Here is a 57,671-nt window from a genome sequence, read left to right on the forward strand (position 1 = left end):
GCGATCTCAAGCTCTCCGCTGGGAGTGCTCGGACCGCCCGGCGTTTGCCAATTGGAGTCGGCCGCCTGGCGGAAATAACGGTCTACCGCCAGCCTGGCCGCCGCCATCATTATCTCCGCAACGATCAATCGCGGTGTTCGGGCATGGCCTTCAGCTGGTCCTTCGTCCATGACGTAACGGCATGGACATCTCCATCCTCGTCGCGCATGAAGTCGAGTTCATTCAATGCGACCGCAACGGGCTTTGCCCCGATGCCAAGAAATCCACCGACATCGATGACAATCTGCGTGCCATGGACATGGTCAACAGAGCCAATCTTTTCGTCGGCCGGGCCATAAATGGTAGCACCCTCAAGAATGTCGGGGGTCAGTTCCGAGTCAGCAAGGCGGGTATGATTCGAGTGGTCCATGATCTGCTTCTCCGCTTGGGTTGAAATGATCTAACCAGCGAAAAGGGGAACGGTTCCAGCGGTCCCAGGCGGACTATCGCTTGTGTCTGCGCCGAAAAGCCTTGGCACCCTTGCTGAGCGCCTTGGCGGCCTCGCCAGCGTCCTGCCAACCCTTCAGCTTGATGGTCTTGCCCGTGCCCAGCACCGAGGACAAGAAGAACTGTTCGATCTCCTTGCGCAAGTCTTGCGGCACATGGTCAGCGGCCACGGGCCGGTCGGGAGCGTCCTCCTTGCGTGGGCAGAAGATATAGCGGTCGTTTCGGATTACGTTCCCGGCGGGGTCCTTCTGCTTTACCCGCAGCGCACCGAGCAAGTCGCATTGAATGACTATACCAGGTGCCGTTGCCGCCTGATGGATCACCATGCCGTCAAGCGGATCGCCGTCATCGCCGAGGGTGGATGGCACGAACCCCCAATCATAGGGGTATGTGTTGCCCACCGGCAGCGGTCGTGAATATTGGAAGACACCTGTTTTCGGCTCGTAAGCGAGCTTTGCCGCTGCTCCCCTGGGTGTTTCAATAACGACACGAAACAAGTCCCGGGATCTCGTCGGAAGTTTCAGGAAGTTTGTCATAGCTCATGCATCCAAGACCACTATCGCATTAGCACGCGCGAAGAGGCAAAAGGTTCCCCGTTTTGCGGGTCCGCCAGTGGAACCTGCCTTGGACGCAGTTGTTCAACAGTGTAGCGGAAAGGGAGAGTTTGATGGCTAAGGTTTCGCCGCATGCGCTGAACGGTGTCGGCTACGTGATTTCGACGATGAGTGTCATATTGCTGGCAGTGGTCAGCTGGAAAAGTGCCTCGCAAGATCCTATGCTGGCCATATGCCTGTTCGCCGGCGCCGCGGCATCGGTAATAGGCATGTGCTGCCGCTGGACTTCCTATGCGATTGAAAAGCGCCAGCAAGGTATGCAGCGGATGCCTTGAATCTTCGGGTGACCGTCACTCGATCTCAATGGCTCCGCGCACTCCCTTTCGGGCCTTCGCCACGACGACAGCCTTCGGTTCTAAAGTCGCCAGGGACATGCGTTGCTCACGCAAACGCGCCGTCTTTGCTTCCCGGGCTTGCCGCTCGGCATCAATCACCAGCTTGCTGGCGCGGTCCGCTCTCTCAATCCTCTCGCGATCAATCCTTCGTTTCAAGAAAGCCTCCTCTGGTCTGACGGCCAAAAAAGCGCGGACTTGAGAAATTGTTCCCGAAAAATAAAATCGCCTTTCGGTGTCATTTGTTATTGCGGCGCTGCAGTTCGAGATGCGGCCTGCACGCCTTGGATACGAGGACCGAAAATGGCTGTTTTGCACGCGCGCGGTGTCGAGCTGGTCTGTGAGCTGTTGAGCGCTGCCGATCACCTGGAGAAGATAAAACCGGAGGACGTCAGGGAGTTGTTGCGCGAAAGCGCCACGGTCCTCGGCGACCTGCTGAAACGCGACAAGCCAGCGCCTCCGCCGAAATAAAAGCCGCGGACCGGAGCCGGCGGGCTTTTTCATGACAGGCGCTTCCAGAGTGTGCCTGTCCGGCACGATCGGTGCGGGATTGGCCAAGCTTAAGCCTGACCGATGCGCATCTGCTTCTTGAGCAGAAACCGGGCAAGGTTGTTGATATTTCGCGGCGCCACCTTCTTGGGAAGATGGGCAAGCAGACCCTTGGACTTGGCGTCGCTCTGGAACCGCTCGGCCCACTCTTCGGTGCGGCTGTCCCGCTGCAACCGCAAATTCGTCCTGAACTCGCAGTTCGGCACTTCAATCGACAACTGCCGGGCCACCGACGCGACATAGGGACGAGGGTCGTCCAACAGATCTTCATAAAACAAATGGTCGTAAGGCAGGTCGGCCATGCGCAGATAAGCCTCCCAGAAAGCATAGCTCTGCCCGATCATGAAATAGGCCTGGCAGATTCCGGCGAAGTCGTATTGCGGAACCCGATCCGCGCCGCCCATCGTGCTTCTCCAACGACCGGACGCCTTCGCCCGGCAATAGGAGATCGCTTGGCGAAGGCGGTCCCGCCGCTCCAGAAAGACCACACCCATGGCATGGCGCCGTACGCATTCGGCAAGGAAGTCGGCTTCATATTTCGCTTGCGACCAGTGAAGGTGGCGTGGAAACAGCTTGACGGCGAACCTGCCATTTTCGGTCCCGCCACGGTCGATGACGGCGGACAGGAGTTCGTCGAAGGATTTCGGCCTGAGGCCCAACGTGTCCGTATCGAGCCATTCGGCCGACCGTCCCAGTGTTCCCGTACTGTTTGCCAGACTGCCGAGCCATTCGGAGCCACTGCGGGCTTCTGTCAGTATCGCCACGCCCCTCATGCGTGCGGATTACCTCTGGCCTGTGGACCTGTGATCACAATTGCAGAATAAGATTCTTTTCGATGGCCGTCTGGCATGGTCACAATCCCCAATAAACAGCGCCCCAACGGGTAACGGCTGATATGGTTCCGCCGATTCTCAGATTAAGCTAAAATACGTGTTGGATTAAGCTAAAATACGTGCCTGGGTCCGTAACAGTTGGTTGATCGGTGCCTAGGGCACCGATTTGCAAAACGCATACATTGGCCCTGTACATTTTGTACATCGTGACGACACCGGCCACGCTGTCGGTGGCCGGCTTACGTCAGCGAGAGTCCGATTGCTACCAGAGCCATACCCGCTCGCGCCAGCAGCGGACGTGGCGACGACCATGACGCCAGTAACTGCGGCACACCCGTCTCCAGCCGCGACGCCTTCCGCCATGCCGGCGACGATAGCGGTAATGCCCGCGACGATGGGAGACCTGTTCCAGTCCGACCCCGTCATCGCCTTCGAAGACAGCCGGATCCGGCTTGTCCAGTTCATCGAGAATTCCGTTGCCTTGGGGAATACCGGCGACCGCCCGGCCGGTCCCGGCCACGCTCGCAAGCGCCACGGCCCCCGCGACGCCCAGCATTCCAGTGAGAAACAACCGACGTTCCATCAAAAACCTCCAGAGTTGTTGACTATCGGCACCTCGTTCCCTCGCCCAAAACGGGGCTCCAGCGACATGTCGATCGGATTGAACGCGCGACTGCACTTCTTGTTCCATCAGCCCACTTCGCGCAGGATGAAATCGTGCAGCATCTTGGCGGCCGGCGACAGCGCGCGACGCCGGCGCCCTCAGAATGTCACGCCGAGATCGACCTTGGCACCCTGGTCAACGCCGCCGCCGAACTGGCCAGTATAGGACAGGCCGAGCTTGGCGTTGGGGGCGAGCAGCAGGTCGAGACCGGCCTCGATGAGCGCGCTGTCCCTGCCGATCGGCACGCCAGCGATGGTGAAGCGATCGCCGCCAGCGAAAGTGACGGTCGACAGCGGCTTGATATCGCCGAAGGCATGACGCCAGCCGAGCATGCCGCGCGCGGTGGCGTTGACGCCGCCAAGCGCGAATTCGGTGGAACCGCGCAAGCCGAGCGTGGTGAAGGTGGCATCAGTGGTCGAACCGGCGCTGGCCAGCGCTGCTGGGCCGCCTTGTTCGGCAAACCCGTTTGTGTGCACGCTGACATAAGCAAGATTGGCGAAAGGCTCGAACTTGAATTGTCCGGCATCGGCCTTGTAGGCGAACTCCCCGAAGATTTGCGCGGTGCCAGCATCATAGTCGGCGGAGAGCGCGTCAGCAAAACCGTCGAAGGCTACCGAGCGCCTGGTCGATATGCTGCTCCAACTGTAGGCGGCGCCGGTGCGGAAAGCGATGGCGCGCCAATTGGTACCGCCATAGAGACCGAGATGATAGTTGTCGCTCTTACCGGTCGAATTGCGATCGTCGGCACCGAAGCTCGAATGGCTGTAGCCGCCGAGCAGACCGACACGCCAGCCGCCGACCGACGTATCGGCGCCGGCCAGCAGGCCGCCAGTCGAGCGATCAAGGGCGGCGGCGTTGCCATCGGAATCCGTGCGGCCCCAAGACCCAAAAGCCTGACCCCAGACGGCGAAACGATCGGTGTCGGCGGCGACCATTTCGGGACCTCCCTCGCCATAGGCCATGATCGGCAGGGCGGCCATGCTGCCGTCGCCGAAGGCAGCAGAGATGCGGCTAGTAGCGGCATCACGGACGAAATGGCCATCTCCCAGCAGCATACCCTTGGCCGAGGCATGAATCTCGCCCGACAATTGGTCGAGGGCATCTCCAGCGGCAGCCGTGGCGGGTAGCCGCAGGATGGCATCGTAGAGCGGATTGCCGCTGCCCAGGCTCTCGGCGCCGCCGCCGGCGGCCATCTGGTTGGGGGCCTGGCCAACCGAAGCAAAGCTGATGTTATTGCGGTGCAGCCTTAGATAGACGTTATCCGCGTCGTAGCTGAGCGAAGGATCGAGGAAGGCGAAATTGCTGGTCACATTGGCGAAGGTACCGCTGACGCCGCCGGTCGCCGACAGGATCGTGTAGTCGGTCTGAGGTTCGTAGCTGCCTGCGCCAGCCAGCACGCTGACCGTCCCGCCGTTGATCGTGGCCGGCCCGGTCACGTCGAGATGGGAGGCTTGTCCGGCCGCATTCGCGGCGACCTGATAGGTCGAGCCGGTGTTGAAGGTGACGGCGCCCACCACCGTCATCGTGCCGATGCCCCCGCCAGAGCCAGATGCGCCCGTGCCGGCGAAGAGGCGGCCGGAGACCGTGACAGTGCCGGTGATCGCGCCGGTGCCGCCCAGGGCAGCACCCGATGCGACCGAGACCTGGGCACTACCCAATGTCCCGTTGATGAGAAGCGTTCCACCGGTGACGTTGGTGTTTCCGGTATAGGTATTGCTGCCGCTCAGGGTGAGCGTGCCCGTGCCTGATTTTGTCAGCCCGACGACCGTGGGTACAAGAATCGCCGGGAGGGTGCTGCTGCCTGGACTGACAAGCTGGATGCCATTCCTAATGGCGCCGCTAAAGGTGGTGTCAGTGGCCTGATCCACAGTGAGCAGGCTGGGAGCCCCCATCGTGACCGTGCTGGTGATATCGCCTGCACCCGACAGCGAACCGACCGTCTGCGACGTGATGCCGAGATCGAGGGTGGCGCCGCTTGCGACGAAAAGCGATCCGGTTGGGGCGCCGAGCGTGCCGCCATCTCCAAGGAACAGCCTCCCCGCCTCGATGTTGGTGCCGCCTTCGTATGTGTTGGCCCCGATCACGTAGAGTTCGCCCGCGCCCTGTTTGGTCAGCGCCCCGACGCCCCCCAACGGGGAGGTGATCTCCACCTGATAGCCGTTGGTATCGATAAATGCGCCGCCGGCCTTGATCGTTACATCGCCGGCAGCGAAGTGGCCGAGCAGATCGGCGTCGGCAGCCGTGGCTCGTAAAATGCCTCCATCGAAATTGACTGTCGCGCCATCGAGGCCTTTCCCGATGCCCCTGGTTTCCAATACCCCGCGTGCCCCGGCCGTGCCGTTCAGATTCAGCGTGCCACGGGCGGAGCTTGTGCGCACCATATCGAGCGTGCCGACGCTGACCCTGCCACCATCCGCAATGGTGAGTGTGCCTGCGCCCCGATAGCCGAGGTACAGATAATCCGTCGTCCACACGGACCCACTGCCGGAGACGAGAACCGTTCCATCACTGCCCGCCGCGTCACCCACATAACTGGTTTCGTTCGCAACCTCACCGCCATTTGCGATCGCCAACGTGCCGCCATTGACGGTGTTGAAGGCAAACGTGCTGTTCCCTGTCAGGGTGAGCGTGCCCACGCCATTCTTGAGTAGCCAAACGGTGCCAGTGCCGGTGGCCGTCATGTATCCGTCGGTGATCGCACCGCCATAGCTTGTGTTGCCGGCCTGATCGACTGTGAGCGAGCTTTGCATGCCGCCTGAAACGGAACTGGTAATGCTGCCGGCACCGGACAGCGCGCCGACGATCTGGTTGGTGCCGGCAATATCGAGCGCGCCGCCGGTGGCGATGGCAAGCGCGCCCGTCGTCGCGCCGAGCGTGCCGGCACCGTCGAGCTTCAGCGTACCGGCCGAGATGGTCGTGCCGCCGGTGTAGGTATTTGCTCCCGAGAGAATGAGCGTGCCGAGGTCGGTCTTGTCGATGCCGCCGCTGCCGGTGAGCGCGGACAAAATGGTCGCGGACATGCCCGCGCCGCCTGCGGTGCCGTCGCCGACGCGGATCGGAACGCTGGATCCGGTGAGATTGAGCGCATCGCCTGATATTTGATAGCCATCGACGAAGAACTGCATCCCGCCGCCCAAATCCAGCGCGCCACCGCCGGCACTGACCGTGACCACGCCCGGTGTGCCCTGGAAGATCATCATGGCCGACGGATCGTAGACGCCGCTCGCGCTGCCGCCCGCGTTCGTCCAGTTGGTTCCGGCGGCGCTCCAGGTGCCTGTGCCGCCGTTGACCATATTGTTGGCCGTGGTCTGCGCGCCGTTCCAGAAACTGTAGGAGCCGGGCGCTACCGCCCCGACCAGCAGGTTGACCTGGTTAGCCACTGAAGTCTGCAGGGCCAGATCGCCGCCAGCATAACCGTTTGGCGTCGCGCCAACGGCCATCCCGTTGTCGGTCAGCGCCCCGCCATAGTCGAACAGGCGATACAGACCGTCGCCGAAACCGCCGGCGTCACTCACATCGAGCGTGCCGGCGAGCGTCAGGTTGCCGGCGACGTTGAACAGGCGCGTGTTGCCCGGTGCACCGAGCGAGACATCCAAGACCGAGCCGGCGTCCAGCGCCAGCGACCCCATCGACAGGGTCTGACCGGCGCGGCCCAGCAGGATGCCGCCGGATGCCACGGAAACATCGCCGGCGATCGATCCCGCGCCGCCGAGGCTGCCTCCCGATGCAATCGCAACCGTGGAAGTTCCCAACACAATGGGTCCCCACATGACATTGCCCAAGGATCCATCGACGAGCAGCGTGCCGCCCGTCACATTGGTGGTGCCGGTGTAGGTGTTGTTGCCGCTCAGGGTGAGCGTGCCGGTGCCGGACTTGGTCAGTCCGGTCATGGTGGTTACGCCATTGATTTCGTCGAAGTAGTCCGCGATGGCCCCACTGAAAGTGGTGTCGGTGGCTTGATTGACGGTGAGCAGGCCGGGGTTGAAGTCCGAACGGGTGACGGTACCTGCACCAGACAGCGAGCCGACCGTCAAAGCCGTGGTATCAAAAAGCAGCGTGGCACCGCTGGCGATGTCGAGCTTTCCCGTAGGCGCACCGAGCGTGCCGTTGCCCCTGAGTTCCAGGGTACCCGCTTCGATCCGCGTCCCGCCGCTATAGGTGTTGGAACCCGAAAGTGTCAGCGTGCTCAACCCCCGCTTGACCAGCGCGAGCGTGCCGCCACCAGCCCCGTCGTCGATCACGCCACCGAAAGAAGAATCTCCAAGGGCCGAACCATCGATCGTCAGCGCGGCATCCGCCGCGCCGCCGTTTACGATCTGCCCGCTGGGGATGTAATTCGTGATCCGACCGACGGTCGTGCTGAAGCCGTTGAGGTTGAGGAGACCTCCCGCGGTCACTGCCTGACTGCCGAATTCCAGGTCGGTATTCACGGTCGTCGCGTTGGCGGCCCATATGTTGACGATGCCGTCTCCCCCGAGCCTCAACCGACCGCCATTGATGGCGCCGGTGGCCAGTGCGTTCACGGTGCCATTGAGGACCAGCGTGCCACCGGTAATGGCGTTGGCGACGTTCGCATTCACGACGGCGTCGAAGGTCGGCAATTGCACGAGGCCGCCGCTGACGGCGCCGGCCGCGTTCGCATTGAGGACGGCGCCATTGCGGAAGGTCGCGGCTACAGTGCCGCTGAATGTGTTGGCTGCGTCTGCATCCACTTGGCAACCATTGGTAAGGCCGCCGTTGAAATCCGGGGACCCGCTGGTGTACGGCCCGCCTCCCGGGTCACAAGGCTGTTGAGCTTGGACCGTCGAAGGCGCGCAGGCGATGGCGAGGAGCGCGAGGGTCGAGGTCGTGACCGACAGCCTGCGGAGCGAAATGGTCCTCGAACGATTGCCGCGCCCTGCCGCCATTGCCGTGCTCCCTCACGGCAGCCGCCCGCGCGCCGGCGCTAGGGGAGCGCGGGCATGCACCCTCCCCCGCGCCGCCACTGGCGGCACCGCGATTTCATTGATTTGGTCCCGATCCCGAACGGGAGTCGTTGATGATCTTTTCCGCCGGGGCGGCGGACACATCAATCCCGCGTTCGAGGGGGTACCGGCAAAATATCATGGCAAATTAGGCATTTCGCGCTGAACACCTTGACGCAGCGATCAGGCCTTTCGTGCCGCGGCATGGGTCGGAATGGCCAAGGTCAGTTGCGTGCCGCGTCCAGGCGCGCTTTCGATTGCTATTCGTCCGCCCATCTGGTCAGCCCGACGACGTATGTTCGCAAGGCCCCGTCCTTCGCCGGCAGCGCCTGAGGCTCTCTCAGGCTCGAAACCTGTGCCATCGTCCGACAGTATGACGAGAATGGCGCCATCGTCGCCGGGGTTCATCGCGAGTTCGATCCTTGTGGCGGAAGCATGGCGCAAGCTGTTGGCGATACCCTCCTGCAACAACCGATAGAGGCTGAGCAGCCGCCGCGCGTCGAGGCTCGGCGCCGGAATCGGGAGCGTGCAGCGATAGTCCAGCGTGATGCCGGATCGGGCAAGACGGCCTGCCATGCGCTCCTGGAACATCGCCAGTGCCTCGTCGATCGGTTCGTTGCCCGCGTCGATCGCACTGGCCATGTTGCGCAGGTCATCGACCGAAGACTGCAATCCCTGCTCGATTTCCCGTGAGGTCAGTCGATTCTCGCGGACATCGAGGAGAAGGTGCGTCAGCACACCACCAACCCCATCGTGCATGTCGCGCAGCAGACGCTGACGCTCGGCGTCGATCGCGATCAACCGTTCCTGATGGCGCAACAATCGCGAGGAGCGCAGCAGGCTCGCATCCTGCTCCAGCACCTGACGTTCCAGGTCGCTACGCGCCTCCTCGGCCTCCTGATTGAGCCTGTGCCCCTGCAGCGCGATCTCGAACAGGATGCCGAACATCGTCAATGGCGGTGCGAGGACCGACGCCTGCAACGCGAAACCGGTGGGCGGCGGCAGGAGAAACAGGTCGAAACCAATCGAGGCAAGAGCGACAAGCAATATCGCCAGAACCCGGATCGCCGGCCCCGGCGCTGTCCGTCCCATCCGCAGCAAGGCCAAAACGCCATATCCCGACAGCAGGGTCAGCGCCACCGCATCGAGCCAGGGCACGATCGCCGCAAAGCCGACGCCTGCGATCATGGTCCCAAGCAATATGACGAAGGCGACGCCAAAGCAGCCGCAGGCTGCCCACGCCTCGCGCGAGCGCCAGTCGGCAAAGGCGTTCACGGCAAGCGCTGCTAACGTCAACATCAGATATTCCACGCCGTAGCGCAGTAACGGAAACCAGACATAGGGCAGGCTCTCCGACCCGAAGGTGGTGAGCCAGGCGTCGATGCCCACCGATATGAGCAGCAGGCCAGTGATGCACTGGAGCCGCGAAAACCCGTTGACCGGCAACAGGACGAGCAGCGCTGCGCCCATCATCAGTTCCGTCAAAACGACCAGCCATACCATGTCGAAACGCTGGAACTTCTCCCGACCGGCCGCCTCATCCATACGGTCGAAAGGTCCTGCATAGGCTGTCGCGGCCTCCGGACAAGGATTTCCCCGGCAGGTGAGCGACCACTCATTGCCCGCCGACGTCTCCGCGCGCGACAACAGGCTCGCCTGCGCCGGCTGCAGGACCACGGGCTGCCAGCCCGGGATACGCAGCATGGCCGGCCCTGAAAGCCCGGCAGCATAGGCGCCCACCTCGGCCGGCTCGGACGCCAGCAGCGCCCGCGCCGCTGGCAACCGATATTCCTCTAGTGTGCCCACGGGCTGCAAACCGGCGATGATGAGCGCATAAGCACACCAGAACAGCAGTTGCGCGCCGAGAATGATAGCCAGCGCGCGGCGCCATCCCGTCAGCCGGGGCATGATGGTCACAGGCGTAGCAACCCGCTGCGAAAGGCGCGTACCATGGCCTCGCCCCGATTGCTCACCCTGAGCTTCCTGTAGATCGATTTCACATGATCGCCGATCGTGTACGGCGATATTTCCAGTTCGGCCGCCGCCTGCCGGTTGCTGTACCCGCGCGCCAGAAGCTGGAGCAGTTCGATTTCGCGCGGTGACAACGGCGGATCGGCATCATCCGATTTCGAATCTTCCCGTTGCCGGCGCAGATGACGCAGCACATAAGCGGCGATGCTGGGCGACAATGGCGCACCACCGGTCAACGCATCGGCGGCCTGCTGGCCGATGTCGAGACTGTCGATATCTTTCAGCAGATAGCCGTCCGCTCCCGCCAGCACGGCCGCCAGCACCGTATCCTGATCGCCCAGCACCGAGAGGACGAGTATTTTCGGCTCAAGACCGCCTCGTGCACGGATTTCCTCGATCAATTCGATCCCGCTTCCATCGGGAAGGCCAAGATCGAGAATAAACAGGTCCACCTTCTCCTCGAGCAGAGCACGCGCACCGGCCAGCGTGCCCGCGATGCCCGCCAACGACAAGCCGTCATGCGCCGCCACGCCGCGTCCGACATGAGCGGCGACGAGCGGATCATCCTCGACAACGACGACGTTCGCTTTCACGTCCCCCTACCCGCCTGTCCTGCAATGGATCTGCCGGGCCATTGTAAACCGATCAATACACCAGATGGCAACCTCTTCACCCGCCGACAATCATGTGGCCACGCATCAACCGACCTCCCGCAGGATGAAATCGTGCAGCATCTTGGCGGCCGGCGACAGCACGCGATTCCTGACCGTGATCAGGCTGTAGGGCCTGACCTCGATGTCGAATTCGGTCTGGACGACGTCGATGGCGCCGGCGAGCCCGTCGGGATTCTGGATGAATTTCGCCACCTGCACCGAAACCGGTGCGATGGCGTCGGATTGCGCGACCATGACCAGCGTGAGCAGCAGCGAACTGGTGTTGAGGATCCGGTCCGGCAGGGCGATGTTGCGGTTCAGGAAATTGCTCTCCATCGCCTGGCGCAAGGGCGAACCACCCGACTGGAAAACCCAGTCATAGGCGGCGGTGTCCTCCAACCGCACCACGCCGCCGCTGGTGAGCGGGTGGCCACGGCGCACGATCAGGCAGGCTTTCTCGACGCCTATGACACGCGATTCGAACAGCCGCGGATTGAGGTCGTCGGGAATGCGCGCAATGATGAAATCATGGCGCGTAGCGATCAGTTCGCGCGCCAGCACATTGGAGGTTTCGACCTGCATGGTGATCTCGATGCGTGGGTAGATGCGGCGGATTTCACGGATCGCCGGCACCGCCAGCTCAATTGCCGGCGCCGTCACGGCACCGAGAAACACCGATCCGCCCTTGCCCGCCTTGAGCTCGGAGATCTCGCGATCGACCTCGCGCATTTCCAGCAGGATCGAGCGCGCGCGCCTGGCCAGCGCCTTGCCGTAGGGTGTCAGCGTGATGCCGCGCGGCAGCCTTTCGCACAGCTTGACCTCGAGCACCGCCTCCATCTCGGCGATCATGCGCGAGGCCGCCGGCTGCGAGATGTTCATGACCTGCGCCGCCGCGCTCACCCGGCCGTGATCGTCGAGGGCGACGATCATGCGCATATGACGCAGGCTGAGACCGCTGCGCAGCAGGGTTTCGCCGTCGCCCGGTACGTCGCTGTAAACGCTTGAAACCGCAACCGGATTCGGTAACGTCGCCATGGTTTTCCCTTACCTCCGCTCGCGGTCCGTCGGCATTTGCCAGCAACCCTTCCCGCGTCATAACATATACCACTTGCGGTATAGCAATCATCAAAGATCGCATTTGACAGTTATGGCAAAAGGGCGGCAACGTCAGCGCGTTCCGAGACACGACGGTCGCCGACGATAAAAATCGTATCGATTGAAATCAGTGCCTCGGGGCCATGGGAGGATACCGGAGATCGATATGACGGCAGCAGTGCCTTGGCGCTTCTGCACGATTGCGCGGCCCGCGACCCCCGGGGTGCCGCGTCCATCAACCAGGGAGAGTTAAGTGAAAATCATCAAGACACTGGCCGCAGTCGCGGCGCTTGGCATCGCTGCCATGACCTACTCGGCGCACGCAGCCGACAAGGGTCTTGTCGGCGTGCTGATGCCGACCAAGACCTCGCAGCGCTGGATCAATGACGGCGATGCCGTGAAGTCCCAGCTCGAGGCTCTCGGCTACACCGTTGACCTGCAATATGCGCAGGACGACATCCCCAACCAGCTCAGCCAGCTGGAAAACGAAATCACCAAGGGCCCGAAGGCGCTGATCATCGCCTCGATCGACGGCACCACCCTGTCGGATGCGCTGCAGAAGGCCGCTGACGCCGGCGTCGTCGTCGTCGCCTATGACCGCCTGATCAAGAAGACCGCCAATGTCGACTATTACACCACCTTCGACAATTTCGGCGTCGGCGTGATCCAGGCGAATTCGCTGGTCAAGGGCCTCAAGGAGCGCTTCCCCAACACCAAGCCCTGGAATGTCGAACTGTTCGGCGGCTCGCCCGACGACAACAACGCCTTCTTCTTCTACAACGGCGCGATTTCCGTCCTGCAGCCGTTGATCGACGACGGCTCGATCAAGATCAAGTCCGGCCAGACCGGCATGGACAAGGTCGGCACGCTGCGCTGGCTGGCGGCAACCGCCCAGGCACGCATGGATAACCTCCTGTCGGCCAACTATTCGGACGGCAGCCGCGTCGATGGCGTCCTGTCGCCCTATGACGGCCTGTCGCGCGGCATCACCGCCTCGCTGCGCGCCGTTGGTTACGGCACGGAAGCACAGCCCTGGCCGATCGTGACCGGTCAGGACGCCGAGACCGCCTCGGTCAAGCTGATCATCACGGGCGAACAGTACTCGACCGTGTTCAAGGACACCCGCGACCTCGCCAAGGCCACCGTCGAACTCGTCGACAAGGTGCTCTCGGGCGGCAAGCCTGACGGCCTCGACACCAAGACCTACAACAACGACGTCAAGGTCGTCCCCTCGATCCTGCTGACGCCGCATGAGGTCGACAAGTCGAACTACCAGAAGCTGGTCGTCGACTCGGGCTACATCAAGGCCGAAGACCTGAAGTAATTTCGGTTGTAAAGTCAGGGGTCCTGCGCAACGCAGGGCCCCTTTTCGTTCACAAGCGACCCCGGTATTGTTTCTGCCGGCCTCGGAGGAGCTTGCGCCAATGACCTCGACGATTTTGGAGATGCGCGACATCACCAAGACGTTCCCCGGCGTGAAGGCGCTGTCGAACGTCAACCTGCGTGTCGAGGAAGGCGAGATTCACGCCGTGGTCGGCGAGAACGGCGCCGGCAAGTCGACGCTGATGAAGGTGCTGTCGGGCGTCTATCCCGCGGGGACCTACGACGGCCAGATCATCTTTCAAGGTCAGGAATGCCAGTTCAAAGGCATCCATGACAGCGAACACAAGGGCATCGTCATCATCCACCAGGAGCTCGCGCTGGTGCCGATGCTGTCGATTGCCGAAAACATCTTCCTCGGCAACGAACACGCCAGATACGGTGTGATCGACTGGGATGCCAACGAGAAGCGCACCAGCGCCCTGTTGAAGAAGGTGGGCCTCAAGGAGGACCCCAAGACGCTGATTACCAATATCGGCGTCGGCAAGCAGCAGCTGGTCGAGATCGCCAAGGCGCTGAGCAAGGATGTCAAGCTGCTGATCCTCGACGAGCCGACGGCGTCGCTCAGCGAAAAGGACAGCCAGGCACTGCTCGACCTTTTGCTCGAATTCAAGCGGCAAGGCATGACCTCCATCCTGATCTCGCACAAACTCAACGAGATCAACCGGGTCGCCGACAAGGTCACCGTCATCCGTGACGGGCGCACCATCGAGACGCTGGCCAAGAAAGACATTTCGGAAGACCGCATCATCACCTCGATGGTCGGCCGTTCGCTCGACGACCGCTATCCGCCGCGCGAACCCAAGATCGGCGAGGTCGTGTTCGAAGTGAAGAACTGGTCGGTCTATCACCCGCTCCATGCCGAACGGCAGGTGATCAAGGGCATCGACATCAACGTGCGCAAGGGCGAGGTGGTCGGCATTGCCGGGCTGATGGGCGCTGGCCGCACCGAATTCGCCATGAGCCTGTTTGGCCGCTCCTATGGCCGCCGCATCACCGGCGAGGTGCTGCTCAAGGGCAAGCAGGTCGATGTCTCGTCGGTGAGCAGGGCGGTCGAACACGGCATCGCCTACGTCACCGAGGACCGCAAGACTTACGGTCTCAACCTCATCGACCATATCAAGCACAACATAACACTCGCCAATCTCGGCGGCGTGTCGCGCCACAACGTCATCGATGATCTGCGCGAGCTCGCCATCGCCAACGACTATCGCAAGAAAACGAACATCCGTGCATCGAGCGTCTATCAGATGACCGGCAATCTTTCGGGCGGCAACCAGCAGAAGGTGGTGCTGTCGAAGTGGCTGTTCGCCGACCCGGACGTGCTGATCCTCGACGAGCCGACACGCGGCATCGATGTCGGCGCCAAGTACGAAATCTACACGATCATCGCGCGCCTTGCCTCGGAAGGTAAGGCGATCGTGGTCATCTCGTCGGAGATGCCGGAATTGCTTGGCATCACCGACCGCATCTACGTCATGAACGAAGGGCGCATCGTGGGCGAAATGCCCGCGGCGGACGCAAGCCAGGAAAAAATAATGCGCGCCATCGTTCGGGGAGAAGGAAAAGCAGCATGAGCACCGAAAGCGCCCCCGCCCCGCAAGGCAACGTCACTGACGAACAGCGTCCACGCATCGCCGTCTCGGCGCTGACGGCGAACCTGCGCGAATACGGTCTGATCATCGCGCTGATCGTCATCATGCTGTTCTTCCAGTTCACCACGTCGGGAACGCTGTTCAAGCCGGTGAACCTCAGCAATCTGGTGCAGCAGAACTCCTTCATCATCGTGATGGCGCTGGGCATGCTGCTGGTGATCGTTTCCGGCTATATCGACCTCAGCGTCGGATCGGTCGCGGGCTTCATCGGCGCGCTGGCGGCAAACATGATGGTCATCTGGCAGCTCGGACCGCTCAGCAATCCGCTGGTGGTTTCGATCGTCTGCCTGATCGTGGGCGGCCTTATCGGCGCGGCGCAAGGCTACTGGATCGCCTATCACCGGATACCGAGCTTCATCGTGACGCTGGCTGGCATGCTGATCTTCCGCGGCATCTGCCAGGCGCTGCTGGGCGGCGGATCCTCGGTGGGGCCCCTCCCGGACGGCTTCAAGGCGCTGAGCTCCGGCTTCATCCCGGACGTGATCGGCCCGCTCACGCTGATCCCGCCGACGGTGAACGCCGCCGGCAAGACCATCATGGGCAGCGGCCTGACGCTGCATATGACGACGGTCGTGCTGGGCGTGATCGCCGTGCTGGCCTATGCCTATTTCGGGCTGCGCACCCGGCGCAAGCGCGAGCGCCATGGCTATGAAGCCGAACCCTTCCCCCTGTTCGTCGTCAAGACGCTGGTCGCCAGCGCGCTGGCGCTGTTCCTGGTCTATGAGTTCGCCAGCTACAGGGGGCTGCCGGTGGTGCTCCTCGTCATGGGCGTGCTGATCTCGCTGTTCGTCTTCGTCACCAAGCGTATGACCATCGGCCGCCGCATCTACGCAATGGGCGGCAACGCCAAGGCGGCGCAGCTGTCGGGCATCAACACCGAGCGGCTGACGCTCTACGTGTTCATCAACATGGGCGTGCTTTCGGCGCTCGGCGGCCTGATCATCGCCGCCCGCCTCGGTCAGGCCGTGCCGGCGGCGGGTCTGGGCTCAGAGCTCGACGTCATCGCCGCAGTCTTCATCGGCGGCGCCTCGGCAATGGGCGGCGTCGGCCAGGTCATCGGCGCCGTGGTCGGCGGCTTCATCATGGGCGTGATGAACAACGGCATGTCGATCATGGGCGTCAACGTCGACTGGCAGCAGGTGGTCAAGGGCCTGGTGCTGCTCGGCGCCGTGATCTTTGACGTCTACAACAAGAACAAGGCCTGACAGGAGCAATTCCAGGAAAAGCGCATCACGGTTTTCCCACAGGAATTGCTCAGAAACAAAATACCGGGAGCAGCTCGGTTCCTCAAAGCTGAACCGCTCCCGCGAGGCAACAAGGAAGGCATACGGGTCTAGATCGCGATGACGCCGGCAATAGTCGGCATCAAGAAGTCCCCCAGGGGATCAAGCCCGCGAGCGCAATCCGGACGAAAAATTTCACCCGTGGCGCGGCGAGGTCCGAGCCGCGCAGGTCAAGGTTTGTCAAAAGGCAACCGGACCAAGGCAAATAAGAGAGGATTGATCATGCTGATCTCGCAGATTCTCGACGACGCCGAGACCATTCGTGTCGTGGCCCGCAGCGGCGGCAAGACCCGGATCATCAACGGCGCCCGCAGCGTCTATTCGCTGGCGATGGAAGCTGCCCGCACCGGCGTCGGCCTTGCCACACTGATCGAGCGCAAGGGGCTTGGCGAGACGATCGATCTCGACGCCGCCTACAAGAAGGGGCGGCTGTTGTCGCCGATCAACCATCCCGATCCGGCTCACCTGCATCTCACCGGCACGGGCTTGACGCATCTCGGCTCGGCGGCGACGCGCGATTCCATGCACAAGAAGCTCAGCACCGATGGCGAGGAGCAGCTCACCGATTCCATGAAGATGTTCCGCATGGGCCTGGAGGGCGGCAAGCCCGCCAAAGGCCAGGTCGGCGTGCAGCCGGAATGGTTCTACAAGGGCAACGGCACCATGGCCGTGGCCCCAGGTGCGGCACTCCTGTCACCGGCCTTCGCCAAGGACGCCGGCGAGGAACCCGAGGTCGCCGGCATCTACGTCATCGGCGACGACGGCGCGCCCTTCCGTGTCGGCTTCACGCTGTCGAACGAATTTTCCGACCACGTGACCGAGCGCGTCAACTATCTCTTCCTCGCCCATTCCAAGCTGCGCAATGCCTCGTTCGGGCCGGAGATCCTGATCGGCGACCTGCCTTCCGACATCCGCGGCACATCGCGCATCGTACGCGACGGCAAGATGCTGTGGGAAAAACCGTTCCTGTCGGGCGAAGCGAACATGTCGCACACCATCGCCAATCTCGAACATCACCATTTCAAATATTCGGCGTTCCGCCAGCCGGGCGACGTGCATGTGCATATGTTCGGTACCGCGACACTGTCCTTCGCCGACGGGGTCAAGACCGAGGCCGGCGATGTGTTCGAGATCGAGGCGGGGGATTTCGGCCTGCCGCTGCGCAATCCGCTGGAGATCGAAAAGCCGGTGAAGGTGGTCGTGAAGGCGCTGTGAGTGGTGATCTCCCCCCTCGTGGGGGAGATTGGCAGTGTCAGCGTGCAGTGCGAAAGTGCTTGGACAGCTTCAGGCCTTGCGCCTGGTAGTTGGAGCCCAGATCGGTGCCGTAGAGCGCCTGCGGGCGCTTCAGCATGTGCTCGTAGACCAGCCGGCCGACGATCTGGCCATGGTCGAGGATGAACGGCACTTCATGGCTGCGCACCTCCAGCACGGCCCGGCTGCCGGTGCCGCCGGCCGCCGAATGGCCGAAGCCCGGGTCGAAGAAGCCGGCATAGTGGACGCGGAATTCGCCGACCAGAGGGTCGAACGGCGTCATCTCGGCGGCATAGAGCGGCGGCACGTGCACCGCTTCCTGGCTGACGAGGATGTAGAATTCGTCGGGGTCGAGCACCAGTTCGCCCGCGCCGCTCTTGTGGATCGGCTCCCAGAAATCGACGACATCCTGCGCCGCGCGCTTGTCGACGTCGACGAGACCGGTGTGATGCTTGCCGCGGTAGCCGACCAGCCCGTCACTGTCGCCATTGAGATCGATCGACAGCGCGATGCCGCCGCCGGAAATGTTAGGCGGCTCGGTGGCGACCAGCATTTGCGCGCGATGGAGTTCGTGCAGCTCGGCTTCCGAGAGCAGCGCATTGCCGGTGCGGAAGCGGATCTGCGACAGGCGTGAGCCGGTGCGCACCACGATCGGGAAGGTGCGTGGGCTGACCTCCAGATAGAGCGGACCATTGTAGCCGGCGGCGATCTTGTCGAACTCGTGGCCTCGGTCGGTCATGACACGGGTGAAGATGTCAAGCCGCCCGGTCGAGCTCTTCGGATTGGCCGAGGCGGAAATCTCCGCCGGCAATGCCAGGCTTTCGAGCAAGGGCACGATGTAGACGCAGCCGGTCTCCAGCACCGCGCCGTCGGCAAGATTGATCTCGTGCAGCTTCAGCCGGTCGAGCTTCTCCGAAACCTTGTGATTGGGGCCGGGCAGGAAGGAGGCCCGCACCCGCCAGGCCCTGTCGCCGAGTCTCAGATCGAGACTGGCCGGCTGGATCTGGTCGGCATCGAGCGCGCGCGGCGACTTCAGCGCGCCGGACTGGAACAGCGCCGAAATGTCCTGATCGGGAAGAATACCCGTCTCTCGCAAGGCTTCGCTCCTAGAGGGCAGGCTTTGTCGGAACCCGCTTGGTACAAACCTCTTAATGAAGCCGGCAATTGACGCAAGCGTGGGACGGGTCTAAAGGGTCGTTATCCCGTGGTGATTTGGCCGGTCGGCTTGCAGCCACGTTAAACAAGTCGCTAAAGGACCGTTGGGCCGCAAGGCCGTATGGACCGGTTGCGACTTTCGCGGCCGGTTTTTTTGTGTCTGGAACAAAAGCGATGAGCACCAAGAAGCGCAACTGGAAGCCTCAGACAGCCCTCGTGCATGGCGGAACCCTACGTTCCGGCTTCGGCGAAACCTCCGAGGCGATGTATCTGACGCAGGGCTATGTCTACAAAACGGCGCAGGCGGCCGAAGCCCGTTTCAAGGGCGAGGAACCGGGTTTCATCTATTCGCGCTACGCCAATCCGACCGTCGACATGTTCGAAAAGCGCATGTGCGCGCTCGAAGGCGCGGAGGATGCGCGCGCCACGGCGTCGGGCATGGCCGCGGTGACGGCGGCCCTTCTGTGCAGCGTCAAGGCCGGTGACCATATCGTGGCGGCGCGCGCGCTGTTCGGCTCCTGCCGCTGGGTGGTCGAGACGCTGGCGCCGCGATACGGCATCGAGGCCACGCTGGTCGACGGCACCGACATCGCCAATTGGGAAAAAGCGGTCAGGCCAAACACCAAGCTGTTCTTCCTGGAAAGCCCGACCAACCCGACACTGGAAGTGGTCGACATATCAGCCGTCGCCGCGCTTGCCAATTCAATCAGCGCGCGGCTTGTGGTCGACAATGTCTTCGCCACGCCTTTGCAGCAAAAGCCGTTGCAGCTTGGCGCGCACATCGTCGTCTATTCGGCGACCAAGCACATTGACGGCCAGGGCCGCTGCCTCGGCGGCGTGATCCTGTCGGACAAGAAGTGGATCGACGAGAACCTGCACGACTATTTCCGCCACACCGGCCCCAGCCTGTCGCCCTTCAATGCCTGGACGTTGCTGAAGGGCCTGGAGACGCTGCCGCTGCGCGTGCGCCAGCAGACCGAGAGCGCCGGCAGGATCGCCGATTTTCTCGCCGAACAGCCGCAGATTGCTCGTGTCATCTATCCCGGCCGCGCCGACCACCCGCAGGCCGATATCGTCAAGAAGCAGATGTCGGGCGGCTCGACGCTGATCTGCCTCGATGTCAAGGGCGGCAAGCAGGCAGCCTTCGCCCTGCAGAATGCACTCGACATCGTGCTGATCTCGAACAACCTTGGCGACGCCAAGAGCCTGATCACCCATCCGGCGACGACGACGCACAAGAATTTAAGCGACGAGGCCCGCGCCGAACTCGGCATCGGGCCTGGTACGCTGAGATTGTCCGCCGGCCTGGAAGACACCGACGACCTTCTGGAAGACATCGCACAGGCGTTGAAAGCCGCCAAATAGCAGGCCGTCCAGGCAGCGTCGCCTGCGGCGGATTCAGGCTCGCGACGGCGCCTCTTCAAGTTCGGCCGCCTTGGTGCCGATGGTCATCGCATTGCCGCGCCAGTCGACGGCGCCGCCGAGCCAGCCGCGTGCCCACATCGCCGGCAGGATCAGGTCACGCACCACGATCGCCGCGACCATGCGCGGCGACAGGTACCAGCCCTTGGACCAGGCCAGTGCACATTCAGGGAAATAGAAGGCCGCCAGCACGGCAACGGCCGTCAGCGGCAGGCTGAAGCCGGCGCTTGCCGCCGCAACCAGCGCAAGCACCAGCGGCACCACCGCGCCGGTCAGGATTTCAGGCGCGAAGAACAGCGGAAAGGTGACGCGGCGCAGGCGCGCCCAGCGGGCCTGGCGCGACCAGATCTCGCCAAGCGTGCGCCGGCCAAGCGGCTGTTCGAAGGGCGAAGCGACGAGATTGACGCGCAGGCCGAGCCCATTGACCAGCTTGGTCGCGGCGGCGTCCTCGGCGATTTCGGCGGCCAGCGCACGGATGCCGCCATTGGCATCCAGCATCGGCTTGTTCCAAAGCATGCTCTTGCCCTGGGCAAAGCCAAGGCCGAGCGCCTCCCCGGCATACTGCCAGCGGGCCTGCAGGGTGTTGAGGAAGGCGCATTCGACCTCGGCCCAGAAGCCATCCGGCCGCGAGCCGATAGGCGTCGAGCAGACAAGGCCCGTGTTTGGCCGCCACGCCGCCATCAGATGCTGGATGTAATCCCCGGGCATCAGCACGTTGGAATCAGCCAGGATGACCCATTTGTGCCGCGCGGCTTCCCAACCCTTGACGCAATTGTTGAGCTTGGGATTGGCGCTGACGCGATCGTCACCGATCAACAGCCGGGCCGGCAGCTTGGGGAAACGGGCAATGGCTTGTCTGATCAACCCGACGACCGGATCATCGGCATGGGCAACGCAGAAGATCAACTCGTAGCGCGGCCAGTCGAGCGAGAAGGCGCGCTCCAGCGTCTCGTGCGTGAACGGCTCGACGCCACGCGACGGCACGACAATCGACACCGGCTGCGATTTGCCGGCTGGCGGCGAGATCGTAGTGCGCCGCTTCAGCTGTGAGGCGGCCAGCGCGATGCTGGCAGCGTTTGAAAGGATAAGAGCAGTCGAAAGCGAGGCGGCTATGAGAGTGAGTTCCATCGAGATCTGGGCGCTCCAGAAGAGACGGGCCGCGGTGTGGCCGCTTTCAACAGTTCGACAGAGCGCCGAGTCGCTCGGTTCGCGCACACCACCATTGTCATGTGTCACTTAAATGACATTCTTTGCCGGCACCTGCCTTTCGAGGACGAGCGCGACAAGACGCGCACGTTGACCTCCTCGCCTGGAGGGCCGAAAGTTTCGTTTGTTTGAGCATGATCTTTGGACAGGCGGAAACCGTTTGGCCGGGAAAACCGGTCCACTTTTCGGGATCATGCTCGATATCGTTTTGGAGCCGCTTATGTACCGCGCAGTCACGCGCAACATCGAAGTGCAGGTCAGGCCGTTCTATCTCGAGGGCCGTTCGGATCCTTCCGAGAACCGCTATGTCTGGGGTTACCAGATAACGATCGACAATCAGTCGGACGAATTCGTGCAGCTTCTGTCGCGCTATTGGCACATCACCGACGGCGCCGGCCGGGTCGAGGAAGTGCGAGGCCCCGGCGTTGTCGGCGACCAGCCCGAACTCAATCCCGGCGACAGCTATCAATACACGTCGGGCTGCCCGCTCTCGACGCCGTCAGGGATCATGGTCGGGCGCTATACGATGCGCAACAAGCGCGGCGAGACATTCGACATCGCCATCCCGGCCTTTTCGCTGGATCTGCCGGGAACGAGACGGACGGTGAATTAGGGCAGTCGGGCGATTAGCGAAGTCCTCGGCGACAGCGTCTTTCTCCCCGTCACTACACGGGGAGAAATGCCCGGCAGGGCAATGAGGGGCGGCGCCGAACTGATGAGATTATCTTTCACGCACGTGGCGAGTCTACGTTTCACGCACGTGGCGAGTCTACGCGCGGCCACTTGCCAAAGTTAGCGCTGCCCCTCATCCGCCTGCCGTACCTTCTCCCCGATAGTGACGGGGAGAAGGAAGCTCCCTTTACTGCGCCGCGAATTCCGCCGGGTCGAAGTCATATTGCTTCGAGCAGAATTCGCAGGCGACGTGGATGCCGCCGTCCTCGGTCGAGTCCTTGATCTCCTGCGCGGAGAAGCCCTCGAGGATGCCGCGGATCTTGTCGCGCGAGCACGAGCACTGGTCGGCGACGGGGACGCCGCCGAAGACGCGCACGCCATGCTCATGGAACAGGCGATAGAGCAGCCGCTCGGCGCCGATCGTCGGATCGATCAGCTCTGTCGGTTCGATGGTGCCGAGCAGCGCCAGCAATTCCTGCCAGGAATTGTCGGCCGGATCGTGAATCTCCTCGCGCGGATCGCCATCGCCGCCGGGCAGGTCCGGAACGCGCATGCGCTCGGGGGACTGCGGCAGGAACTGCGCCAGGATGCCACCGGCACGCCACTGCTCGCGCGCGCCACCAGGGCCCGGCGTCAAAAGCTTGGCGACAGAGAGCCTGATATCCGTCGGAATCTGTTCCGACTGGCGGAAGTAGGTGCGCGCCGCGTCCTCCAGCGTCTCGCCGTCGAGTTGCACGATGCCCTGATAACGCTGCGTGTGGGCACCCTGGTCGATGGTCAGCGCCAGCACGCCGCTGCCGAGCAGCGTCTGCTGGGACGTCTCGCCCGCCGCGACGAGGGCCTCGAGCCTATCGGCATCGAAGCGCGCATAGGCGCGCAGCGCCGAAGGCGTCGTGAAATCCGCCACCAGCATGTCGACCGGCCCGTCGGTACGGGTCTGCAGGATGAACTTGCCCTCGAATTTGAGCGAGGTGCCGAGCAGCACCGTCAGCACGCAGGCTTCCGCCAGCAGGCGGGCGACCGGCTCGGGATAGTCGTGGCGGCTGAGGATGGCGTCGAGCATCGGCCCGAGCTGGACCGTGCGACCGCGCACGTCGAGCGGACCGACCTCGAAAGGCACGACATGGTCGTCGCCGGCATAGCCGAACTCGCCGAGTTTGGGGTGATGTTCAGTCACTTGATGCGTTTCCAACATGACAAAGCTCCAGGGCGCGGCCATGCCGCCCCCTGGGGTGCATGCGTCCAAACGCGCTTGATTTGCGTGATGCGGCGCAGATAGGCATCGCGCCCCCGCAGATCAAGCGCCCAGACACTTCATCTCAAGCACCAAGACACCAGGCGAGCACCGCCTTCTGGGCGTGGAGCCGGTTCTCGGCCTCGTCGAAGACCACCGAATGGGGTCCGTCGATGACCTCGTCGGTCACTTCCTCGCCGCGATGCGCCGGCAGGCAGTGCATGAACAGCGCGTCCTGCTTGGCATGCGCCATCAGCTTGGCATTGACCTGATAGGGAGAGAAGACGTTGTGGCCGCGGGCGCGATGCTCCTGGCCCATCGACACCCAGCAGTCGGTGACGACGCAATCGGCCTGGTCGACGGCTTCCTCGGGCGAGCGGGTGAAATGCAGCTTGCCGCCATGCGCCTTGGACCAGTCGACATGCTTCTGCGCCGGCTCGCTGCCTTCGGGAACGGCGACGTTGAGGTTGAAGCGGAACCGCGCAGACGCTTCGAGCAGCGAATGCAGCACATTGTTGCCGTCGCCGGTCCAGGCGATGGTCTTGCCGGCAACCGGACCGCGATGCTCCTCGAAGGTCATGATGTCGGCCATCAGCTGGCAGGGGTGGGTGTCGTCGGTCAGCCCGTTGATCACCGGCACGGTTGCGTTCTCGGTCAGTTCCAGCAACCGCTCATGCGAGGTGGTGCGGATCATGATCGCGTCGACATAGCGCGACAGCACCTTGGCGGTGTCGGCGATGGTTTCTGAGCGGCCGAGCTGCATTTCGGTACCGGTCAGCATGATGGTCTCGCCGCCAAGCTGGCGCATGCCTACGTCGAAGGAAACGCGTGTGCGGGTCGACGGCTTGTCGAAGATCATAGCCAGCACCTTGCCTTCGAGCGGCTTGGTCCGCTCGCCGGCCTTCAGGCGCGCCTTTCGCACCACCGCGTCGTCCAGCATGAAGCGCAGGTCGCCCTCGGAAACGGTGGAAAGATCGGTAAAATGGCGAACTGACATCAGCAATATTCCGGAATTACTTCGCGGCGGCCACGGCAATGGCGTCCGCCAGGCCCTTGGCACCAGCGCGGATGCGGTTGAGCGCTTCGTGGATCTCGGCGTCGGTGACGGTGAGCGGCGGCAGCAGGCGGATGACGTTGTCACCGGCCGGAACCGCCAGCAAATGCTGGTCGCGCAGCGCCATGTTCACCTTGGTGTTGGGCATGGCGCATTTGAGGCCAAGCATCAGGCCGGTGCCCCTGATGCCTTCGATGACATCGGGAAACTCGTCCGCGATCGCCGCCAGGCCTTGCTTCAGCAACAATGCCTTGCGCTGGACATCCTCGAGGAAGCCGTCTTCGAGCACCACATCGAGAACCGCATTGCCGACAGCCATGGCCAGCGGATTTCCGCCGAAGGTGGTGCCGTGCACGCCCGACGTCATGCCGACCACGGCCTCGTCGGTGGCCAGGCACGCGCCCATCGGGAAGCCGCCGCCAATGCCCTTGGCTATCGCCATGATGTCGGGCGTCACGCCCGTCCACTCATGCGCGAACAGCTTGCCGGTGCGGCCGATGCCGCACTGGACCTCGTCGAAGATCAAGAGCAGGCCGTGCTGGTCGCAGAGCTGGCGCAGCCGCTTCAACGATTGTGTGGGTACCGGGCGGATACCGCCCTCGCCCTGCACCGGTTCGATGAGGATCGCGGCGGTTTCCGGCGTGATCGCCTTCTCGGCGGCATCGATGTCGTCGAAGCCGACCTGGTCGAAGCCTTCGACCTTGGGTCCGAAGCCTTCGAGGTATTTGTACTGGCCACCGGCCGCGATGGTCGCCAGCGTGCGGCCATGGAAGGCGCCTTCGAAGGTGATGACGCGGAAGCGCTCCGGATGACCCTTGACGAAGTGGTAGCGCCGCGCCGTCTTGATCGCGCATTCCAGCGCCTCGGCGCCGGAGTTGGTGAAAAACACCTTGTCGGCGAAGGTGGCATCGGCCAGGCGCTCGCCAAGCCGGCTCTGTCCCGGGATCTCATAGAGGTTGGAGACGTGCCAGAGCTTGCCGGCCTGCTCGGTCAGCGCCGCGACCAGATGCGGATGGCTGTGGCCGAGCGAATTGACCGCGATACCGCCGGCGAAATCGAGATATCGCTCGCCCTTGTCGGTAACCAGCCAAGTGCCTTCCCCGTGGTCGAAAGCCAGGGGTGCGCGAGCAAAGGTCTCGTAAAGCGCCGAACCGCTCATTATATGCGTCTCCGGTACCGGAAAATCAAAAAAGCCGCCAAAGCGGCGGCCTTGTGCGGCTTATCGTGTTTTTCGGCCATGAAGTCAACGAAAACGTCGCGTAGTGCGCGCGGCAAGCCCTCCGACGCGACGCCGGCTCATAAGCGACCGGGCAAGTTGGGGAAAACCGAAAAAACCGATTCGTGTTGCACTTGGGACTCTTGTCACCGAGTCAGCGCATAAGGTAATTGTAGTCGAGAAATAACTAGATTTCGTGCGGCGGACCTAATCACCAGATATATGTGGTGTCTGCCCCAGCAGTGGTGCTGGGTCGGGAGTGGATTCCGATTGCCGCACGCTTAGCAGGAGCGCGGTCTCATGAACTGGACTGACGAGCGGGTCGAACTTCTCAGAAAACTGTGGTCGGAGGGTCTGAGCGCAAGCCAGATTGCCGCCCAGCTTGGAGGGGTGAGCCGCAATGCCGTCATCGGCAAGGTGCACCGGCTGAAGCTGTCGGGCCGCGGTCGTGCAACGGCGACGCCGGCACGCCAGAAGAAGGCGACACAGGGCTCGACCGTCCAGAAATCGGTGGCGCGCGCCGCAACCACGGCTCGCCATGTCACGACATCGATCGGCGCGACCGCCCTTCAGACGCAATTCGACGCCGAGCCGGTGGCGCGACACTATATCCGCCCGGTCGAGAATGTGGTGGTACCGATCTCACGGCATCTGCAGCTCGTCGAGCTGACCGAGCGCACCTGCAAATGGCCGAATGGCGATCCGCTGTCGGAGGACTTCAACTTCTGCGGCAACGAAGCCGCCGAAACCGGTCCCTATTGCAAATACCACGCCCGCGTGGCCTTCCAGCCGGCGGCGGAGCGCAGACGCAATCGCTGAGCGCGGAGTAGTGAGTAGTGAGTAGTGAGTTTCACTACTTACTAATTTCTACTGACTCACCTCACAGCCATCCGTTCTTGCGAAACCGCCAGTAGAGAAACGCGCAGATCGCCGCGATGGTGGCCAGCACCATCGGGTAGCCATATTCCATCTTCAGTTCCGGCATGTCGGTGAAGTTCATGCCGTAGATGCCGGCGAATGCCGTTGGCACCGCCAGGATGGCCGCCCAGGAGGCGAGTTTCTTCGAGATCGCCGTTTCCTGGCTCTGACCGACCAGCAGGCTTGCCTCGAACGCGAAGGCCAGCACCTCGCGCAAACTGTCGATCTTTTCCTGGACGGTGCGGATGTGGTCGGTCACGTCGCGAAACAGCGGGTGCATGGCTGAATGGATTTGCGGCAGGTCGGCGCTGGTCAGCCGGCGGCAGACTTCCACCAGCGGCAGCGCTGCATTGCGCAGGCGCAGGAGATCGCGGCGCAGCATATAGAGCCGCTCGATGTCGGGACCGGTCATCGGCTTCAAAAGGACCTTGTCCTCGATCGCCTCGACCTCGTCCTCGATCTGCTCGAGCACGGGCATGTAGTTGTCGACGATGAAATCGAGAATGGCATAGAGGACGAAATCCTCGCCCTTGGCCAGTGAATGCGGGCAGCTTTCCCAATGCTGGCGAACGGCGGCGTAGGAAGTCGACGGGCCATGCCTGACGCTGACGATATAGCCCGAGCCAACGAACAGATGCGTCTCGCCGAAGGTCACCCGTCCTTCGATCAGCTGCGCGGTGCGGGCGACGATGAACAGCGCGTCACCATATTGCTCGAGCTTCGGCCGCTGGTGCGGATGCTCGGCATCCTCGATCGCCAGTTCGTGCAGATGGAACTGTGCCTGGACGCGCAGCAGAAGGTCACGGTCCGGTTCGAGCAGCCCGATCCAGACGACGTGTCCCGATTTCTTGGCCCAGTCGCCGGCTTCCTCGATCGGAATATCGGCGATACGCCGCCCGGCGGTGTAGACACTGGAGGCGATGATGCCTGACGTTGGCGCCGCGGGCTTGAACTCTCGGACATATTCCATCGCAGCCTCCTGAAGGCAGGACCTTTATCAAGGCCTGAGAAGCTTAACGCCGCGATAGTTTAGCGCAATATGATCTAGCGTTCGAGAGGAAGAGCGTTCATTTCGCCGGCACCGTCGCGGAAAGACTTATCTTGTCGGTCTTGTCGCCTTTCGGCCGCTCGGCCGGCATCTGGTCGCCCGTGACGATGTAATAGATGGTTTCGGCGATGTTGGTGGCGTGATCGCCGATGCGCTCGATGTTTTTGGCACAGAACAGGAGATGCGTGCAGGGCGTGATGTTGCGCGGATCCTCCATCATGTAGGTCAGCAATTCGCGAAACAGCGACGTGTACATGGCATCGATCTGGTCGTCGCGATCGCGCACGAAGCCGATCTTGTCTACCGAGCGCGAGGCATAGACGTCGAGCACTTCCTTGAGCTGCGTCAACGCCAGGTTTGCCAGGGCCTCCAGGCCGCGAAACAAGCTGGTTGGCTGGCGGCCGTCGATGACGGCGACCACGCGCTTGGCGACGTTCTTGCCGAGGTCGCCGACCCGTTCGAGATCGGCGGAAATGCGGATGGCGCCGACGATCTCGCGCAGGTCCGTCGCCATCGGCTGGCGCTTGGCGATGATGATGATCGCCTTGTCGTCGATCTCGCGCTGCCCATCATCGAGCACGGCGTCATCGCGAATGACTTTCTGGGCCAGTCCCGGATCGGCATTGACCAGAGCGGCGACCGCCTGCTCGACCATGCGCTCGGCATGGCCGCCCATAGCGGCGATGCGCTTCGACAGATATTTCAGCTCCTCGTCATAGGCGCTCATGATGTGTACGGACTGCATGAATGAAATGCCTTCCCACGGGTTCTTTGCTTTGAGTCGTTTCCTCGAATCCCCGCTGATACGCTAGCGGGATGACAGAAAAAAGAAACGGTCCAGGGGAAAACTAGGGCGAGATCAGTGCGTCGGCAAATGAACCGAGAAGGCGGCGCCCTTGCCGACCTCGGATTTGATCGTCAGCCTGGCGTTATGGCGTGTCAGAATATGCTTGACGATCGACAGGCCGAGGCCGGTGCCTTTCTGGGTCCGGCTGGTCTCGGCATCGATGCGATAGAAGCGCTCGGTGATGCGAGGAATGTGTTCCTCGGGAATGCCGGGGCCGAAATCCCGGATCGTCACATCGATGCCGGGTTCGGAATCGAGGTCGCCGCGCGCGATCGACACCAGCACGCGGCCGCCCGACTGCCCGTATTTGCAGGCGTTTTCCAGGAGATTCTCGAAAACCTGGAACAGCTCGTCGCGATCGCCCGGCACATTGAGAGGCCCCTTGGCGAAATCGCGCTCGATGGCAACGCTGTTTTCGCGGGCAAGCGGAGCCAGCGAATCGATGACGCTGTCGACGGTCTGGCGCAGGTCGACCTCCGTCCCGGGCTTCAGATAGGGTTTCATCTCAAGCCGAGACAATGACAGGAGGTCGTCGATCAGCCGCGCCATGCGGCCGGTCTGGTTCTGCATGATCTGCAGAAATTGCTCGCGCGCCGCCGGATCGTTGCGGGCAGGTCCGCGCAGCGTCTCGATGAAACCGGCGATCGAGGCCAGCGGAGTGCGCAATTCGTGGCTGGCATTGGCGATGAAGTCGGCGCGCATGCGGTCGATCCGCCGCGTCTCGCTCTGATCCTTGAACACCAGCACATAGAGATCGGTGCGGTGCCCCACCGAGGACGCGCTGACCCGGTAGGCCCGCTCGACCGGCAGCTTCTCGGTATAGTCGACGACATCCGAGGCGAGGGCACCCGACAACACGCTGTCGAGCAGGGTCTGCATTTCCGGCGCCCGGAATTTCAGTGGCAGCGATATGCCCGGTGCGATCCCGCCAAAGGCGGCAAACGCGGCGGCGTTGGCATGGACGATGGTGGCGGCATGGTCGAAGATGATGAGCGGGTCGGCGACGGCCGCCGCCAGATATTCGCCCGACAGGCGCTGCAGGCCGATCGTCTCGATCGCGGCAGCACCCTCGGCGGACTGGCGCAGGCCCGCGGCCGGCAGCACAGCCGCCGCAAGCAACAGGAGCAGCGCCGGTACCAGCACGTAGGCGGAAATGCCCGCGAAGGCAAAGGCGATCAGAACCGCGGCGACACCGGCAGCGAGCAGCCAGCGGCTGTTCCACAGCCGGGCGGCCAGGATTTGCGCCATGCCTTTCTGCCCTGCGTCCAGATCAGTCATTCGCTCGCGCGCCCGCGCCCCATGCCGTCCCACCGGTCGTGCGGCAGCGGAAACTTCCGCTGGACCGCTCCGCGCATGATCCCGTAAATCGGGAATCGATTATCGGAAAGGATCATGCACAAATCAAAAGTCCTGCAGCGTCGTTTGCGCGTCCAGACGGACGCGCGGTCTGTAGTGGTTCCCAATAGCATGAGTCCGAAAGCTGGAAAGGGTTCGTCAGCATGAAAAAAGCCAAGGAAAGTTCCGCCGCGCCACCTTCGGGTCCGCTGAAGATCACGATCGATGGCAAGGAACGGGAGTTCGACATCGAGAATCCCGAGCTTCCGGACTGGGTCGAGGACAAAAAACTGACCGCGGGCGGCTACCCCTACGACAAGAAGATGAAAAGCGACGAGTACGACGAGACGCTCGAAAAATTGCAGATCGAGCTCGTCAAGGCGCAGGCATGGCTGCAGGCGACCGGCAAGCGGGTGATGGCGCTGTTCGAGGGCCGTGACGCCGCCGGCAAGGGCGGCACGATCTTCGTGGTGCACCAGTATCTCAACCCACGCACGGCGCGCAACGTGGCGCTGACCAAGCCGACCCAGCCCGAGCTGGGACAATGGTACTACCAGCGTTATGTCGACCACTTCCCGACGTCGGGCGAGTTCGTCACTTTCGACCGCTCCTGGTACAACCGCGCCGGCGTCGAGCCCGTGATGGGCTTCTGCACGCCCGAACAGCACGAGAAGTTTCTCGACGAGACGCCCCATTTCGAACGGATGATCGTCAATGACGATATCCATTTCTTCAAATTCTGGCTGAACATCGGCCGGGAAACGCAGCTCGAGCGTTTTCATGACCGTCGCTACAGTCCGCTGAAGAGCTGGAAGTTCTCGCCGATCGATGTCGCCGGCATCACCAAATGGGATGATTACACCAAGGTGCGCGACACCATGTTCGAGCGCACCCACAAGGCGTTCGCGCCATGGATCATCGTGCGGGCCAATGACAAGCGCCGCGCGCGGCTGGCGGTGATGCGGCGCATCCTGTTGTCGCTGCCCTATGAGGGGCGCGATCTCGATATCATCGGCAAGGAAGACAAGAAGATCATCGGCGAAGGGCCGTCATTCCTGGGCAAGGAAGGCTGAGCTTGCCGTGCCGCGTGGCCTCCACGCGGCACGGCATTCTTCACGATCCTCAGGCCGCCAGCCTCGCAATGCGCTGCAGGCGCCGCAGCGTGGCATCGTCCTGCAATGCCTGCTGGAACAGTGATATCTCCTGGTCGATGCGGTCGCACAGCGCGCCGGTGTTCCCCTTGAGCAGGCCACGGGTCTGCAGCAGGGCAGCGACCGGCTTCTTGACCAGCTGCCTGGCCCGGCCGAGCGTCGCCTCCTCCACGCCGTCATGCACGATCTCGGCGACGAGGCCGAGCGCCCTTGCATCCTCGGCGTGGAGCGTGTCGCCGAGGCAGAAGAAGCGGAAGGCGCCGGCATAGCCGAGCTTCTGCGGCGCCAGGATGCTGGTCGCCGCGTCCGGCACAAGGCCGAAATCGACGAACGGCACCCGGAACGTGCTTTCATTGGAGGCGATCACCATGTCGCAGTGGAACAGGATCGTGCAGCCGACGCCGACGGCATCGCCGTCGACGCAGGCGAGGATAGGCTTGGGGAACGTCGCCAGCGTGCGGAACATGTCGGTGACGGCGGCGATGAGCTTCTGATGCTTGGTGGCGTCGAGGAATTCGGAGAAGTCGCCACCGAGGCAGAAGCAGCCGGCCAGGCCACGCAGCACGACGACACGAACCTCATCATTGTCGGCGGCTTCGTGGAACGTCCTGGCAAGGCTTTCATAGGCCCTTCTGTCGAGCACCGGCCGGCCGTCATTCGACGACACGGTGACGATGAGCGTGTGGTTGCGCAGTTCTGGTTGCGGGTGCATGGCCATCTCCGATCTCATGACGCCCTCCTTTGGCCGAACATGTCGGGATATCCCCTGGCCAGAACGGGCGCATGATGATTGCGGCGCGAACGCACCACGTCCAGCGTGTGCTCGGTGAAGGAGAGCAGTGTCGCCACGACCTGCTGATTTCCGTAGGTGCGCTGGTAGCCCAGCGGTGTCGCCAGGAAATGCAGTTGCAAGGCGCGTAATACCCACATCGGCTCGAACTCGATGATCACCTTGTCGACGCCGCGCTTCAGCCCCCACTCGACGAAGCCGGCGATCAATTCGGTACCGACGGTCGAAACGCCGCGACGGCCATCGCGAAAGCCGGGAGCCACCGCATAGCGGGTCAATTCCCAGATGTTTGGGCCCGATGGCGGCGTTCCCTCGGAAAGGTCGGTCAGGACTTCGGTCAGCAGATGGGGCCGCGTGGTCGGCAACATCCTTTGATAGCCTGCGATTTCGTTGCCTCTGATGACGATCTGATGTACCGCCTCGTCGTGGTCGAACTGGTCGACCTCGAATCCGTCCGGGCGCCGCAGGTCCTCCCACCCCATTTCTTCGACAAATATCTGGTAGCGCAGCCGATGGACGGCCTCCCAAAGGTCGGGACGTTCCATCAATTCCTGAGTTGTAAGACAAAAAAGCATGCCGTCGTCTCCTGGGTTTAAGAGGAAGATACGGCCGTGCTTCAGTGAGAAAATTGCGTGATCACGTAGGCAAGAATTTCTAGGTCGGCACGGCCGACCTAACTAATGTAGCCGCGCCTTATCGCTTCGGCGACAGCCTGAACCCGATTGACGGCACCGAGTTTGCTTTTGGCGTTAAGAAGATGTTTCTCCGAGGTGTGCTCCGAGATGCCGAGGATTTGCGAAATCTCCCACTCGGACTTGCCGACAGCCGCCCATTGCAGGCATTCGCGCTCGCGCGGAGTCAACTCGATATGGTCGATGGTCTTGGTCGCCATGGTGTGGAGTTGCATGGCGCGGCCAACGGCATAGGTGGACACCAGCGACACCAGGCCGAATTCATCCGCCGACAGCTGCACGGCCTCGCCACCCAGCGACACCATGACGATCTGGCCGTCGAGTGTGATCAACGGAAAAGCCAAGCCGTCGCGCAGCTTGAAGGCGCCGGCATCGCCCATCACTTCGCCACTGCTCTTGTCGATGCGAATGCCCTCGGCGGCTTCCCGCCACTGGAACGGCGCCTGCAGCTGCTTCATGTGGCTGACCACGGGATCGTGATCGACATAATTGCGCGACACGTAGCGCTCCAGCCATTCGACAGGCCAGTCGCACAGCAGCACATGCTGCTTTTGCTGCCCGGTCGGCGTGCCCGGCTGCGGAACGGTTCCGGCCATAAGCGCGGTCAGACCGAAATCCGACGTTATGCCCAGCAGCTTCTCGCAAACCGCCGCCGCCGTTCCGGCGTGCTGCAGTTGGTCTATATATTCCAGCGTACGATCGAATTGACCCATCGCAACATCAACCCCATGTTGCCTTATGCATTGAGACCGATGGTCCATGCCTTGTCTGCACTTTGCCACCGACCACGGATTGCAATCGCACTTTTCCGGTTGTGGTTCTCGACCCTGGTCCCCCCAACCAAGGCAGCCACCGCTGTTTGCAAACGTGTTAAATCATATCCCGAAATCGGCGCGTTGAAATCAAAAACCATTGTGCCTGTATCATTTTCGTACCAAAACCAGTGCGAAAACGAGTGCGGCGGAGTTCTATCGTGGCGTTCCAATGGCGGTTCCTGGTTCTGGCGTCGCTGCTGATCGCGGCGCTGCCGCTGGCTTCTGGGGCGCGCGCGGTGGAACCGCAGGTGCCGGTGCTGTGGGACGCCAAGGAACGGTTGCCCAAGCCGGATCTTTCGGCCCTGCCACGGCTGCGATTTCTGACGACCACGGATTTTCCACCCTTCAATTTCCTCGACGGCGCGGGAAAGCTGTCCGGTTTCCACATCGACCTGGCACGCGCCATCTGCGCCGAACTCGGCATCATCGACAAATGCCAGATCCAGGCATTGCCGTGGGCCGAGCTCGAAGGGGCGCTTGAGAAGGGCGAGGGCGAAGCCATCATCGCCGGCATCGCCGCAACGCCGCAGGCACGCCAGACATATGCCTTCTCACGCTCCTATCTGCAGTTTCCGGCGCGTTTCATCATGCCGAAGGGCAAGGCGTTGACGGAGCCGGTCTTCGACAAATTGCACGGCAAGCGTGTCGGCGTGATCGCCGGCTCGGCGCATGAGCGCATGCTGCGCGACTATTTCAACACGGTCCAGATCGTCTCCTTCGACGGACCGGAAGCCCTCTACGCCGATCTCAAGGCAGGCAAGATCGATGCGGCCTTCGGCGACGGCATGCGCTTCGCCTTCTGGCTGGGCGGCTCCGATGCCGCGGGCTGCTGCCGCTTTGCCGGCGGCCCCTATCTGGCGCCCGAATATCTGGGCACGGGCATGGCCGTCGCCACACGGGCGGACAATCCGGCGCTGGCCGCCGCGATCGATTACGCGCTGCAGGAGATTTCGATGAAAGGCACCTTCGCCGAATTCTACCTGCGCTACTTCCCGGTCAGTTTTTTCTGATCCGATCCCGGTCAGTTTTTTCTGATCCGGTCCTGGTCGGTGTTTCTGATCCGCCCGTAACGCCGTCAGGTCAGCGTGCGAAGCCGGGCCTTGGCGGCGCGGCCGATGGCGGCGACGGTCAGTGTGTCGAGATCGAGCTGCCGGCGGATCAACTGCAGCACGCGCACTTCCTCCATGCGCATTTCGAGATCGACGGCCGCCACTTCGAAGGCCGCGGCATAGGCGGTGTCGCGCAGGCGCTCCGGCAGGGCTTCGGCGACTTGGGCCAGGACACCCTCCAGGCCGTCCTTTTCATGCAGCAGCTTCTGGCAAGCCTGGGCGACGGGAACCAGCCGGTCCTGCTTGAAATCCTCGAAGACCGGCCATGAGCGGACAACGTCGCCGATCCGGGCCAGTTCGACATCGGTCATGTCCCGATCGGAGGCCGAGGTGATGACCATCAGATAGATCAGGGCTTCATGCGGGGTGGGCGACGGCATTCTTTGCTCCATGAACGGGCTCCGAAAGTAGGAACGGGCGCCAAGGGCCGCAAGGAAAAAGCGTCGCAATCGTTGACGCTCCGGCCCCGCGCGCCTAGAGACCGGTTGAAAATCGACACCGCGGCCAAACCAGCGAAATGATCTGGCCGGCGAATAATTTGGAAAACAGAACCATGGCGGGATCAAACATCCTCGATCTCAATCCCGAACTGCTGACGGCTGCCGCCGAGAGCAAGGCGTGGCCGTTCGAGGAAGCCAAAAAGATCATCGAGCGCTACAAAGGCGCCGACTTTCCCGAAACGATCCTGTTCGAGACCGGATACGGCCCGTCCGGCCTGCCGCATATCGGCACGTTCGGCGAGGTGGCGCGCACATCGATGGTACGCCACGCGTTTCGCGTCCTGACGCAAGACAAGGTCGCGACCAAGCTCTTGTGCTTCTCCGACGATATGGACGGCATGCGCAAGATACCCGACAGCGTGCCGGATCGCGCCGCGCTTGAGCCGTATCTGCATATGCCGCTGTCGTCGGTGCCCAATCCGTTCGGCGGCGACTATACGAGCTTCGCCGATCACAACAACGCGATGCTCTGCCGCTTCCTCGACACGTTCGGCTTCGACTACGAATTCGCCAGTGCGACGCAGTACTACAAGTCGGGCCGTTTCGACGCGATGCTGCTTCGCGCCGCAGAGCGCTACGACAAGATCATGGCGGTGATGCTGCCGACGCTCGGACCCGAGCGGCAGGCGACCTACAGCCCGTTCCTGCCGATTTCTCCGAAGAGCGGCCGCGTGCTTTACGTGCCGATGAAGCATGTCGATGCCAAGGCCGGCACCATCACCTTCGACGACGAAGGCACCGAGACCACGCTTTCGATCACGGGCGGCAGGGTGAAGCTGCAGTGGAAGCCGGATTTCGGCATGCGCTGGGCGGCGCTGGGCGTCGACTTTGAGATGTTCGGCAAGGACCACCAGACCAATGCCGTGGTCTACGACCGCATCTGCGACATACTGGGCGGGCGCGCGCCGGAGCATTTCGTCTACGAACTGTTCCTGGACGAGAACGGCCAGAAGATCTCGAAGTCGAAGGGCAACGGCCTGACCATCGACGAATGGCTGACCTATGCGCCGACCGAGAGCCTGGGGCTCTACATGTACCAACGGCCGCGGCAGGCCAAGAAGCTCTATTTCGACGTCATCCCGCGCGCCGTGGACGAATATTACACCTTCCTCGCCGCCTATCCACGACAGGACTGGAAGGAGCGGCTGGGCAACCCGGTCTGGCATATGCATGACGGCAACCCGCCCGCCATCGACATGCCGGTGCCGTTCTCGCTGCTGCTCAACCTGGTCAGTGCTTCCAATGCGCAGAACAAGGATGTGCTGTGGGGCTTCATCTCGCGCCACGCCGCCGGCGTGACGCCGGCCACCCATCCCGAACTCGACAGGCTGACGGGCTATGCGATCCGCTATTTCGACGACTTCGTAAAGCCGACGAAAACATTCCGCGCCGCCGACGATGTCGAGCGCGAGGCGCTGCAGGCGCTGGACACGGCGCTTGGCACGCTGCCGGCGGACGCCAGCGGCGAAGCGATCCAGAACGCTTCGCTCAACGTGGCGCGCAAGATCGAGCGCTATCAGGATCATTCCAAGCAGAGCCCGGAAGGCGGCCCAGGCGTTTCCGGCGCCTTTTTCCAGATGATCTACCAGGTGCTCATCGGGCAGGAGCGCGGCCCGCGCTTCGGCTCGTTCGCCGCGCTCTACGGCGTCGCCGAGACCCGCGCGCTCATTCAGCAGGCGCTGGCTGGTCAGCTGGCTTGAGGGCGCCGTCGACCTCTTCCAGGATCGAGCCCGGCGCCTGAGGCGCCGGGGCGGGCGCGGCGGGCATCGCCGAGATACCGGCAAGATCCGGCGCCGGCCCGAAAATGCCCTTCCTGCCGCTTTGCGCCTTTTCGCCGGCCTCGACATAGGGCCCGCCCTTGGCGGCACGCGCCCAGCCGTTTTCGACCAACCACTGGCCGACGTCCTGCTTGCCGATCCGGCATTCCGCCGCGATCCGGTCGCGCCCGCCTTCGGGCGGCACCGTGCAAACCACCGCGCGGCCGCGCAGAAAGGCCCGGAACGCGCTGCGCGCGCGAATGCCGCACGGCCAGGATTTGCCGTCTGTGGTGCAGGCTTCATCCTGCGCGACGACATCGATGCCGGAAACCGCGACTGAATAGCCTTTTGCCTCGATAAGGCCGGCGGCCGGCGCGACCGGCTGGAACAGCTTCGTGCCGTTCCAGTCGTCGGGCATCTTCGGCTTTGGCGGCATGGCCAGCGCCAGCTTGCTCAGCGGCTCGCGCGGCTCGACCCGCTCGATTTCCCCGGCGGGCAGTTCCGGCGGCGCGACGACCTGCGGATCGATCGCCCGCGAATGCACCGCCGGCTTTGCCGGTGGCGCAGCGGCAGGCGCTGGGATGGCTGACGTAGCCGGCTCCTCCGGCCCGGCATCGGTGCCTGCCTGAGAGATCGTATCAACGCCAGGATCGATCTGGTCCACCGTAACGGTGCCTTCGCTTCCTTTCAGCGTGCGGCCGCCGGCGACGACCAGGGCCGCCATCACCGGAACCATCACAACCGCCAGGGCAAGATGAGGAAGCCGCACCAGCTCGGACCTACTGACTCGCCCAGACAATCCGCGCCACCCATTCGACATCGCGCATGGGGATGTCGCGGTCGGGATGATCGGGATTGAGGGAGACCAGCGCGATCGACTTGACGGTCTGGCGCTCGAGCACCTTGGCCATCACCTCGCCTGACGTGGTCTTGACGACGACGCGATCGCCCTTGCGGGTGGCCGCGCCCGGCTCGACGATGAGGACGTCACCATTGCGGTAGAGCGGCAGCATGGAGTCGCCTTGCACCTGCAGCGCATAGGAGCTTTCGGTCGACTGCGCCGGCAGTTCGACCAGATCCCAGCCCTGCCCTGCCGGAAAACCGGCATCGTCGAAAAAGCCGCCGGCGCCGGCCTGGGCAAAACCAAGCAAGGGCACTGATCGCCGGTAGGCGGGCGCGGCGCCCATGCGGCCTTCGATAAGCCCGGTGAATTCGTCGAGTGAAGCACCCGTCGCCTCGATGATCTTGGCCAGCGATTCGGTCGAAGGCCAGCGTGGTCGGCCGTCGGACGACAGGCGTTTCGATTTGTTGAAAGCAGTCGAATCGAGCCCCGCGCGCCTTGCCAAACCTGAAGCCGAAAGCGAATAGCGCTCGGCGAGAGCATCGATGGCGGCCCAGACGCGGTCGTGCGAGAGCATGTCGTGCTCTCCTTCGAAACAGGAAAAAATGCCTGTTCGTTCTAGTCCGCGAAGGTCGCTTTGTCCACCAGCACCGCTCACACGGCACACATTCGTGTCGACCCTGGACATTGGGATCCCCGGGATCAATCGGCCGCCTTGGCGAGGGTGCGCAAACCCTGGTGCGACGCCATGAAAATCCGTTCCGCCTCCGTAGGCTGTCGTGGATCGACTGTGCGACCAAGGGCTGCGACAACCTCGGCAATGTCGAGGAAGCGGCGAGCCTTGCGGTCATAGACGCCGGCGGTCGTCAGGATCAAAGCAGCCGTCTCGCCATTGTCGAGGACGAAACGGTGCTTGCCGATGACCTGGGTGCCTTCCCAGGTCTCGATCGACGACACCACTTCGAAGCGGCGCCACAGCCTGATCTCGCGGGCGTAGACCGCCTGCAGCCCGCCCATCATCGGCGCCCAGCCGTTCTTGCGCGCCAGCGAGATCAGCCCGGCGCGGACAAAGAGATCAATGCGGCCGAGATCGGCCAGCATCATGTAGCGCGCATTGTTGAGATGGATGTTGAAATCGATGTCGGTCGGCAGGCAGCGAAAGGCCAGCCGGCCTTCACCGCCCATCACATAGGGGCCACGGCTTCGCGCCGTGGCCAGCATGCGCGCCATGCGCGCCCAGACATACATAACCTACCGTCAGGCGGCCTTTTTCACGTCGCCCTTGGCGTAGGGGTCGAAGCGTTCGTAGAAGGTTTCACCCTTCTCCGCCATGTCGATGAGCAGCTTGGGCGCCTTGAATTCGGCGCCATATTTCTTCTGCAGCCCCTTGGCGATCTTGACGAAGCGCTTGGCGCCGATGCCGTCGATATAGGACAGCGCACCGCCGGTATAGGGCGCGAAGCCGAAGGCCAGGATCGACCCAACATCGGCCTCGCGCGGGTCGGTGACGATGCCCTCTTCCATCACCCGTGCCGCTTCCAGCGCGATGGTGACGAGCAGCCGCTGCTGCAGTTCCTCGTAGTCGACTTTCTCGGGCTCGAGCTGCGGATAGAGGTCCTTCAACCCCGGCCACAGCTTCTTCTTGGCGGGCTTGGCCGGATAGTCATAGAAGCCCTTGCCGTTCTTGCGGCCGAAACGGCCATGGTCGTCGACCATGGTGTTGATCAGTGCCATCTGCTTGGGGTCGACGGCCTTGTCGCCGAGATCCCTGATGGTCTGCTTCATGATCTTCTGGGCAAGGTCGATCGCCGTCTCGTCGGTCAGCGCCAGGGGACCGACCGGCATGCCGGCGGCCTTTGCCGCATTCTCGATCATCGGCGCGGGCACGCCCTCGATCAGCATCTTGTAGGCTTCCGACATGTAGCGCAGCACGCAGCGATTGACGTAGAAGCCGCGCGTGTCGTTGACGACGATGGGCGTCTTCTTGATGGCACGGACGAAATCGATCGCGGTCGCCAGCGCCTTGTCGCCGGTCTTCTTGCCCAAAATGATCTCGACCAGCATCATCTTGTCGACCGGCGAGAAGAAGTGGATGCCGACGAAATTCTTCGGCCGCGCCGAATTCTTGGCCAGCGAGGTGATCGGGATGGTCGAGGTGTTGGAGGCGAAGATCGCCCACGACTTCAGCACGGCCTCCGCCTGTTCGGTGGCAGCCTTCTTGACGGCGGAATCCTCGAACACCGCCTCGACCACCAGATCGCAGCCGGCGAGATCGGCATAGTCGGCCGTGGGCGTGATCAGCGACAGGAGCTTGTCCTTCTCCTCCGGCTTGGCGCGACCCTTCTTGACCTGATCCGAGACCAGGCTGTCGGAATGCGCCTTGCCCTTCTGAGCGGACTCGATATCGCGGTCGAGCAGCACCACCGGGATGCCTGCCTTGGCCGTGACATAGGCGATGCCGGCGCCCATGAAGCCGGCACCGAGAATGCCGATCTTCTTGAATTTGGTTTCCGGCACGCCGGCCGGGCGGCGCGCGCCCTTGTTCAGTTCCTGCAGCGACACGAACAGCGAGCGGATCATCGCCGCCGCTTCCCTGGTCCGCATGATCTCGGTAAAATAGCGCTGCTCGATCCTGAGCGCGGTGTCAAACGGCACCAGCAGGCCTTCATAGACGCATTTCAGGATGGCGGCGGCGGCCGGGTAGTTGCCATAGGTCTCGCGACGCAGGATGGCGATGGCCGGCGGCCAGAGATTGAAGCCGGCCGGCGAATAGATCTGGCCGCCGGGCAGCTTGAAGCCCTTTTCGTCCCAGGGCTGGACGGCTTTCAGTCCGTTCCTGATCATGGCCTTTGCGGTCTCGACCAGTTTGGCCGGCTCGGCGATCTCATGGATCAGGCCCATGGCCTTCGCCTTCTGCGGCGACAGATTCTGGCCGGAGGTCAGCATCTGCAAAGCCTGCTGCTGATCGGTCAGCCGCGGCACGCGCTGGGTCCCGCCGGCACCGGGGAAGATGCCGACCTTGACTTCCGGCAAGGCCATCCTGACCTTGTCTGAATCAGCGGCGACGCGACCGTGGCAGGCCAGCGACAATTCGAAAGCGCCGCCCATGCAGGTGCCGTTGATCGCCGATACCCAGGGCTTGCCTGATGTTTCGAGCTTGCGCCACAGGCCGCCCATGCGGCCGGCATTGTCGAACAGCAGCTTTGCCGCCTTCTCCGGATCCTTGTCTTTCTCCTTGGCAAAGACCGCCAGCATCTTCTGGAGCATGGTGAGATCGGCACCGCCGGAGAAGCTGTCCTTGCCCGAGGTGATCACCGCACCCTTGATGCCGGCATCGGCCACCACCTGGTCGATGATCTTGTCCAGTTCGCCCATCACCTCCTCGGTGAACACGTTCATCGAGCGGTCCGGCATGTTCCAGGTGACGAGCGCAATGCCGTCAGCGTCGGTGTCGAGGGTGAAATTAATGTAGCTCATTGTTCTCTCCCCGTCAGACGCGTTCGATGATCGTTGCGGTGCCCATGCCGGCGCCGATGCACAGCGTCACCAGCGCGGTGTTGAGATCGCGGCGTTCGAGTTCGTCCAGCACCGTGCCCAAGATCATCGCGCCGGTGGCGCCGAGCGGATGGCCCATGGCAATGGCGCCGCCATTGACGTTGATCTTGTCGTGCGGGATGTCGAAGGCCTGCATGTAGCGCAGCACCACCGAGGCGAAGGCCTCGTTGAGCTCGAAGAGGTCGATGTCCGACAGCTTCATCTTGGCGCGCTTCAGGAGCTTCTCGGTGACGTCGACCGGGCCGGTCAGCATCAGCACCGGCTCGGAACCGATATTGGCGAAGGTGCGGATGCGCGCGCGGGGCTTGAGGCCCATGGATTTCCCGGCCTTCTTCGAGCCGAGCAGCACGGCGGCGGCACCATCGACGATGCCGGACGAGTTGCCGGCATGGTGGACGTGGTTGACCTCTTCCACCTCGGGGTGCTTCTGCACCGCGACCGCGTCGAAGCCGCCCATTTCACCGGGCATGACGAAGGACGGGTTGAGCGATGCGAGCGACTGCATGTCGGTCGAAGGCCGCATGTGCTCGTCATGGTCGAGAATGGTCAGGCCGTTCTGGTCCCTGATGGGGATGACCGAATTCTTGAAGCGGCCGTCGGCCCAGGACTTGGCGGCGCGCTTCTGGCTCTCGACCGCATAGGCGTCGACGTCGTCGCGCGAGAAACCGTATTTGGTGGCGATCAGGTCGGCCGAGATGCCTTGCGGCACGAACCAGCCGGGCAGGCCGACCGACGGGTCCATGAACCAGGCGCCGCCGGAGGCGCCCATGCCGACGCGCGACATGGATTCGACACCACCGGCGATGACGATCTCATCGGCGCCCTGCGCGATCTTGGCGGCGCCGAAATTGATGGCGTCGAGACCCGAGGCGCAGAAGCGCGAGATCTGCATGCCAGGCGCCTTGGTGTCGTAGCCGGCCTCGAAGGCGGCGGCGCGCGGAATGACCGAACCCGCCTCGCCGACCGGATCGACGCAGCCGAAGATGATGTCGTCGACCGTACCGGTGTCGAGCCCATTGCGGTCGCGCAACGCCTCGAGCGTCTTGGCGGCAAGCCGCACCGCCGGCACTTCGTGCAGCGATCCGTCCTTCTTGCCCTTGCCGCGCGGCGTGCGCACGGCGTCATAGACATAAGCCTCAGCCATTATCTTGCTCCTTGGGTTTGCCGGTGGCCACGCTCAGAGAGAGCGTCCGATCAGCAATTTCATGATCTCGTTGGTGCCGCCGTAGATGCGCTGGACGCGAGCGTCGCGGAACATGCGGGCGATCGGATATTCATTCATGTAGCCATAGCCGCCATGCAATTGAAGGCATTCGTCGACGACTTTTCCCTGCAGGTCGGAGAGCCAGTATTTGGCCATCGAGGCCGTCACCGGATCGAGACCGCCATTGATGTGGCGGGTGACGCAATCATTGTAGAAGACGCGGCCGATGGTCGCCTCGGTCTTGAGCTCGGCCAGCTTGAACTGGGTGTTCTGGAAGTCGATGATCGCCTTGCCGAAGGCCTTGCGTTCCTTGACGTAATCGATGGTCAGCGCCAGCGCCCGCTCGATCATGGCGATGGCGCCGGTGCCGATCTGCAACCGCTCCTGCGGCAATTGCTGCATCAGCTGGATGAAGCCCTGCCCTTCCTCGTGGCCGAGCAAATTGGAGGTCGGCACGCGCACGTCGTTGAAGAACAGTTCCGACGTGTCGTTGGCCTTCAGGCCGATCTTGTCGAGGTTGCGGCCGCGCTCGAAACCCTCGACCTCGTCGGTCTCGACGACGATCAGGGAGGTGCCCTTGGCGCCCTTTTCCGGATCAGTCTTGGTGACGACGATGATGAAGTTGGCGAGCTGGCCGTTGGTGATGAAGGTCTTGGAACCGTTGATCCTGTACTGGTTACCGTCTTTCTCGGCCCGCGTCTTGACGCCCTGCAGGTCGGAGCCGGCGCCAGGCTCGGTCATGGCGATGGCGCCGATCAGCTCGCCGGTGGCGAGCTTCGGCAGCCACTTCTTCTTCTGCTCCTCCGAACCGTAATGCAGGATGTAAGGCGCGACGATCGCATTGTGCAGGCCGATGCCAAAACCGTCGACGCCGACATGGCCGATCGCCTCGATGATAGCGCTCTCATGCGCGAAGGTGCCGCCGGAGCCGCCATATTCCTCCGGCATCGAGGCACAAAGCAGGCCGGCGGCACCCGCCTTCAGCCAGCTCTCGCGGTCGACCATCTCGTTCTTCTCGAACTCGTCGTAGCGCGGCGCGATCTCCTCCGCCATGAAGCGGGTTGCCATGTCGTAGAGCATGCCGACCTCGTCCGCCGCCCAGGCGGGCTTGGGAAGGCCAAGTATTTCGGCGGGGTTGGTCATGTGGATATGGTACTCCTCCCAGAGCGCATCGTCAGAGTTGAGGTCGGCGCACGTCACGCGGGCCTCAACCGACCCTCCCCTCAAGGGAGAGGGCAACCATCTTTAGAACGCTTCCGCGGGCAGGGCCATCAGCGTGTCCGCGCCACTCGAAATACGGGCGAGATGGGCCGACGTCTCCGGCATGATCCGCTCCATGAAGAAGCGCGCCGTCACCACCTTGTTGTCATAGAAGGACTGGGTGCCGTTGGCGCCGGTCTTGCCCTGTGCCACCTTGGCCATCTGCGCCCACATATAGCCCAGCGCGACAAGGCCGAAGAGATGCATGTAGTCGGTCGAGGCCGCACCGGCATTGTCGGGCTTGGCCATGCCGTTCTGCACCAGCCACATGGTCGCCGCCTGCAGGTCGTTGAGGCCCTTCTTCAGTCCCTTGGTGAACGGCGCCATCTTCTCGTCCGCGCGGTTTTCCTCGCAGAATTCGCCGACCTCCTTGAAGAAGGCCTGGATGGCGCGGCCGCCGTTCAGGCCGAGCTTGCGGCCGACGAGGTCGAGCGCCTGGATGCCGTTGGCACCTTCATAGATCATGGCGATGCGGGCATCGCGCACGAACTGGCTCATGCCGTGTTCTTCGATATAGCCGTGACCGCCGAACACCTGCTGGGCCATCACCGCATGGTCGAAACCCTTGTCGGTGAGCACGCCCTTGACCACCGGCGTCATCAGACCCGTGTAGTCGTCAGCAGCCTGGCGGTCCTTATCGTCGGCGGAGCGATGCGCGATGTCGGACTTGATCGCCGTCCACAACGCCAGCGCGCGGCCAGCCTCGTTGAAGGCCTTCATGGTCATCAGCGAGCGGCGGATGTCGGGATGGACGATGATCGGGTCGGCCTTCTTGTCCGGCGCCTTGGCGCCTGACAGCGAACGGCCCTGCAAGCGGTCCTTGGCGTAGGCGACGGCGTTCTGGTAGGCAATCTCCGACAGCGACAGGCCCTGCAGGCCGACGCCGAGGCGGGCTTCGTTCATCATCGTGAACATCGCCTTGAGACCGCCATTCTCCTCGCCGAGCAGCGTGCCTTCGGCCTCGTCATAGTTCATGACGCAGGTCGAATTGCCGTGGATGCCCATCTTCTCCTCGATCGAGCCGCAGGAGAGCATGTTCTTCTCACCTGGATTGCCCGATGCGTCGAGCTTGAGCTTCGGCACGATGAACAGCGAGATGCCCTTTACGCCCTCCGGAGCGCCCTCGATGCGTGCCAGCACGAGATGGACGATGTTGTCCGACATGTCGTGCTCGCCGGCTGAGATGAAGATCTTCTGGCCTGATATCCTGTAGGTGCCGTTGCCGTTCGGCACCGCCTTGGTGCGCAGCAGGCCGAGATCGGTGCCGCAATGGGGCTCGGTCAGGTTCATGGTGCCGGTCCAGGAACCCTCGACCATCCGGGGCAGCCAGGTCGCCTTCTGCTCGTCGGTGCCGTGGGTGATGATCGCCGCGATCGCGCCCTGCGTCAGGCCCGGATACATCATCAGCGCCATGTTGGCCGAGACCATGTACTCGGAGACCGCCTGGTGCACCATGTAGGGCAGGCCCTGGCCGCCGAACTCGACCGGTGCGGCCAGCCCCATCCAGCCACCCTCGCGATACTGGTCGAAGGCCTCCTTGAAGCCTTTCGGCGTCGTCACCGAGCCGTCGTCATGGCGCACACAGCCTTCCATGTCGCCGACGCGGTTGAGCGGATGCATGACATTTTCGGCGAGCTTGGCGCCCTCGGCGAGGATCGCCTCCAGAACGTCGGGCGTGGCGTCGGCAAATCCGGGAAGGTTGGAATAGCGCTGATAGCCCAGCACCTCGTTGAGTACGAACAGCGTATCCTGAACCGGAGCCCTGTATGTCGGCATGCTTCTTCTCCACCCTGCGGACCTGGTCCGAAAGCTCCCGAATTCATGTCAGGCAGCATGCGGACCCGTGTTGAAGCCGGGATAGCAAAAATTGACGTTTGCGTAAACGTCAATTTTTTCGATGCGACAAGATTGCCGCCCCTAGCCAAGCCTGGTGAGCCTAGCGGCGCAACATCGTGCGGGCCAGCGGAGAGATAAGAGAGGCAGATGCACAAAGCGAAAAAGCCGCGTGGCGGAGCCACGCGGCTTGATAGTGCCGGAACCGGCAGCTTTGTCTAGCTCGCGACGCTCGCCTGCGGCGGCGTGCGCTCGGTCAACATCTGGCGCACCGCCGACATCGAGCCGGAGAGCTCGTTGATGGCGTCGTCGATCAGCGCCCGCTGCTTCTGCAGGCGGGCAAGCTGCTTCTCCGACTTGTCCAGCGCCAGCCGCAGCTGCTTGGTGTTGGAACCGGTCGGATCATAGAGGTCCATCATCTGCTTGACGTCGCGCAGCGAGAACCCGACCTTGCGGCCAAGCAGGATCAGCTTCAGCCGGGCCCTGTCGCGGCGTGTGTAGAGACGGGTCGAACCGTCGCGCTGCGGGTTGAGCAGGCCCTTGTCTTCGTAGAAACGCAGCGTGCGCAGCGTCACGCCGTATTTCTTGGCCATTTCGCCGATGCGGACGAGATCCTCACCGGCTTCGACAGATACATTATTGGTATTGGCGGCGGTCTCGCCGGCCGAGATAAGCTTCATGGTCACTGGCTTTCCCCGTCTGGTGGCGTCGCGGTCCTGGACCATGCGTCGCCTGACTGGAAGCGGGGGCGTGCTTCCGGCCGTGGTTTCGACAAACAAAATCGCAAACAGCACACTCAAATGCGCCTTTTACGTTTACGTCAATTCTATACCGATAGCCGCCTCATGACGCAAGGGGCGTTCTATGACGGTGCTTTTTGCCGCACTGCGGGCAGCGACAGCCAACTTCTTGCAACTTCTTAAGCTTGGTTAACGCGTTGTTTACCACGTTGAGGGAAATGTGGGCGCGTCGGCTACCCGTGTTTATCCTGTATCGAATTTTTCACGGTTTTTCGGAGCGCGGGTGAACCCCCGGGAAGCTTGTCTTCCACCGTGGCATGGAAGCGCGGTCGCCTTCGTTCCGGCAGGGACTTGGGGAGCTGGCCGCAAGCCGGCCAATCTGAAAGACGGACGCACCGATGAACAGCAAGCGGTCCTACCTCGATACACTCAACGCCGGCAGGCAGCGCAGGCCGCAGACCACGCTCGAGCAGCTGAACCGCTCGCTGGAGACGCTGGAGCAGCGATTGGGGCAGACCCGCGAGGAGGTGACGGCACGTCCGGCTCCGCGCCAATACGGCGCCGACCCGCGCTATCCCGCCACGGACCCGCGCTACCCCGCCGCGCAGCCAACCAGCCAGCAACGCTGGTACGAGGATCCGCAACCGGCACCACGCCCGCAGAGCCCGGCGCCAGCCCCTTCATTCGACCAGAATTACCAAGCCATCGCCCGCGACATCGACCGTGTGCGCGGCCAGGAAGACAGTGTCGCCATGGTCGGCAAGATCGCCGGCGAACTGCGCGGCATGCGCGAGGAACTGCGCCACCAGATGACGGCAGGCCTGCAGCGCGAATTCGATGCACTGCGCAAGGATATCGACCGCGCCTTCCAGGCGAACGCCAAGCCCGGCGCGGCAGGCAAGGGCAGCGCCGAACTCGGCGTCGAGTTCGAACGGCTTTCCGGCGCCATCAAGTCGCTGTCGGAGAAGAGCGACGACAGAAGCGTCAATCTGCTGCGGCTGGAGCTCGAGCAGGTCAAGGCAGCGCTCGACACGCTGGCGCGCGAAGAGAGCGTGCAGAAGGTCGACCGCCGCTGGGACGAGTTCGACCGCCGCTGGACGGCTTTCGAAGACCGCGTTGACGCCGACCAGCGCAAACGTTCCGACGATCCCGCCCTTGCGGCGCTGACCGACCGGCTGGAGCAGATCAGCAACGCCGTCAACAACCTGCCGGAATCGCTGTCGCTGCGCTCGCTCGAGGAAAAGGTCCGTACGCTGGCCGGCGCTGTCGATCACTTCGCCAGCCAGCAGCAGGACAATCGCGGCGGTGACACGCTTGCCATGATCGACGAGCGGCTGGACGAGATCTCCCGCGCCATCGTTGCCTCGACCGTCGCGGCACAGGCCAATTCGGTCGACCACGAAGCCTTCGACCGCATCGAGAAGCGCATCGACTCGCTCGCCCGGCAGATCGAGGAAGTGGCACAGGATCGCCCAGGCGACGCGGTCATGGATCGGCTGGGCACGCTATCGAGCCGGGTCGACGAACTTGCCGGCCGCGCCAACCTTCCCGAACAGGCGATGGAACGGCTGGCCAAGCAGATCACGCTCATCGCCGACAAGATCGACCAGGCGCCGGCCATGCCCGACGCCGACTACATCTTCCAGGGGCTCGAGCAGCGCTTCGACGTGCTGTCCGGCATGATGGAACGCCGGCAGGGCGACGCCATCGAACAGGGCAACATGCTGTTTCGCGATCTCGAGCGCCGCCTGGACGAGGTTGCCGACCGGCTCGACCAGCGCATCGTGCCGCAAATCGACAGCGCCGGCATCATGGAAGCCATCGACGCACGCTTCACCGCGCTCGCCACGCGCATGGAGACGCGCGCTCCCGATCCGGCCGGCGAAGCGGCGATCCGTGGACTGGAAAGCCGGCTCGAGGACATCTCCAGCCGGCTCGACGCTTCGGCGGCCCAGGTGGCCGGCATCGACCCGGCGCTGATCCGCAGCCTGGAAGCGCAGGTCGCCGGCCTGTCCGCCCATCTTTCCAGGCCGAGCACCCCGCTGCCGGAATTCGAGGACATCAGCCCGCGCCTCGATGAGATCGAGAAAGCGCTGGCCGGCACCCGCGATTCCATCCTCGGCGCGGCACGCGAAGCGGCCGAGAACGCGGTGCGTTCGCTGGCCGGGTCGAGCGCCAACACGACTGCCGTTTCCGGCCTCGCCCAGGACCTGAAGACGCTGGAAACACTGACGCGGCGTTCCGACGAGCGCAATTCGAGAACGTTTGAAGCCATCCACGACACATTGCTCAAGATCGTCGACAGGCTTGGTTCGCTGGAGACCAGCGAACCGTCCGAGGCGGTAAGCGAGCTTCTGGACACGCGATCGGACGAAGCGGTCGGCAAGCGCCGCACACGGACCGCCAAGATGGCTGTCGAGGCACCGTCCCTGGATATCGACGAGCCGATGCCGCTGACCGGCGACATGGCCGATCTCGACGGCCGCGCCGCCGCCATATTGCGCAACGAGCACGGTGCGCGTGGCGACCTGGGTACGCGTGGCGACCTGGGTACCCGCACGCCGGCGGAGGCCGCCGCGGCTGCCGCCATCGCAGCCCTCGGATCCGACACCATCGCCGAGAAGGACCAACCGGCAGGCCGCAAATCGATGTTCGGCGGGCTGGCACGCGCCTTCAAGGGCAAGAAGGCGGCTGATATTCCGCCACTGGCCGGCTCGGCGCCGAGCAGCGATATCCCGAGTGTCGATCTCGACGAGCCCCTCGACCCGAAAGTGGCCAACCGCCCGCTGGAGCCCGGCTCCGGTGCGCCTGACCTCAATGCCATCATGAAGCGGGTGCGCGACGAGCGTGGTCAGCCGGCCAAGCTCAGCGAAGGCGACGCCGCGAAATCGGACTTCATCGCCGCAGCACGGCGCGCGGCCCAGGCCGCCGCGGCCGAGGCCGACGCCTTGAAGCGCCAGTCGACGATGAAGGGACCGGTGAAGGCACTCAGGATCGGCGACCTGCTCAAGGCGCGGCGCAAGCCGATCCTGATGGCGGCGGCCGCGATCATGCTGGCGCTTGCCGGCCTGCAGCTCGGCAAGGCGTTTTTCTCGGATCCTGCCCAGGTGGCAAACAACGACGCGGCACCGATCGTCGCCGCGAAGCCTGTGCAAACGGCGTCCGTCGACACGACGAGCCAGCCGAAGGCGGAAGCCCAGTCGACCGCAACGGACAGCGCGCCGGCCCGCGCCGTCAGGCAGGCCGAACCATCCGCGTCCGCGACCAAGGACGACATGGTGACGCAGACCGCCCTGGCGATGCCGTCAGACATGGATGCAATGGCGGATACAGCGCCGGTTGCGGCGCCCGCGGCTTCGGCCGCCTCTTCCGGCCTCGGCGCTGCCGCCTCCGACGCGATGGCTCCGGCACCAGCCGCGCCCGTTGCCGTGACCCCGGATGCGACGGCGTCAGTGCCGACCGCCATCACCGGCGGCGCGCAAGCGACGGATAGCGATGCCCAACCGGCCGCAGCTGCCCCGACGGCGGCCAATGAGGCCACGTCCAAACTCACCACCGGTGCCGTTGCGCCGACGGATGCACCGGCAGCCGCGACCAAGTTCGACATTCCGGCCGATGCCGGCCCGGTCGCACTGCGCGATGCCGCCGCCAATGGCGACGCCAAGGCGCTGTTCGAGATCGGCTCGCGCTACGCCGAGTCGCGCGGCGTCAAGGAAGACATGGCGGCAGCGGCCAAATGGTACGAGAAGTCAGCTGAACTCGGTTTCGCGCCGGCCGAATACCGCATCGGCAATTTCTACGAGAAGGGCATCGGCGTCGCGCGCGACATCAAGAAGTCGAAGACCTGGTACCAGCTGGCCGCCGAACAGGGCAACGCCAGCGCCATGCACAATCTGGCCGTGCTGTTCGCCATGGCCGCCGATGGCGTGACCGACAATGAATCGGCCGCGCACTGGTTCCAGGAAGCAGCCGACCTCGGCGTCAAGGACAGCCAGTTCAATCTCGGCATCCTCGCCGCCAAGGGCGTCGGCATGAAGCAGAACCTCGAAGAATCCTACAAATGGTTCGCGCTCGTCGCCAAGACCGGCGACAAGGACGCGGCCGCCAAGCGCGACGAGATTGCCAACGCGCTACGGCCCGAGCAGCTCGAGCGGGCGCGCGCCGCGACCGAATTGTGGAAGGCCAAGCCGCTCAACGCGGCATCCAATTCGGCCGACATTCCCGAGTCCTGGCAGGAAGGTACGCCGCAGACGACCGCCGGCATCGACATGAAGAAGGCGGTCAAGAACATCCAGCTCATCCTCAACAAGAACGGCTATGATGCCGGCGGCGCCGACGGCGTCATGGGCGACAAGACCAAGAACGCGATCATCGCTTTCCAGACCGACAACAAGATGCCGGCGACCGGCGCCGTCGACGAGAAACTGGTCCGCGCGCTGCTGGCGCGCAAATAACAGAACAAGCGTCGTTTCCACGACGCTCTTGCCATACATTTGCCTGTTAACTGATTGAGATATTTTTTGTTTCGGCGCGGCGACGGGGTTTGACCCCGCCGCCGCGTCGGCGCAAGGAAAAATTGGCTTTTCGGTGCGAGACTGCTCACAACGGCTGTATTCGCCGACAGGCAAACTGATCGAGACTGACGGGTGGGCATCTATCTCCCGATTGCGGAAATTTCCGTCAACGTCTTCGTGCTGCTGGCCATGGGCGCGGCGGTGGGTTTCCTGTCGGGCATGTTCGGCGTCGGTGGCGGGTTCCTCATCACGCCACTCCTGATTTTCTACAACATTCCCCCGGCGATCGCGGTTGCCACGGGCGCCAACCAGGTCATCGCCTCTTCCGTCTCCGGCGTCCTTTCTCACATGAAGCGAGGCACGCTCGACTTCAAGCTCGGCGGCGTGCTTCTGGCCGGCGGCATCGTCGGCTCCACCGCCGGCATCTACGTCTTCGCCTTCCTGCGCCGGCTTGGCCAGCTCGACCTGTTCATCTCGCTGCTTTATGTCGTGCTGCTCGGCACGGTCGGCGGACTGATGCTGGTCGAAAGCATCAATGCACTGCGTGCCACACGCAGCGGCGCCGCCCCGGTGCTGAAGAAATCCGGCCAGCACAACTGGATCCACCGGCTGCCGCTGAAGATGCGCTTCAGGGCGTCGAAGCTGTTCGTCAGCGTCATCCCGGTGCTTGGCCTTGGCGCCGGTATCGGCTTCCTGTCGTCGATCATGGGCGTCGGCGGCGGCTTCATCATGGTGCCGGCGCTGATCTATCTGCTCAAGGTGCCGACCAATGTCGTTATCGGCACCTCGCTGTTCCAGATCATCTTCACCTCCGCCTATACAACGCTGGTCCATGCCACCACCAACCAGACGGTCGATGTCGTGCTGGCCTTCCTGTTGATGGCGGGTGGCGTGGCCGGCGCGCAATATGGCGCCAAGGCCGGCCAGAGGCTGCGCGGCGAGCAACTCAGGGCGTTGCTGGCCTTGCTGGTGCTGGCCGTGGCGATCAGGCTCGCCATCGATCTCTTCGTCACCCCGCCCAATCTCTATTCGCTGTCCAGCGTGGGCCTCAACTGATGACGGGCCCGAAAGCGTTCGCAGCCGCCATCCTCCTGTCACTGCTTGCGGCCGCCACACCGGCGAAGGCGCAATCGCCGCTGCCGGAAGGCATCCAGATCGGGCTCTCCACCGACAATGTCTCGATCACCGCCGGCTTTTCCGGCGCCGACCTGACCATCTTCGGCTCGCTGGAAAATCCCGACCCGCTTATAGCCCGTCAAAACCGCTACGATGTGATCGTCGTGCTCGAAGGCCCGCCGCGACCGGTGGTGGTGCGCCGCAAGGACCGGGTGCTTGGCGTGTGGGTCAATCTCGATTCCGAAACCTTCGAGAACGTGCCGATGTCCTATTCGGTGGCGACGACGCGACCGCTGCAGGACATAACCGAACCAAACAGCTACAAGCAGCTGTCGCTCGGCGCCTCCAACCTCTATATGCAGCCCGCCGACGCCGGCGACAGCCCGGCGACGATCCAGGAATTCACCGCGGCATTGCGCGAACGCAAGGCCGCGACCGGCCTCTACAGCGAAAATGTCGGCGGCGTGCAGTTCCTGTCGCAGAACCTGTTCCGCGCCACCGTCAGGCTGGCGCCGAATGTGCCGGTCGGCACCCACAAGGCGCGCGCCTTCCTGTTCAGGAGCGGCCTGTTCATCAAGGAGAGCTCGGCCCAGCTCGAAATCCGCAAGTCCGGCTTCGAGCAGTCGATCTTCCGGGTCGCCCACGACTACTCCTTCCTCTATGGCGTCTTCGCCATATCGCTGGCCATGCTGACGGGCTGGCTCGGCAGGCTGGTCTTCCGCAAGGACTGAGCATCCAAAAGGGGGTTTCCCTTTCCCGCCTCATGCTATAGACCGCACCTCCCCGCCCACCGGGCAAGCACGCACAATTCAATTCGGCAAAGTGGTTCGGTCGCCCGAAACCGCAGCGCACGCTTCTCCTGCGAGCGCCGATCCACTGCCTGGCGCCAATGACAGGAGGCCGCCTTGCGACCAGCATTCGCCGGTATCGACTTCGGCACTTCGAACTCCACTGTCGGCGTGGTCCGCAACGGGCAACCTCGCCTCGTCACGCTTGAAGACGGCCAGGTCACGCTGCCGAGTGCCGTGTTCTTCAATTTCGAGGATGGCCGCATCTTCTTTGGTCGCCGGGCGATCGCCAACTACACCGACAGCGTGGAAGGCCGGCTGATGCGTTCGCTGAAGAGCGTGCTCGGCAGCTCGCTGGCGCATGAAAAGACACGCATCAAGGCGCGCTCGATCGGCTTCATGGAGATCATCGGCCTGTTCCTCGGACATCTCAGGAAAAGGCTGGAGGAGGATGGCGGCGACCAGGTGGAGACCGTGGTGCTCGGCCGCCCGGTGCAGTTCGTCGATGACGACGCGCAAGCCGACGCCAATGCCCAGAGCGACCTGGAAAAGGCCGCGCACGCGCAGGGCTTCAAGCACATAGCCTTCCAGTTCGAGCCGATCGCGGCGGCGCTAGACTATGAGCAGAGGGTGATGCGCGAGGAACTGGCGCTGATCATCGACATGGGCGGCGGCACGTCGGATTTCTCGGTCGTGCGCGTCTCGCCGGAGCGCGCCCGATCGCCAGACCGCAAGGACGACATCCTGGCCAGCCGGGGTGTCCATATTGGCGGTACGGATTTCGACCGGCTGCTCAGCATCGCCCATGTCATGCCGCAGCTCGGCTATCTCTCCCCGACCAAGGACGGCAAACGCAATCTGCCGGCCAGCTATTTCATCGATCTCGCGACATGGCAGCGCATCAACCTGGTCTACACCGCCAAGGCGATGACGCATCTGCGCCAGATCCGCTACGAGGCCGCGCGCGCCGATCTGGTCGACCGCTTCATCCACATCGTCGAGCACCGCTACGGGCACGCGCTGGCGGCATTGGTCGAAAAGGCCAAGATCGAGCTGACCGACCGGTCATCGGCGGAAGTCGCGGTGAGGCTATCCGACGTGGAGTTCGCCGCCGAGATCACGCGCAACGGGCTGGACGCCACGATCGCCAGGGACATCGAGCGCGTTACCGCAACGGTGGCTGAGACCATCCGCGACGCGCAGGTCAGACCGTCCGACATCACGGCGGTGTTCCTGACCGGCGGCTCGACCGCGATCCCGCTGGCAAGACGGGAAATCCTGTCACTGGTGCCGCACGCTTCCGTCATCGACGGCGACATGTTCGGCTCGGTCGGGCTTGGCCTGGCTCTGGATGCCCAGCGCAAGTTCGGTTGATCAGGCTGAACTGCCTCCCGCAGGTTCGGCGCCGAGATGCGCCTTCAGCGCCATCTGGGCCAGGCTTGCCTGCCGATCGCGGTGCGTGATCATGGCGAAGTCGCGCTTGGGCAGTTCGATAGGCACGGCTCTCAGACTGCCCTCAGCCACGGCGCGTCCGACGACGAGTTCCGAAATGATGGTGGCGCCGGCACCCGCCTCCACCGCCTGGCGGACGGCTTCGTTGCTGGGCAGCACCAGGAATATCTGCAGATCGGCAAGCGAAATCCCCTCGCGCCGCGCCAGGTCCTCCAGCACCTCGCGCGTGCCCGAACCGCCCTCGCGAATGATCCAGCGGAGGCCCCTTATGTCAGGCCGGCCCGGCGCGATTTCGGTAATCTCGGGATGGGAGGCGGCAACCACCAGCATCAGCCGGTCGGTATCGACCTTGGCGCGGCGCAATATGTCGGACTCGGTACGCCCCTCGACCAGGCCGAGATCCGCGGTTCCATCCAGCACACTGGCCTCGACCTGCCTTGTGTTGCCGATGCTGACACTCAGCCGCACCGCCTGATAGGCCTCGTGGAAAGACGCCAGCCGGCGCGGCAGCCAGTAGCTGGCGATGGTCAGGCTGGCGGCGATCGAGAGACTGCCGGCGACCGTCTGCGAGACATGTTCCAGCACATTGCGCGCGGCGGCGGCTCGCTCCAGCACGGCCTTGGCCTCCGGCAGGAACCGGTGACCAGTCTGGGCAAGCTCGATGTTGCGGCCGACGCGGTTGAACAGATGGACGCCGTGCTGCTCTTCAAGCGCGCGAATGGCGGCCGATGCCGCCGACTGGGAAATGCCCAAAAGCTCCGCCGCCTTGGTCATGTGGCCGCGCTCGGCGACGGCGACGAAAATGCGCAACTGATCCAGGGTCATGGACGCATTAAGAACCAATATCGATCGAATTTACAAGAACAACTGATTAGACGGATCGATAGCTTTATTCTACTTTTTTGGGCGAAGTTAGAAAAAATTGGCCTACAGGTCGCAGCGAATAAAATGATCGGGCGGTTCAGATCCCTGCTTGCCCATTGGGCCCGTGGCATGAGGCGGCGGCTGGCCGGCGATCGCTATCATCCGGAAGAACACTATATGCGCGGCCCCGGGCCGAAGACGCGGGCCAAGTCCGGGGGTACCGCCGGATCATGAGCCCCAGACCGCCGCGCGGCGCGAATTCGGCACCATCGCAACGCCCGCTTGCCGACACACGCGCGCCTGATGAAGGTGACGGTGTCGACACATCGCCTGGCATTTCCGACAGCATCGCCAAGACCACCTGCTACATGTGCGCCTGCCGCTGCGGCATCGACGTGCACATCAAGGACGGCAAGGTCCGCTACATCAACGGCAACAAGGACCATCCGGTCAATCGCGGCGTGATCTGCGGCAAGGGCAGTTCCGGCATCATGCAGCACTACAGCCCGGCCCGGCTGAAGAAGCCATTGCTGCGCACTGGCCCGCGCGGCTCCGGCGAGTTTCGCGAGATCGAGTGGGAAGAGGCGTTCGCGATCGCCACCGAACGGCTGTCCGCCATCCGCCGGACCGATCCGAAAAAACTCGCCTTCTTCACCGGCCGCGACCAGTCGCAATCCTTGACCGGTTGGTGGGCGAGCCAGTTCGGCACGCCGAATTTCGCCGCCCATGGTGGATTCTGTTCGGTCAACATGGCGGCAGGCGGCCTTTACTCGATCGGCGGCTCGTTCTGGGAGTTCGGCGAGCCCGACTGGGACAACACGCGATATTTCATGCTGTTCGGCGTCGCCGAGGATCATGATTCCAACCCGATCAAGATCGGCCTCGGCAAACTCAAGGCGCGCGGCGCCAAGGTGGTTTCGATCAATCCGTGCCGGACCGGCTACAATGCGATCGCCGACGATTGGATCGGCATCCGGCCCGGCACCGACGGGCTGTTCGTCTTCGCGCTCATCCACGAACTGCTGAAGGCTGGCCGCGTCGATCTCGATTATTTGCTGCGCTACACCAACGCCCATATCCTCGTCGTGCAGGAGCCCGGCGTCGCCGACGACGGGCTGTTCGTCAGGGATGCCGACGGCAATCCGCTGGCCTGGGACAGGGTGGCGAAAAACGCCGTCAAGGCAACCGACCCGGAGGCGAAGCCGGCGCTGACCGGCAGTTTTGAAATCGATGGACGCCGCTGCACGCCGGTGTTCCAGCTGATCGCCGACCGATATCTTGACGAGAGCTACGCCCCCGATGCGGTCGCCGAGCGTTGCGGCATTGCCGCCGATACGATCCGCCGGATCGCCGCCGAACTCGCCCATGTCGCCTTCGAACAGACGATCGAACTGCCGGTGACTTGGACCGACTGGTCCGGGCGGCGGCACGAAACGATCAAGGGTCGGCCGGTTTCGATGCATGCCATGCGCGGTATATCAGCCCATTCGAACGGTTTTCACACCTGCCGCGCCATCCACCTGCTGCAAGTGCTGCTGGGCACGGTGGACGTACCCGGCGGCTTCCGCTTCAAGCCGCCCTACCCCAAATCGGCGCCGCCTGGCCCGAAACCCGCCGGCAAGACCGTCAAGCCGATGACCCCGCTCGACGGCATGCCGCTCGGCTTTGTCTGTGGGCCGGACGATCTGCTGGTCGATGAGGCCGGCACGCCGCTTCGCATCGACAAGGCCTATTCCTGGGACGCTCCGTTGGCGGCACACGGACTGATGCACACCGTCATCCGCAACGCCTGGACCGGCGACCCGTATCCGATCGACACGCTGATGATGTACATGTCGAACATGGCCTGGAATTCCTCGATGAACACCGTCGAGACGATTGCCATGCTGACCGACCATGACGGGGCCGGGAACTACAAGATCCCCTTCATCATCTATTCCGACGCCTATTATTCCGAGACCGTGCCGTTCGCGGATCTGGTGCTGCCCGACACCACCTATCTCGAACGCCATGACTGCATCAGCCTGCTCGACCGGCCGATCAGCCACGCCGACGGGCCGGGCGACGCCATCCGCCATCCCGTCGTCGAACCGGACCGCGACGTCAGGCCGTTCCAGTCGGTGCTGATCGAGTTGGGTGCGCGGCTGGGACTCCCCGGCTTCGTCAATGACGACGGAGCGGCCAAATATGCCGACTATGCCGACTACATCGTCAACCACGAGCGCACGCCCGGCATCGGTCCGCTGGCCGGCTGGCGCGGCAAGGACGGGACGTCAATCGGCAGGGGCGAGGCCAATCCAGACCAGTTGCAGCGCTACATCGACAATGGCGGCTTCTGGCATCACGACTTTGCCGACGACCAGCGCTACTACAAGATGGCCAACCGCTCCTATCTCGATTTCGCGGTGCAGATGGGTTTTATCCCCAAGGCCGAGCCGATCGTTTTCCAGCTCTATTCCGAGCCGATGCAGCGCTTCCGCCTCGCCGCGCGTGGCCATGGCCGTGTCCAGCCGCCGGAGGGCGAGCGTCAGCGCATCGAGACCTACATGGACCCGCTACCTTTCTGGTACATGCCCTTCGAGGAAGCGGCCGTCGACCTCGAGAAATATCCGCTGCATGCGCTGACGCAGCGGCCGATGCACATGTATCATTCCTGGGGCTCGCAGAATGCCTGGCTGCGGCAGATCACCAGCCAGAACCGCCTGTTCGTGCATCACCGGACCGGCGCCGGCCTCGGTCTCGTCGATGACGACTGGGTCTGGATCGAGAGCATCAACGGCAGGGTGAAGGGGCAGATCAAGCTGATCGACGGGGTGAACGAAAGCACGGTCTGGACCTGGAACGCGATCGGCA

The 57,671-nt window shown here is 63.3% G+C and carries 46 protein-coding genes and 1 riboswitch (1 of these 47 cut by a window edge); of the genes, 16 read left to right on the plus strand and 30 right to left on the minus strand.

Annotation, left to right across the window (positions count from 1 at the left end; all coding sequences use genetic code 11):
* Positions 1-124 precede the first annotated feature (124 nt).
* Both AC07UC_RS33210 and AC07UC_RS33215 read right to left on the minus strand, forming a co-directional pair.
* Positions 125-409, minus strand: coding sequence for a PRC-barrel domain containing protein (locus tag AC07UC_RS33210; protein WP_140775424.1), 285 nt, complete (start codon positions 407-409; stop codon positions 125-127).
* Between the two features lie 73 nt (positions 410-482).
* Complete coding sequence (locus AC07UC_RS33215; protein ID WP_494908830.1) at positions 483-1,022, minus strand: inorganic diphosphatase; 540 nt, start codon at positions 1,020-1,022, stop codon at positions 483-485.
* Positions 1,023-1,153: 131 nt separating this feature from the next.
* Between AC07UC_RS33215 and AC07UC_RS33220 the strand changes: the two genes are divergently transcribed.
* The gene (locus AC07UC_RS33220) at positions 1,154-1,375 is read left to right on the plus strand and encodes a hypothetical protein (RefSeq protein ID WP_494908831.1); all 222 of its coding nucleotides are present in this window, start codon (positions 1,154-1,156) and stop codon (positions 1,373-1,375) included.
* A 15-nt stretch (positions 1,376-1,390) separates the two neighbouring features.
* Here AC07UC_RS33220 and AC07UC_RS33225 read toward each other — a convergent pair whose 3' ends face one another.
* From AC07UC_RS33225 to AC07UC_RS33255, 7 genes are all read right to left on the minus strand, one after another.
* Positions 1,391-1,936, minus strand: a complete 546-nt coding sequence (locus tag AC07UC_RS33225) for a hypothetical protein (protein ID WP_494908832.1) — start codon at positions 1,934-1,936, stop codon at positions 1,391-1,393.
* Between the two features lie 56 nt (positions 1,937-1,992).
* The gene (locus tag AC07UC_RS33230) at positions 1,993-2,475 is read right to left on the minus strand and encodes a Stf0 family sulfotransferase (protein WP_494908833.1); all 483 of its coding nucleotides are present in this window, start codon (positions 2,473-2,475) and stop codon (positions 1,993-1,995) included.
* Positions 2,476-3,076: 601 nt separating this feature from the next.
* Positions 3,077-3,397 carry a protamine-2 (modular protein) gene (locus AC07UC_RS33235; protein WP_140775427.1) on the minus strand — a complete coding sequence of 107 codons (321 nt, stop codon included), beginning with the start codon at positions 3,395-3,397 and terminating at the stop codon, positions 3,077-3,079.
* 179 nt (positions 3,398-3,576) lie between these two features.
* Positions 3,577-8,190, minus strand: coding sequence for an autotransporter domain-containing protein (locus AC07UC_RS33240; protein WP_494908834.1), 4,614 nt, complete (start codon positions 8,188-8,190; stop codon positions 3,577-3,579).
* Between the two features lie 435 nt (positions 8,191-8,625).
* On the minus strand, positions 8,626-10,350 hold the full coding sequence (locus tag AC07UC_RS33245) for a sensor histidine kinase (RefSeq protein WP_494909030.1): 1,725 nt from the start codon (positions 10,348-10,350) through the stop codon (positions 8,626-8,628).
* Positions 10,351-10,355: 5 nt separating this feature from the next.
* Positions 10,356-11,006: a response regulator gene (locus AC07UC_RS33250; RefSeq protein WP_140775430.1), complete on the minus strand. Its 651-nt coding sequence runs from the start codon at positions 11,004-11,006 to the stop codon at positions 10,356-10,358.
* 105 nt (positions 11,007-11,111) lie between these two features.
* Positions 11,112-12,101, minus strand: a complete 990-nt coding sequence (locus AC07UC_RS33255; RefSeq protein WP_494908835.1) for a LysR family transcriptional regulator — start codon at positions 12,099-12,101, stop codon at positions 11,112-11,114.
* Positions 12,102-12,414: 313 nt separating this feature from the next.
* On the opposite strand from AC07UC_RS33255, the gene chvE reads away from it, so the two are divergent.
* The 4 genes from chvE to araD1 all read left to right on the plus strand — a co-directional run bounded on the left by chvE (position 12,415) and on the right by araD1 (position 17,694).
* On the plus strand, positions 12,415-13,485 hold the full coding sequence (gene chvE / locus AC07UC_RS33260; RefSeq protein ID WP_140775431.1) for a multiple monosaccharide ABC transporter substrate-binding protein: 1,071 nt from the start codon (positions 12,415-12,417) through the stop codon (positions 13,483-13,485).
* Positions 13,486-13,585: 100 nt separating this feature from the next.
* The gene (mmsA, locus tag AC07UC_RS33265; RefSeq protein ID WP_494908836.1) at positions 13,586-15,118 is read left to right on the plus strand and encodes a multiple monosaccharide ABC transporter ATP-binding protein; all 1,533 of its coding nucleotides are present in this window, start codon (positions 13,586-13,588) and stop codon (positions 15,116-15,118) included.
* Positions 15,115-16,401, plus strand: a complete 1,287-nt coding sequence (mmsB, locus tag AC07UC_RS33270; RefSeq protein WP_140775433.1) for a multiple monosaccharide ABC transporter permease — start codon at positions 15,115-15,117, stop codon at positions 16,399-16,401. Before mmsA ends, mmsB begins: the two co-directional genes overlap by 4 nt.
* Positions 16,402-16,701: 300 nt before the next feature.
* Complete coding sequence (gene araD1 / locus AC07UC_RS33275) at positions 16,702-17,694, plus strand: AraD1 family protein (protein ID WP_140775434.1); 993 nt, start codon at positions 16,702-16,704, stop codon at positions 17,692-17,694.
* Between the two features lie 37 nt (positions 17,695-17,731).
* On the opposite strand, the gene AC07UC_RS33280 is transcribed toward araD1, so the two are convergent.
* A complete protein-coding gene (locus AC07UC_RS33280; RefSeq protein WP_202324636.1) occupies positions 17,732-18,826 on the minus strand; it encodes a 2'-deoxycytidine 5'-triphosphate deaminase in 1,095 nt (364 codons plus the stop codon).
* A gap of 98 nt (positions 18,827-18,924) precedes the next feature.
* Positions 18,925-19,002, plus strand: a riboswitch (SAM riboswitch).
* A gap of 57 nt (positions 19,003-19,059) precedes the next feature.
* On the opposite strand from AC07UC_RS33280, the gene AC07UC_RS33285 reads away from it, so the two are divergent.
* A complete protein-coding gene (locus AC07UC_RS33285) occupies positions 19,060-20,250 on the plus strand; it encodes an O-succinylhomoserine sulfhydrylase (protein ID WP_494908837.1) in 1,191 nt (396 codons plus the stop codon).
* A 33-nt stretch (positions 20,251-20,283) separates the two neighbouring features.
* Here AC07UC_RS33285 and AC07UC_RS33290 read toward each other — a convergent pair whose 3' ends face one another.
* Positions 20,284-21,435, minus strand: a complete 1,152-nt coding sequence (locus AC07UC_RS33290; RefSeq protein ID WP_494908838.1) for a ceramide glucosyltransferase — start codon at positions 21,433-21,435, stop codon at positions 20,284-20,286.
* Positions 21,436-21,733: 298 nt separating this feature from the next.
* On the opposite strand from AC07UC_RS33290, the gene apaG reads away from it, so the two are divergent.
* Complete coding sequence (gene apaG / locus AC07UC_RS33295) at positions 21,734-22,126, plus strand: Co2+/Mg2+ efflux facilitator ApaG/CorD (protein WP_494908839.1); 393 nt, start codon at positions 21,734-21,736, stop codon at positions 22,124-22,126.
* Between the two features lie 246 nt (positions 22,127-22,372).
* On the opposite strand, the gene AC07UC_RS33300 is transcribed toward apaG, so the two are convergent.
* The 3 genes from AC07UC_RS33300 to AC07UC_RS33310 form a co-directional block, all read right to left on the minus strand.
* Positions 22,373-23,404 (minus strand): Hsp33 family molecular chaperone, encoded by a 1,032-nt coding sequence (locus AC07UC_RS33300; RefSeq protein ID WP_494908840.1) that lies wholly within the window; start codon positions 23,402-23,404, stop codon positions 22,373-22,375.
* 100 nt (positions 23,405-23,504) lie between these two features.
* Entirely contained in the window at positions 23,505-24,416 is a 912-nt protein-coding gene (argF, locus tag AC07UC_RS33305; protein ID WP_140775439.1) for an ornithine carbamoyltransferase, read from the minus strand.
* A gap of 16 nt (positions 24,417-24,432) precedes the next feature.
* Positions 24,433-25,632: an aspartate aminotransferase family protein gene (locus AC07UC_RS33310; protein WP_140775440.1), complete on the minus strand. Its 1,200-nt coding sequence runs from the start codon at positions 25,630-25,632 to the stop codon at positions 24,433-24,435.
* Between the two features lie 357 nt (positions 25,633-25,989).
* Between AC07UC_RS33310 and AC07UC_RS33315 the strand changes: the two genes are divergently transcribed.
* Complete coding sequence (locus AC07UC_RS33315; protein WP_202324639.1) at positions 25,990-26,508, plus strand: GcrA family cell cycle regulator; 519 nt, start codon at positions 25,990-25,992, stop codon at positions 26,506-26,508.
* Between the two features lie 61 nt (positions 26,509-26,569).
* Here the strand turns inward: AC07UC_RS33315 and AC07UC_RS33320 are convergent, their stop codons facing one another.
* The 3 genes from AC07UC_RS33320 to AC07UC_RS33330 all read right to left on the minus strand — a co-directional run bounded on the left by AC07UC_RS33320 (position 26,570) and on the right by AC07UC_RS33330 (position 29,780).
* Positions 26,570-27,577: a magnesium and cobalt transport protein CorA gene (locus AC07UC_RS33320; RefSeq protein ID WP_140775442.1), complete on the minus strand. Its 1,008-nt coding sequence runs from the start codon at positions 27,575-27,577 to the stop codon at positions 26,570-26,572.
* A 97-nt stretch (positions 27,578-27,674) separates the two neighbouring features.
* Positions 27,675-28,400, minus strand: coding sequence for a phosphate signaling complex protein PhoU (gene phoU, locus AC07UC_RS33325; protein ID WP_202324640.1), 726 nt, complete (start codon positions 28,398-28,400; stop codon positions 27,675-27,677).
* A gap of 114 nt (positions 28,401-28,514) precedes the next feature.
* Positions 28,515-29,780 carry an ATP-binding protein gene (locus tag AC07UC_RS33330; RefSeq protein ID WP_494908841.1) on the minus strand — a complete coding sequence of 422 codons (1,266 nt, stop codon included), beginning with the start codon at positions 29,778-29,780 and terminating at the stop codon, positions 28,515-28,517.
* 221 nt (positions 29,781-30,001) lie between these two features.
* Here AC07UC_RS33330 and ppk2 point away from each other — a divergent pair, with 221 nt between their 5' ends.
* A complete protein-coding gene (gene ppk2 / locus AC07UC_RS33335) occupies positions 30,002-30,910 on the plus strand; it encodes a polyphosphate kinase 2 (protein ID WP_140775445.1) in 909 nt (302 codons plus the stop codon).
* A 49-nt stretch (positions 30,911-30,959) separates the two neighbouring features.
* Here the strand turns inward: ppk2 and AC07UC_RS33340 are convergent, their stop codons facing one another.
* The 3 genes from AC07UC_RS33340 to AC07UC_RS33350 form a co-directional block, all read right to left on the minus strand.
* Complete coding sequence (locus AC07UC_RS33340; protein WP_202327612.1) at positions 30,960-31,706, minus strand: enoyl-CoA hydratase-related protein; 747 nt, start codon at positions 31,704-31,706, stop codon at positions 30,960-30,962.
* A gap of 8 nt (positions 31,707-31,714) precedes the next feature.
* Positions 31,715-32,353 (minus strand): acyl-homoserine-lactone synthase, encoded by a 639-nt coding sequence (locus AC07UC_RS33345; RefSeq protein WP_056570040.1) that lies wholly within the window; start codon positions 32,351-32,353, stop codon positions 31,715-31,717.
* Between the two features lie 98 nt (positions 32,354-32,451).
* On the minus strand, positions 32,452-33,183 hold the full coding sequence (locus AC07UC_RS33350; RefSeq protein ID WP_494908842.1) for a helix-turn-helix transcriptional regulator: 732 nt from the start codon (positions 33,181-33,183) through the stop codon (positions 32,452-32,454).
* Positions 33,184-33,443: 260 nt separating this feature from the next.
* On the opposite strand from AC07UC_RS33350, the gene AC07UC_RS33355 reads away from it, so the two are divergent.
* Positions 33,444-34,295 (plus strand): ABC transporter substrate-binding protein, encoded by an 852-nt coding sequence (locus AC07UC_RS33355; protein ID WP_494908843.1) that lies wholly within the window; start codon positions 33,444-33,446, stop codon positions 34,293-34,295.
* 65 nt (positions 34,296-34,360) lie between these two features.
* Here AC07UC_RS33355 and AC07UC_RS33360 read toward each other — a convergent pair whose 3' ends face one another.
* Positions 34,361-34,774, minus strand: coding sequence for a tellurite resistance TerB family protein (locus AC07UC_RS33360; RefSeq protein ID WP_056570030.1), 414 nt, complete (start codon positions 34,772-34,774; stop codon positions 34,361-34,363).
* A gap of 173 nt (positions 34,775-34,947) precedes the next feature.
* On the opposite strand from AC07UC_RS33360, the gene AC07UC_RS33365 reads away from it, so the two are divergent.
* Complete coding sequence (locus AC07UC_RS33365; protein ID WP_494908844.1) at positions 34,948-36,594, plus strand: lysine--tRNA ligase; 1,647 nt, start codon at positions 34,948-34,950, stop codon at positions 36,592-36,594.
* Here AC07UC_RS33365 and AC07UC_RS33370 read toward each other — a convergent pair.
* From AC07UC_RS33370 to AC07UC_RS33405, 8 genes are all read right to left on the minus strand, one after another.
* Positions 36,560-37,420, minus strand: a complete 861-nt coding sequence (locus tag AC07UC_RS33370; RefSeq protein ID WP_494908845.1) for a thermonuclease family protein — start codon at positions 37,418-37,420, stop codon at positions 36,560-36,562. The genes AC07UC_RS33365 and AC07UC_RS33370 overlap by 35 nt on opposite strands.
* A 10-nt stretch (positions 37,421-37,430) precedes the next feature.
* Complete coding sequence (locus tag AC07UC_RS33375) at positions 37,431-38,069, minus strand: S24 family peptidase (RefSeq protein WP_056570027.1); 639 nt, start codon at positions 38,067-38,069, stop codon at positions 37,431-37,433.
* 125 nt (positions 38,070-38,194) lie between these two features.
* Positions 38,195-38,740 carry a thioesterase family protein gene (locus AC07UC_RS33380; protein ID WP_494908847.1) on the minus strand — a complete coding sequence of 182 codons (546 nt, stop codon included), beginning with the start codon at positions 38,738-38,740 and terminating at the stop codon, positions 38,195-38,197.
* A 9-nt stretch (positions 38,741-38,749) separates the two neighbouring features.
* Complete coding sequence (locus AC07UC_RS33385; protein ID WP_494908848.1) at positions 38,750-40,969, minus strand: 3-hydroxyacyl-CoA dehydrogenase NAD-binding domain-containing protein; 2,220 nt, start codon at positions 40,967-40,969, stop codon at positions 38,750-38,752.
* A gap of 13 nt (positions 40,970-40,982) precedes the next feature.
* Positions 40,983-42,191: an acetyl-CoA C-acetyltransferase gene (locus AC07UC_RS33390; protein ID WP_202324646.1), complete on the minus strand. Its 1,209-nt coding sequence runs from the start codon at positions 42,189-42,191 to the stop codon at positions 40,983-40,985.
* A 33-nt stretch (positions 42,192-42,224) separates the two neighbouring features.
* Positions 42,225-43,394, minus strand: a complete 1,170-nt coding sequence (locus tag AC07UC_RS33395) for an acyl-CoA dehydrogenase family protein (protein WP_494909031.1) — start codon at positions 43,392-43,394, stop codon at positions 42,225-42,227.
* Positions 43,395-43,496: 102 nt separating this feature from the next.
* A complete protein-coding gene (locus AC07UC_RS33400; RefSeq protein ID WP_494908849.1) occupies positions 43,497-45,287 on the minus strand; it encodes an acyl-CoA dehydrogenase in 1,791 nt (596 codons plus the stop codon).
* Positions 45,288-45,562: 275 nt separating this feature from the next.
* Complete coding sequence (locus AC07UC_RS33405; RefSeq protein WP_494909032.1) at positions 45,563-46,024, minus strand: MerR family transcriptional regulator; 462 nt, start codon at positions 46,022-46,024, stop codon at positions 45,563-45,565.
* 458 nt (positions 46,025-46,482) lie between these two features.
* Here AC07UC_RS33405 and AC07UC_RS33410 point away from each other — a divergent pair, with 458 nt between their 5' ends.
* From AC07UC_RS33410 to AC07UC_RS33425, 4 genes are all read left to right on the plus strand, one after another.
* Positions 46,483-50,538, plus strand: coding sequence for a peptidoglycan-binding protein (locus AC07UC_RS33410; protein ID WP_494908851.1), 4,056 nt, complete (start codon positions 46,483-46,485; stop codon positions 50,536-50,538).
* Between the two features lie 192 nt (positions 50,539-50,730).
* Positions 50,731-51,654: a sulfite exporter TauE/SafE family protein gene (locus tag AC07UC_RS33415; RefSeq protein WP_140775455.1), complete on the plus strand. Its 924-nt coding sequence runs from the start codon at positions 50,731-50,733 to the stop codon at positions 51,652-51,654.
* On the plus strand, positions 51,654-52,445 hold the full coding sequence (locus AC07UC_RS33420) for a TIGR02186 family protein (protein ID WP_494908852.1): 792 nt from the start codon (positions 51,654-51,656) through the stop codon (positions 52,443-52,445). Before AC07UC_RS33415 ends, AC07UC_RS33420 begins: the two co-directional genes overlap by 1 nt.
* A gap of 174 nt (positions 52,446-52,619) precedes the next feature.
* Positions 52,620-53,876, plus strand: coding sequence for an Hsp70 family protein (locus AC07UC_RS33425; RefSeq protein WP_494908853.1), 1,257 nt, complete (start codon positions 52,620-52,622; stop codon positions 53,874-53,876).
* On the opposite strand, the gene AC07UC_RS33430 is transcribed toward AC07UC_RS33425, so the two are convergent.
* Positions 53,877-54,779: a LysR substrate-binding domain-containing protein gene (locus AC07UC_RS33430; protein WP_494908854.1), complete on the minus strand. Its 903-nt coding sequence runs from the start codon at positions 54,777-54,779 to the stop codon at positions 53,877-53,879.
* Positions 54,780-55,048: 269 nt separating this feature from the next.
* On the opposite strand from AC07UC_RS33430, the gene AC07UC_RS33435 reads away from it, so the two are divergent.
* Positions 55,049-57,671 carry the 5' portion of a molybdopterin oxidoreductase family protein gene (locus tag AC07UC_RS33435; RefSeq protein ID WP_494908855.1) on the plus strand. 308 nt of this gene lie beyond the right edge of the window, so 2,623 of the gene's 2,931 nt are visible here — the first part of the coding sequence; it begins with the start codon at positions 55,049-55,051; the stop codon falls past the right edge of the window.

Source organism: Mesorhizobium sp. GW821-FHT04C10 (genome assembly GCF_059420305.1).

Coding starts and splice junctions, on each gene's coding strand:
- AC07UC_RS33210 (WP_140775424.1), bottom strand. CDS start 409: ATGGACCACTCGAATCATACCCGCCTTGCTGACTCGGAACTGACCCCC.
- AC07UC_RS33230 (WP_494908833.1), bottom strand. CDS start 2,475: ATGGGTGTGGTCTTTCTGGAGCGGCGGGACCGCCTTCGCCAAGCGATC.
- AC07UC_RS33350 (WP_494908842.1), bottom strand. CDS start 33,183: ATGGGTCAATTCGATCGTACGCTGGAATATATAGACCAACTGCAGCAC.
- AC07UC_RS33340 (WP_202327612.1), bottom strand. CDS start 31,706: ATGGCCATGCACCCGCAACCAGAACTGCGCAACCACACGCTCATCGTC.
- AC07UC_RS33310 (WP_140775440.1), bottom strand. CDS start 25,632: ATGAGCGGTTCGGCGCTTTACGAGACCTTTGCTCGCGCACCCCTGGCT.
- AC07UC_RS33315 (WP_202324639.1), top strand. CDS start 25,990: ATGAACTGGACTGACGAGCGGGTCGAACTTCTCAGAAAACTGTGGTCG.
- AC07UC_RS33405 (WP_494909032.1), bottom strand. CDS start 46,024: ATGAAGCTTATCTCGGCCGGCGAGACCGCCGCCAATACCAATAATGTA.
- AC07UC_RS33290 (WP_494908838.1), bottom strand. CDS start 21,435: ATGGAACTCACTCTCATAGCCGCCTCGCTTTCGACTGCTCTTATCCTT.
- AC07UC_RS33225 (WP_494908832.1), bottom strand. CDS start 1,936: ATGAAAAAGCCCGCCGGCTCCGGTCCGCGGCTTTTATTTCGGCGGAGG.
- AC07UC_RS33330 (WP_494908841.1), bottom strand. CDS start 29,780: ATGACTGATCTGGACGCAGGGCAGAAAGGCATGGCGCAAATCCTGGCC.
- AC07UC_RS33245 (WP_494909030.1), bottom strand. CDS start 10,350: ATGCCCCGGCTGACGGGATGGCGCCGCGCGCTGGCTATCATTCTCGGC.
- AC07UC_RS33255 (WP_494908835.1), bottom strand. CDS start 12,101: ATGGCGACGTTACCGAATCCGGTTGCGGTTTCAAGCGTTTACAGCGAC.
- mmsA (WP_494908836.1), top strand. CDS start 13,586: ATGACCTCGACGATTTTGGAGATGCGCGACATCACCAAGACGTTCCCC.
- mmsB (WP_140775433.1), top strand. CDS start 15,115: ATGAGCACCGAAAGCGCCCCCGCCCCGCAAGGCAACGTCACTGACGAA.
- argF (WP_140775439.1), bottom strand. CDS start 24,416: ATGTCAGTTCGCCATTTTACCGATCTTTCCACCGTTTCCGAGGGCGAC.
- AC07UC_RS33235 (WP_140775427.1), bottom strand. CDS start 3,397: ATGGAACGTCGGTTGTTTCTCACTGGAATGCTGGGCGTCGCGGGGGCC.
- AC07UC_RS33285 (WP_494908837.1), top strand. CDS start 19,060: ATGAGCACCAAGAAGCGCAACTGGAAGCCTCAGACAGCCCTCGTGCAT.
- AC07UC_RS33215 (WP_494908830.1), bottom strand. CDS start 1,022: ATGACAAACTTCCTGAAACTTCCGACGAGATCCCGGGACTTGTTTCGT.
- ppk2 (WP_140775445.1), top strand. CDS start 30,002: ATGAAAAAAGCCAAGGAAAGTTCCGCCGCGCCACCTTCGGGTCCGCTG.
- phoU (WP_202324640.1), bottom strand. CDS start 28,400: ATGCAGTCCGTACACATCATGAGCGCCTATGACGAGGAGCTGAAATAT.
- AC07UC_RS33365 (WP_494908844.1), top strand. CDS start 34,948: ATGGCGGGATCAAACATCCTCGATCTCAATCCCGAACTGCTGACGGCT.
- AC07UC_RS33220 (WP_494908831.1), top strand. CDS start 1,154: ATGGCTAAGGTTTCGCCGCATGCGCTGAACGGTGTCGGCTACGTGATT.
- AC07UC_RS33410 (WP_494908851.1), top strand. CDS start 46,483: ATGAACAGCAAGCGGTCCTACCTCGATACACTCAACGCCGGCAGGCAG.
- AC07UC_RS33360 (WP_056570030.1), bottom strand. CDS start 34,774: ATGCCGTCGCCCACCCCGCATGAAGCCCTGATCTATCTGATGGTCATC.
- AC07UC_RS33385 (WP_494908848.1), bottom strand. CDS start 40,969: ATGAGCTACATTAATTTCACCCTCGACACCGACGCTGACGGCATTGCG.
- AC07UC_RS33420 (WP_494908852.1), top strand. CDS start 51,654: ATGACGGGCCCGAAAGCGTTCGCAGCCGCCATCCTCCTGTCACTGCTT.
- AC07UC_RS33395 (WP_494909031.1), bottom strand. CDS start 43,394: ATGACCAACCCCGCCGAAATACTTGGCCTTCCCAAGCCCGCCTGGGCG.
- AC07UC_RS33400 (WP_494908849.1), bottom strand. CDS start 45,287: ATGCCGACATACAGGGCTCCGGTTCAGGATACGCTGTTCGTACTCAAC.
- AC07UC_RS33320 (WP_140775442.1), bottom strand. CDS start 27,577: ATGGAATATGTCCGAGAGTTCAAGCCCGCGGCGCCAACGTCAGGCATC.
- AC07UC_RS33380 (WP_494908847.1), bottom strand. CDS start 38,740: ATGTATGTCTGGGCGCGCATGGCGCGCATGCTGGCCACGGCGCGAAGC.
- AC07UC_RS33300 (WP_494908840.1), bottom strand. CDS start 23,404: ATGGCCGCGCCCTGGAGCTTTGTCATGTTGGAAACGCATCAAGTGACT.
- araD1 (WP_140775434.1), top strand. CDS start 16,702: ATGCTGATCTCGCAGATTCTCGACGACGCCGAGACCATTCGTGTCGTG.
- AC07UC_RS33375 (WP_056570027.1), bottom strand. CDS start 38,069: ATGCTCTCGCACGACCGCGTCTGGGCCGCCATCGATGCTCTCGCCGAG.
- AC07UC_RS33390 (WP_202324646.1), bottom strand. CDS start 42,191: ATGGCTGAGGCTTATGTCTATGACGCCGTGCGCACGCCGCGCGGCAAG.
- apaG (WP_494908839.1), top strand. CDS start 21,734: ATGTACCGCGCAGTCACGCGCAACATCGAAGTGCAGGTCAGGCCGTTC.
- AC07UC_RS33345 (WP_056570040.1), bottom strand. CDS start 32,353: ATGCTTTTTTGTCTTACAACTCAGGAATTGATGGAACGTCCCGACCTT.
- AC07UC_RS33430 (WP_494908854.1), bottom strand. CDS start 54,779: ATGACCCTGGATCAGTTGCGCATTTTCGTCGCCGTCGCCGAGCGCGGC.